The sequence below is a fragment of the Tritonibacter aquimaris genome, from assembly GCF_009617595.1.
In the GTDB taxonomy this organism is placed as follows: Bacteria; Pseudomonadota; Alphaproteobacteria; order Rhodobacterales; family Rhodobacteraceae; genus Epibacterium; species Epibacterium aquimaris.
Window position 1 is genome coordinate 1 of record NZ_WIXK01000001.1, and the last position, 57,671, is coordinate 57,671.

Below are 57,671 nucleotides of genomic sequence, written 5' to 3' on the forward strand. Positions count from 1 at the left end.
GGCGATTCGAACGCCCGACCCTAACCTTGGCAAGGTTATGCTCTACCCCTGAGCTACGCCCGCTTCCTTTCGGTGAGCGGGGATTTACGAAAGCCTGCGTCGGAGCGCAAGTGGAAAATGCTGGTTTGTTTGAAAAAAATCAGTTTGGCGTAGCAGTAGGGGGGAGATCCGGCAGATCACCAAACCCGGCCTGACGGGCAAGCGCCAGCGCGCGGGTGGTTTCGGGCCGATATGAGATGAACGAGCCATGAGAGCAGGCGGGCAGATCGAAGGCTTTGATCAGCTGCGCATGATCGCGCCCTTCCATCAGGGCGATGCCTTCGCGCTCTAAGATGTCGCGGGTGCCGCGGCCCTTGTCCTTGCGGATGCGGCGGGTGAAGTCTTTTTGCAGCGCAACCGCTTCAATCACGTCGCGCGCAATGGGGGTGTTTGGGAATTGGCGAAACAGCTCCGCCATCCGCGCATTGCCGGATGTGCCTGCAAAGATCTGTTCCACCGCCTGTTCTGATGCAGTGCGCCAGAAATTGGCCGGATAGGGCTGCTCCTTGAGGAGCCACAGAATATGGCCAAACCCTTCGGCGGAAATGCTGCGTTTGGCGTCTTTGTTTTTTCCGGTCGTCAGGTAGGATTCGCGCGCGACAATCAGGCCAAGATAACACCGCGCCCGTGGCTCATCAGCGGCGACCAGTATGCAAGGATGATCGACAGCTTCGGTTGGGATCATCCAATTTGTGCCCATGGTGTTTTTGATATCGACGTCCTGACCGAGAATTTCGGTATCAAGACGCCCTTTCTTGAGCTTGAGAAGGGCGCGCAGTTCTATTTCCACCCGGGTGCCGATATAGGTTTTTTCGGTTTTTTCCAGTTCCTCATAGCTGCGGCGACCGGTTTTGGCGGTCATGATCACTGCATCGATGCAGTCACGCAGCATCTGGGGGAAGCGCTGTTCCAGCTCAAGCGCGCCACCGGCGCGGGTGGTGATTTCTGCCGCCAATGCCGTGAGGCGCGCAATATCTGGATGATCCGGTGAGAGGGCGCTGGGGGGAAGGGTGCGTTTCATGCGCTCATGTTTCGCAAAGCTGCGCGGGGGCGCAATGAGTATTTATAAAAAGGTGAAAAGGCGGGTGTGGCGCTTTTGCAGATGCGCGGGCTCAGGCTGAGACGGAGCGCAGGTTGGGGCGCGCAATCGCTTTGCGCAGTTCCTTGGCCACGGCAGCGGCAACTGGTGGCGGGAAGGCATTGCCAACCTGGCGGTAGGCGTTGGTTTTTGCCCCGGTGAAATGCCATTCATCCGGAAAGCCCTGAATGCGTGCCACCATGCGGCAGGTGAGGCGGGGCATATCGTTGTGAAACGGGTCGGGGGCCTCATTGGCGATAGTGCGCCCCTCAACACCAAGCGCAGCCCAGGCGCGGCGCGCACGGGTGGGGCCAAGATCGGGGCCACCGTGTTTTTTCGACCCACCCACAATGGTTGGGGCAATTTCGCTGGCCTGTTCTTTCCAGGCATCCGCGCCGCGCCAGCCGCGTTCTTTCATCAGGTCAATCAGGGTTTCGCCCACAGTCGGCGGGTTGTGCGGCAAAGGGTCGGGCCAGGAAAACTGGCCGCTGAATTCTTTGCGCAGTGCAATGATCACCACACGGGGGCGCAGCTGCGGCACGCCAAAATCGGAAGCATTAAGCAGTCGCCAGTCGGTTTCATAGCCGAGTTTCTTCAGCTGTTTTTTTAGTTTCTCGCGATAGTCCAGAAACACCGCATCAAGAAAGCCGCGCACGTTTTCGATCATCACCGCGCGGGGGCGGGTGGCGTCGACAATTTCCATTGCATCATCAAACAGGTTGCGCTCATCTTTTTCGCCGAGCTGTTTGCCCGCAACCGAAAAGGGTGGGCAGGGCAGGCCGCCCGCCAGAAGATCAATGCCCGCATAGTCACTGGCGCGTTCCTTGAAATCGCGCACATCCTCTTCGAGGACGTTCCAGTTTGGCCGGTTGTGGCGCAGGGTGGCGCAGCAGTGTTTGTCGATTTCCACAAGGGCTGTGTGATCAAAGCCCGCACGTTCCAATCCGAGAGCCTGACCGCCTGCACCTGCGCAAAGTTCCACCGATGTCAGCATCTCACCCCGTCTTTTGGATCTGTTGGATTGTTCGCCCTCTGTTCCTATCGGGGGCAGCGATTCCGATCAAGGTGATTCCGAGGATATGCTGTTTGCGGATCAAAGCGATCGGGCATAAAAAAACCGCCCCAAAAGGCGGCTCATTCGAAGGTGTTCGACCGAATGGAGCGGGCGAGGCGATTCGAACGCCCGACCCTAACCTTGGCAAGGTTATGCTCTACCCCTGAGCTACGCCCGCTTCCTTTCGGTGAGGGAGTGAATAGGATATGCGCGCGCGGCCTGCAAGGTGAAAAATGAATTTTGGTAAATGAAAATCAAAGTTTTTACGCCGCATTTCATACGTGTCCCAAAGAGGGGGCGCACAGTTGGCCCATGCAGGATCACCGGGTGATGCGCATGTAACTATCTGATTTTAAGTGAGAACCGATTGGAGCGGGCGAGGCGATTCGAACGCCCGACCCTAACCTTGGCAAGGTTATGCTCTACCCCTGAGCTACGCCCGCTTCCTTATCGGTGACGCGGTGTTTAGGCAAAGCAGCGCAGGGCTGCAAGGGCAAAATGCACCTGTGGTGCGCTTTTTTTCCGAAGGCGCTTGTTTACGGTTTGCACCGGGGTTGGGGCAGGCAAGGTCAGTGACGCTGCCCCATTGTTTCGCATGCGAAACATTTGAAATTATGGGCCGCCGCAACCGATTGTGGTGCGCGTCGCGACATCCTGCGCGATGTCGGTCAAGTTAGTGCAACGTGAAAATTTTGCACCGTACGCCCCGTTAACGGATTTGCGCAACGGGCGCAGGTTTTACCAGGGGGAGCGGGGCTCAGATAGGAGATTCCGCAAACTCTGGGCTGTTTCAAGATCCAGCTCGGGCAGCATGACACGGGTAGTGTAGTTTCCGTAGAGCTTCCCGTCGTCTCCCCAGATTGACCAGTCAAAAATGGCGTTTTCTTCAAATTGGATCTGGCTGCCTTTTGTTAGGCCTGGCATATGATTGGGTGCATTGGCGAGTTGTCCGATAAATGTAGACCCCTCGCGGCTGACAGAGTCGACCCAGATAATCTCTTCTTCGGTGTTTGGTGCATCGACGGGGACGGAGACTTTCAACATGCTCGTCGGGTGCAGGCTATTGTCCGGTTGCGTAACAGCGGAAAGAAACTTCGGTAGGGTTATTCGTGCCTCAACGATGGCTTGTTCCATTTCTGGATGGCGCTCTCCAAAGGTATAAAGTGGGTCCCCAGCCCAGGACGTCATAACGGAAGTGGCCGTTAGGGCAAGCGCTGCAACAATTGATTTCAGCATCTATAAAACCTCAAAAAAAATCCTGCGAAGGCAGAGGCCCCCGCAGGATTGGATCTTAGTGCTGATTGCTGGCGTTATTCCAGCTCGATCAGCAGGTCTTTTGCGTCGATCTGACCGCCGGCCTGAATATGAACCGCGGTGATGGTGGCGTCGCGTTCAGCGTGGATGCCGGTTTCCATCTTCATCGCTTCAATTGTCAGCAGCAGGTCACCTTCTTTGACCTCTTGTCCCGGCTGAACCGCAACCGAGGCCACAACACCCGGCATCGGCGCGCCGATGTGGTTGGCATTGCCTGCTTCGGCCTTTTTATTGGCAGCCTGGGTTGCGGCCACCTTGCGGTTTGGCACTCGGATCACACGGGGCTGACCGTTGAGTTCGAAGAAGACTTTGACCTCTCCTTTGTCGTCGGTCTCACCAATCGCCTGCAGGCGGATTTCCAGGGTTTTGCCCGGAGCGATTTCTGCGGTGATCTCTTCGCGCGGTGTCATGCCGTAAAAGAAGGTCTTGGTCGGCAGCGCACGAACCGGACCATAGGTGCGGTGACGGCCCATATAGTCGAGGAAAACCTTGGGATACATCAGGTAGCCGTTGAGATCTTCGTTATCGACGGCAAAGCCTTCGAGTTCCGCAGACAGATCCTTGCGGGTCTGCTCCAGATCGATCGGGGCCAGGTGGGCACCGGGGCGGGCGGTGTTGGGGGCGTCGCCTTTCAGCACCTTGTTCACGATGCCTTCAGGGAAGCCACCGGGAGGCTGGCCCAGGTTGCCGCGCATCATATCCACAACCGAGTCGGGGAAGGCCACATCATTTGTGGGGCTTTCCACCTCTTCGCGGGTGATGTTCTGGCTGACCATCATCAGCGCCATGTCACCCACAACCTTGGAGGAGGGGGTCACTTTTACGATGTCACCAAACATCTGGTTGGCGTCCGCATAGGCTTGCGCCACTTCGCTCCAGCGCTCTTCAAGGCCGAGGCTGCGCGCCTGGGCTTTGAGGTTGGTGAACTGGCCACCGGGCATCTCGTGCAGATACACCTCAGAGGCCGGGGCCTGAAGGCCGCTTTCAAAGGCGACATACTGGCCGCGCACCTGTTCCCAGTAACCTGAGATTTCGCGGATCTTGGCGATATCGAGACCGGTGTCGCGGTCGGTGTTTTTCAGACCTTCCACGATGGAGCCAAGGCAGGGCTGCGAGGTGCCGCCTGAGAAGGCGTCCATTGCTGCATCCACCGCGTCAACACCAGCATCAGCTGCGGCGAGAATGGTCGCGCCGGCAATGCCTGAGGTGTCATGGGTGTGGAAGTGGATCGGCAGGCCGACCTCTTCTTTCAGCGCTTTCACCAGAACCCGAGCAGAGGCTGGTTTCAGCAGGCCTGCCATGTCTTTCAGACCAAGAACATGGGCACCGGCGGCTTCCAGCTCTTTGGCCATGCCAACATAGTATTTGATGTCATATTTGGCGCGCGCCGGATCAAGGATATCACCGGTGTAGCAGATGGTGCCTTCGCAGATCTTGCCGCTATCGACCACCGCATCCATGGCAACGCGCATGTTTTCCACCCAGTTCAGGCTGTCAAACACGCGGAACACATCAACACCCGAAGTGGCAGCCTGTTTTACAAAGCTTTCAACCACATTGTCGGGGTAGTTGGTGTAGCCCACGCCGTTGGATGCGCGCAGCAACATCTGTGTCATCAGGTTTGGCATGGCGTCGCGCAGATCGCGCAGGCGCTGCCAGGGGCATTCCTGCAAGAAGCGATAAGCCACATCAAAGGTCGCACCGCCCCAGCATTCAACCGAGAACAGCTGGCTGAGGTTTTGCGCATAAGCAGGCGCAACCTTGATCATATCATGCGAGCGCATGCGGGTCGCCAGCAGCGACTGGTGGCCGTCACGCATGGTGGTGTCGGTCAACAAGAGCTGACGCTGGGCTTTCATCCAGTCAGCAACTGCCTGTGCGCCTTTTTGCTCCAGCAGGTTGCGGGTGCCGTAGGGGGTGTTGCCCGCTTCGATCTTGGGCGCGCGGGGCTCTTTTACATCGGCTGCGGGTTTGGCACGGCCCTCGGTTTCCGGATGGCCGTTCACGGTGATGTCGGCGATATAGTTCAGAACTTTGGTGCCACGGTCGCGACGCTTGGCAAAGTGGAACAGATCCGGGGTCTCATCGATGAATTTGGTGGTGTATTCATTGCTGAGGAAGGTCGGATGCTTCAGCAGGTTTTCCACAAAGGCGATGTTTGTAGACACGCCACGTACACGGAATTCACGCAGAGCGCGGTCCATACGGGCGATGGCCTTTTCGGGCGTTGGGGCCCAGGCGGTCACTTTGGTCAGCAGGCTGTCATAGTACCGGGTGATCACCCCACCTGAGTAAGCGGTGCCGCCATCAAGACGGATGCCCATGCCGGTGGCGCTGCGGTAGGCTGCGATACGGCCATAATCCGGGATGAAGTTGTTCAGCGGATCTTCTGTGGTGACGCGGGTCTGCAGCGCGTGACCGTTGAGACGGATTTCATCCTGCGAGGCTTTGCCGGTGGCTTCTGCCAGGGGTTTGCCTTCAGAGATCAGGATCTGCGCCTGAACGATGTCGATGCCGGTGACTTCTTCGGTGACGGTATGTTCCACCTGCACGCGGGGGTTCACTTCAATGAAGTAGAACTTGCCGGTGTTCATATCCATCAGGAATTCAACGGTGCCCGCGCATTGGTAGTTCACATGGGCGCAGATCTTGCGGCCCAGATCACACAGTTCGGTGCGTTGTTCTTCGGTGAGGTAAGGCGCGGGGGCGCGTTCCACCACTTTCTGGTTGCGGCGCTGAACCGAACAGTCACGCTCCCACAGGTGATAGATCTCACCATGTTTGTCACCCAGGATCTGCACCTCAACGTGGCGCGCACGGGTGATCATTTTTTCAAGGTAGCCTTCGCCATTGCCAAATGCGGCTTCGGCTTCGCGGCGGCCTTCGAGTACTTTTTCTTCGAGCTCATCTTCGCTCATGATCGGACGCATGCCGCGTCCGCCACCACCCCAGGAGGCCTTCAGCATCAAAGGATAGCCGACCTCGGCCGCCTCTTTTTTGATGGCTTCCATATCATCGCCCAGCACTTCGGTGGCGGGGATGACGGGAACATTGGCCTCGATCGCAACCTTACGGGCAGAGGCTTTGTCGCCAAGCGCGCGCATGGTTTCTGCCTTGGGGCCGATGAAGGTGATGCCGTTGCGGGCGCAGGCATCTACAAACTCCGGGTTTTCAGACAAAAGACCATAGCCCGGGTGGATCGCATCTGCGCCGCTTTCCTTGGCAACGCGGATGATTTCATCGATCGACAGATAGGCGGCAACAGGGCCAAGACCTTCGCCGATGCGGTAGGCTTCATCAGCTTTGAACCGGTGCAGGCCCAGTTTGTCTTCTTCGGCATAGACCGCAACGGTCTTTTTGCCCATTTCATTGGCTGCCCGCATCACGCGGATCGCAATCTCACCACGGTTTGCGATCAGGATCTTGTTGAAGTCGGTCATTTGTTCCCCCGGTAAACTCGGTTTGGGCGAAAGTGTTAGGTGCAAGAACGGCATCCGTATACTGTCATAATTGGGTATTTAGGTGTCGTTTTTAGGTATTTGCGTTTATTTACAGCGCCTTATTGACTGGTAAATAAAATGTACCAAGACATTTAATTACGTCTCTTTTGCAGTTTTGTGGCGGCTTCAAACGCAAATTGTGCAGTTTAGCGGTATCAAATCGCGAATCACCCATGGCGCTGCTGTGGGTATTTTATGTGAATTTCATCACAGTAGGGCGGTGTTCTTGCAAAGATCTGCATTATTGGGCGCGGCGGTGTGAGTTTTTACAGGCCCTGCGCCTATTTTAGGCGCTGAGCGCGACACGCTCTACCTTTCGGATGTCTGCAAGGTCGCTGATGCCAAGCTGGCCCATATTGGCCAGCAGATCCTGGCGCAAAATATCAATCAAATGCGCGGGGCCTGTGGGTCCGAGTGCGGCGAGCGCAAAGTGAAAGCCGCGTCCAAGCATCACCAGATCAGCGCCAAGCGCGATGGCGCGCAACACATCCAGCCCGGTTTCCACCCCGCTGTCAAAAATAAGCGGCAGCGTAGTGGCGGCCCGGATCGCGGGCAGGGCGTCAATGCTGGCGGGCGCTGCATCGAACTGGCGACCGGCGTGGTTTGACACCCAGATTGCATCCACCCCGCGCTGTTCAAGCTGGCTGGCATCTTCGGCGCGCAGCACGCCTTTTATGATCAGATGGCCATCCCAATGGTCGCGCAGCCAATCGAGGTAATCCCAATCCGGTGAGGTGCGCAGCAGGTAGCCGATATGGGCGGTTGAGGAGCGGACGGTGGACGGACCGCTGGAGGGATCGGTGGTGTATTTATCAAGTGTGCGCATATGTGGCATGCCGCGCCGCGCCATTCCCCAGGCCCAGGCTGGGCGCTGCGCCACCTGCGCCATCAGGCGTGGCGTCAGCCGTGGGGGCTGGGTCAGGCCAGAGCGGGTCTGGCGTTCACGACGCGAGGCTACGGGCACATCCACGGTCAGAACCAGCGTGTGAAACCCGGCTGCCTTGGCGCGTTGCAACATGTCTTTTCGGATGTCGGGATCTTTGGGGGGATAAAGCTGAAACCAGCCGTGTTGGCCAAACTGGTCTTTCAGATCTTCGGGGCTTTGGCTGGCGACGGTTGATAACCCATAGGGCAGGCCTGCGTCCCGTGCGGCACGGGCGAGATGGCCTTCGGCGTCGGGCCAGATCAGCCCAGACATGCCCAAGGGGGCCATGCCCAGCGGCACCGGCAGGGCGTGGCCAAGAAATTGGGTTTCAAGGCTGCACTCCAGCGGCCCATGCAGAACAGAGGGCAGAAAGCCGATCCGATCCAGTGCCGCGCGATTGCGCCGCTTGCAGTATTCCTGCCCGGTGCCGCTGTCGAGGTACTCCCAAACGAATTTGGGCAGGCGGCGGCGCGCGCGGTGGCGCAGGTCTTCGAGAGCAGGGTAGCGGTTGTGCAGCGTCATGGCTGCATCATTGATCTATTTGCCGCTTTGTCCAGTACCTTCTGACTGTCTTATGCAGCGGCCATACGGGTGAAACTTGCAAGGAATTCGCGCACTAGCCCGCGCACCTTTGGGCAATCTCCACGTTCAGGGCTGTTCATTGGCAAAAGCGTGTCAATTGACATCACCGCCTCATGTGCCTGTTGTGGTAGCTGTTCGGGGTAAAATAGGCTCATCTTCCAGTCGGGGAAGGCGCGGGTTTTGATCTCGCTGCTAGAGAGCAGCCGCATGCCGCCGTGGCGGGTATCTTGCTGGATGCGGGCGAAACAATGATCCACCGCGGTTTCGGGACCTTCGAGCACCTGAAAGAAACGCCCCTGCATAAAGATTAGCAACCCGGTGAGCCCGGCGCTTTTGTTGCGTTCCTGGGCGCGGGCAACCATTGCGGCAACTTCGTTATGGGACATGTTGCGGGTCAGTTGGCTCAGATAAATCAATCTATGCATAGGGCCTCCAAATTATGTGTTGCTGCGGGATTCTCCGGCTGTGATGTGTTGTGAATTCAGTTTAAGGGGAAAACGCAGGCGTTGCGTGCGCGTAAAAGGCGAGCGCAGCCCCCTTTCGTACAAGGGCGCATACAGAAGTAGGTGTCTTTGTGCGCGCCGGGCGCGATGTATTGCGCGTGATGCTGGACTATCAGATGGGCGGGCCGGGCAGCAGGCTGGTGATCAGGACACTGTTAGCGTGTCCGGATCCCAGGATAGATCGAGGCTGAGCGTCAGCCGATGGATGCGTTTGTGCAGACTGGGTTCATTCACGCGGGTGGACCAGCGTCTGAGCGGGATGACCCAGCTGTCACCCAGCCCATCGATCAGCACAAATTGCGGTTTGCCGTCCCGCGTGCCAAGCACCACATTATCCGCATTCAGATCATTTACACGTACGTGATATTTAAACATATCGCGCGCGAACTGGTTCAAAAGCTCCATATGCGGCGCCAGTTCGCCGTGCGCTACCAGTGATTTGAGTGTGGGCGCCGTGTTCTTATCCCCCATCTGAATGCGTTCACAGACCATGCCAAGACCCATGTCTGTTTCCACCAATCCCCATTGGTGGGCTAGCGGCGGATTAAGTTCTGGGTTTTTTAGCTCAACCATTGTGCGCAGGTAGCTGTCGTATTCGCGAAATAGGAAGCGATACAGGGTCATCGGGAATCGTCGACGGATAACCCCCTTTAACCCTTTGCGATTTCTCTTCCGGTCCAGGCTGTGGAGGACTTTGATCAGGCGGTCCTTGCGACCCGGAAAAATATATACGCTGCGATTGCCGCCGCGGGCGATGGGGGACGAGTTTGAGAGAACAATCATGTTGCAATAGCTGGTTCGAAGTTTGTTTTGTAAGTGAAACACACAAAAAACGAGGGGGTGCGACCGGATAGCGCGAGTGGCGAGGGTCAAAAATTACAAATGTCACATATTTGATACATTTATATGAGCCAGCCGATCACGCCTTTTGTGCAATGACAATTTTCGAACAAAGAAAGAACAAGTCTTCACCTTCGCGTTCATGCGCTGTAGTTTATCTTCATGAGCAGCTTTGACGAAATGGACGCCTTTGAGGGCGCATCGCTTTCCACCCGCGCTATGGCGGCGCGGCCTACGCCTTATCTTGATGGGCTGAACCCGGCCCAGCGGGAGGCAGTGGAATGTCTGGATGGACCTGTGCTGATGCTTGCAGGCGCGGGCACAGGCAAGACCAAGGCGTTGACGACGCGGATTGTGCATCTGCTCAACACCAATAGTGCGCGCCCGAATGAGATTCTGGCGGTGACCTTCACCAATAAAGCTGCGCGTGAGATGAAAGAGCGCGTCGGCAATATGCTGGGGGGCGCGATTGAAGGCGTGCCGTGGCTTGGCACTTTCCATTCTATCTGTGTGAAAATCCTGCGCCGCCATGCTGAATTGATCGCAATGGATGACAGCAATGGGGTGATTGAGGATGCGCGACCTGCGCTGCATCTGAAATCAAACTTCACCATTCTCGACACCGATGATCAGGTGCGATTGTTGAAGCAGCTCATTCAGGCCAACGGTATTGATGATAAACGCTGGCCCGCGCGCGCGCTTGCCAGTGTGATTGATGATTGGAAAAACCGCGCGTTGACGCCGGATCGGGTGCCAACGGCTGATGCGGGTGCGTTTAACAACAAGGGCCCCGATCTTTATAAACAGTATCAGCGTCGGCTGCTTGAACTGAATGCAGTCGATTTTGGTGATTTGCTGCTGCATGTGGTGACGATTTTCCAGACCCATGCGGATGTGCTGACGCAGTATCAGCGCTGGTTCCGCTATATCATGGTGGACGAATATCAAGATACCAACGTGGCGCAGTATCTGTGGCTGCGCCTGCTGGCGAGCGCCCATCACAATATCTGCTGCGTTGGCGATGATGATCAGTCGATCTATGGCTGGCGCGGTGCCGAAGTGGGCAATATCTTACGGTTTGAAAAGGATTTTCCTGGCGCAAAGACCGTGCGGCTGGAGCAGAACTATCGATCAACCGCGCATATTCTGGCGGCGGCCTCCAATGTGATCCGGGGCAATCAGGGGCGGCTGGGCAAGGAGCTATGGACCGCGGCAGAAGGCGGCGAGAAAGTGCGCCTGATCGGCCATTGGGACGGTGAAGAGGAGGCGCGTTGGATCGGTGAAGAAATCGAATCCATGCAGCGCGGCAGCCGTGGCGTGCGCCCAATGGGTTTGAACCAAATGGCGATTCTGGTGCGTGCATCGCATCAGATGCGCGCCTTTGAAGATCGTTTTCTGACCATTGGTCTGCCATACCGCGTCATTGGTGGCCCGCGGTTTTATGAGCGGTTGGAAATTCGCGATGCCATGGCCTATTTCCGGGTGGTGACATCGCCCGATGATGGGCTGGCATTTGAACGGATCGTCAACACGCCAAAACGCGGCCTTGGCAATAAGGCGCAGCAGACCATTCAGAATACCGCGCGCGAAAATGGCGTGTCTTTGGTGGAAGGGGCGCGGATCGCAGTTGAGAGCGGGTTGATCAAGGGCAAGGGCGGCGCGGCTTTGCGCACACTTGTCGATGATATCGCGCGCTGGGGCCGGATGGCGGGGGATGGGGGTGTCACCCATATGGAGCTCGCTGAAATCATCCTGGATGAAAGCGGCTACACCACCATGTGGCAAAACGACAAAACGCCCGAGGCTCCGGGGCGGCTTGAAAATCTGAAGGAACTGGTCAAGGCGTTGGAATCTTTTGAAAACCTGCAAGGGTTTTTGGAGCACGTCAGCCTGGTTATGGACAATGACAAACAGGATGCTGAGGAGAAAGTCAGCATTATGACCCTCCATGCCGCCAAAGGTCTGGAGTTCCCTGCGGTGTTTTTGCCCGGCTGGGAAGATGGGCTGTTTCCGTCGCAGCGTTCGATGGATGAAAGCGGCCTTAAGGGGCTCGAAGAAGAGCGGCGGCTGGCCTATGTGGGCATTACCCGCGCCGAAGAGGTTTGCACAATTTCATTTGCGGGCAATCGCCGGGTGTTTGGCCAGTGGCAATCACAGCTTCCGTCGCGTTTTGTCGATGAGCTGCCGGAGGACCATGTAGAGGTACTGACACCACCGGGCCTCTATGGGGGTGGCTATGGCGCAGCGGCGCCTGCTGCCTCGTCAATCGATCAGCGGGTTGCGGATGCGGATGCCTATAATTCGCCGGGCTGGAAGCGCATGCGTGCGCGTGCTGGCAGCCATGAAACATCAACTTCACCCAGCAAAAAGCCGGTGATTGAGCTGAGCGCGGTTGCGTCCTTTACCCTGGGGGATCGGGTGTTTCACCAGAAATTCGGCTATGGCGCAGTGATTGGTATCGAGGGCGACAAGCTTGAGGTCGATTTTGAAAAGGCAGGCGTCAAAAAAGTGGTGTCGCGCTTTGTGAGTTCGGACGGGGACGTGCCGTTTTAAGCGTCAAGCAGGCTGAAGTACGATTTTTAACACAATGCGCCCGCCGGTTTCGGCGGGTGTTTTTTTGGTGCTACCGCAGGGCGGAAGCAGGCACGCATTTGGCTGAGGGGAAGGCATAAAAAAACGGCGGCACCAGGGAGGAGGAGGGGTGCCGCCGTTCTTTGTAACATCAGAGCAAGGGAGGAGGAGGCCCTGATGTATGTCTGGCCAATTGGCCGTAGTAGGGAGCGGCGACATCAGGGAGGAGGAGGAGGATGTCGCCGCTGAAAACAGACCCAAGGGAGGAGGAGGAGGGCCTGATCTCTATTTAAATACCGTCGTAGGCCGCCTCAAGTGCGACACGTTTGATCATGCTCCGGTGTAGGCCAAGATCTGCCAATTCCCGGTTGCTCAGCGAACGAAGCTCATTCAACGCAGTGCGGTATGTGCGAAAGGCTTTCAACTTCTTGATAGCGATATCCAGAACTGAGTTGCCTGCAGGGGCTTTCAGGGAGCTATGTTGAAGTGCGGTGGCCATTTCGACGTGTCCGTTGTGTTGTCTTGCGTTCGTTTGTTGAGACTAAGATAGCCGATTGCTGCGGCTGCACAATGGATGAGTCAACAAGCCCGCTATGCGCAAAATGCATGGGTTGTTTATTCAAAGTATCGAATAAATTCGAAGAATAGCTTCGTTTCATTCCAAAAGATGAGTTTTGGCTAAATATTTGACAGCCCAATTTGGCCAAACCCAAATTCTTGCAAATTTGGTGTCTTGGGTCTTGTGCGGTGACAGATTATATGAGCCAAAACCCAGGAGAGCACTGTGGCAAAATTGGAAGACCTGATTCGAGATGTTCTGGAAAACCTGCCGTTTCCCGGTGACGGGGGCTTGGTTTCCAATGATGTGCTGCGGGCGCTGCGGGCCGAAGATGGTAAGGTCAGCATGGTGTTTGAGGCGCCGAGTGCCAAAATCGCCGAGCTGATGGAGCCTTTGCGGCGCGGGGCCGAAGCGGCTGTGCTGTCGCTTGAGGGCGTGAGTTCCGTCTCTATTGTAATGACGGCGCATCAAGGTGAGGCTGAGCAGCCTGCCGCCGCTCCGCAGTTGCGCCTTGGCCGCCACATGCAGACCCAGCGCGGGCCGATGCGTCCGTCGGGGGTTAAGCGCCTTATTGCGATTGGGTCTGGCAAGGGCGGGGTTGGTAAATCCACGGTGAGTTCCAATCTTGCGGTGGCGCTGGCGCGTCAGGGGCGCAAGGTGGGGCTGTTGGATGCTGATATATATGGGCCAAGCCAGCCGCGGATGATGGGGGTGCAGGGGCAGCTCTCATTGGGGGATAATCAAAACATCAATCCGGTGCAGGCCCATGGGGTGACTGTGATGTCGATTGGCATGATGGTTGAGGAAGATGAGGCCGTCATCTGGCGTGGGCCGATGCTGAAAGGTGCAATGCAGCAGATGCTGACCCAGGTGAACTGGGGAGAGCTTGATGTGTTGTTGGTGGATCTGCCACCGGGCACTGGTGATGTGCAGCTGACCCTATGTGGCAAATCCGATTTGGATGGGGCGATTGTGGTTAGTACGCCGCAGGACGTGGCCCTGATTGATGCGCGCAAGGCGCTGACGATGTTTGAAAAGCTGCGCACCCCGGTGCTTGGTATGATTGAGAACATGTCCCATTTCTGCTGCCCGGATTGTGGTGGCGAATATCACATCTTTGGCCATGGTGGTGTTGCGGATGCGGCCGAAGAGCTGGACCTGCCATTGCTGGCCATGTTGCCGATTGATCTGGAAACCCGGCTTGCCGGGGATCAGGGGCGTCCCGTTGCGCTGGAAGATGGCGCTATGGGGCGCGCCTATATGCAGATGGCGCAGAAGCTGATCAAAGACGGCGTTCTGTAGCGCATTGTGGCCCACGTCTGTGCGATGTGCGGCGCTGGTCCCATGATTTCCCCATGAAACCTTGGTATTTTGTCTCGGTTTTGGGAATTCATGGGATCCATGGGAATTCATGGGCCAATTGGGGCTGAGTTGGGCCGTAGGGGTGAATTCGCGCTCTAATTTTCAAAACGAATCACTTCGGATCGCATTTTTGCATCGCTATGCCCTGTGTTTTTGGGAACACATGGAGAACACGTGCGGAGGTGCCTTGGTAGGGTGATTGCTCCTTCAGATCACGTGGGAATTTATGGGAGGTTTTTGAAAGCTCTCGAATGTCTATATATCGCGTCCGTTTGCGTCGATTATACACAATAACGTGTATGTCGAAAGAATCGGAGCCTTGTGAGTCAAATATCTATCCAAATTTAAAGGCGACTCCGGTCATTTTCTGAAAATAAAGGTTGTCATCCCATTAATTCCCATAGTATCCCTTATTCATCGACTGAGACGGAGAGCAGGGGCATCTAAACGACCCCGACCACAATAATAAGCAGGTTTCATACAGGCCTTCGCTTTCATCGAAAAACAAGAGATCCGGCGCGCGGGCGAGCAGACATCCCCCCAGGTGGCGCGCGCAGTCGGACACCCCGCTCAGCGGGACGTGGAGGCGGGTTGATCAGTGGCAGCAGATCAACTCGCCCCTTTTAATTTTGGGGGACGGGACAGCGCGAAGCGCGAACGAAGGAGCGGTCTTTTGGGTCGCATGTTCAGAGGCGAAGGCCACCATAAGGTGGACACGAAGGGGCGGGTGTCGATTCCGGCCTCCTTTCGCCGTGTGCTCGAAGCTGCTGACCCAAATTGGCAATCCGGTGATAATCCAGAGCTTGTGATCGTCTATGGTGACGAGCGCCGCAAGTTTCTTGAGGTTTACACCATCGAAGCCATCAATGAGGTGGATGAAAAGATTGCAGCCTTGCCGCGCGGCTCCATGCAGCGCAAGATGTTGCATCGCATGTTCCATGGCCAGTCCTTCCCTACAACTGTGGATGAGACCGGACGCCTGGTTCTGCCCGCCAAGCTGCGCAACAAAATCGAACTGGAAAAAGAAGCCTTTTTCATTGCAGCCGGTGACACGTTCCAGATTTGGAATCCGGACGTCTATGAAGCCGAAGAACTGGCGCAAAGCGAAAAATGGATGGAAGAGCTGCCCGAGGACTTTGATCCAACGGAGTTCCTGGATGGTATCTGAGGGAATTAAGTGATGACAGAAACAGGGGATAAGGCGCCACATATTCCGGTCCTGTTGCGGCCGTTGCTTGCGGCGGTTGCCCCGGTTTCTGGACGCTGGCTGGATGGAACCTTTGGTGCCGGTGGCTATTCGCGCGGACTGTTGGAAGCAGGCGCCGATCAGGTGATTGGTGTGGATCGCGACCCGCTTGCCTTTGATATGGCTGCGGCCTGGAAAGACCAGTATGGCGACCGTCTGGTGCTGCAGGCCGGTGTGTTTTCCAAGATGGATGACTACGCGCAGGATCTGGATGGCGTCGTGCTTGATCTTGGGGTGTCGTCGATGCAGCTCGATCTGGCAGAGCGCGGGTTCTCCTTTATGAAAGATGGCCCGCTGGATATGCGCATGTCGCAATCCGGGCCAAGCGCTGCAGATCTGGTGGCGGAACTTGATGAGGTTCAGCTGGCGGATATTCTTTTTACCTTTGGTGAAGAGCGCGCAAGCCGCCGTATTGCCAAATCGATTGTAAAAGAGCGCGCGATTGAGCCAATCACCACCACGTTGCGTCTGGCGCGGATCATTGAAGGCTGTCTGCCACGTCCTAAACCGGGCCAGTCGCATCCGGCGACGCGCAGTTTTCAGGCGCTGCGCATTGCGGTGAACGCTGAATATGAAGAGCTGTTTCAGGGGCTTTTGGCGGCGGAACGCGCGCTGAAACCCGGTGGGCTGTTGGCGGTTGTGACCTTTCATTCGGTCGAAGATCGCATGGTCAAACGTTTCTTCCAGCACCGGGCGGGGCGCACGGGACGCGCCAATCGTTATGCGCCGGAAATTGAAGAGACCCCCAATCAATTTGAACTGGTCACCCGCAAGGCCGTTGGGCCGGATGATCAGGAATTGGATGAAAACCCACGTGCGCGTTCGGCGCGCCTGCGGGTGGGGCGGCGCACGGGGGCTGCGCCCGAAGCGATTTCGCCCAAAGAACTTGGTATGCCATTGTTGAAAGAGGAGCGCAGATGAGAACGCTTCTGTATATTGCCACAGCGATTTCCGTCTTTTGTCTGGCGTTCTGGGCCTATCAGGAAAACTACGCCACCCAGCAGGTGTTGAAAGACACCCGCAAGCTGCAGCGCCAGATCGGCGCGGCGCAGGCCCGGCTGAGTGTGTTGCGGGCGGAATGGGCCTATTTGAACCGGCCAGACCGGTTGCGTGAACTGGCTGAGCTGAACTACGACCGGCTTGGCCTGTTGCCGCTGCGCCCGGATCAATTTGGCCAGGTGGGTGAGATCGCCTTCCCTGAGCAGGAAATCGAAATCGAAAACGGGGTGGTGGTCTCCACCTTGAACGCGGAGCGCCTGCCATGATCCGCAAACCGCTGCGCCCGCTTGCCCGTGTTCTGGCTGCCCGCGCCAAAGGCGAAAACCCCGATGTGATCGAACGCGAGAACCTGCGCGAACGTCACGCTCAAATGGAGGTGAGATCGCGACAGCGTGCCGAGGGGCGTTTGCTGGTGCTTGGGGTGTTTTTTATCTGCGCTTATGCTGCAATTGCTGGGCGTATGGGAATGATGGCCACCGCAGAACCGGCTGAGCCTTTGGCCAATGTCGCAGGTAGCGCCATTGCGATGCAGCGCGCCGATATTGTGGACCGTCATGGTCGCATTCTGGCAACGAACTTTGAAACGCACTCGCTTTATGCGCAGCCACCGCAGATGATTGACCCGGTGATTGCCGCTGAAAAACTGGTTGAGGTCTTTCCCGACCTTGAGCGCGACGAGCTGGTTGAGAATTTCACCGGCAAGCGCAAGTTCCTGTGGATCAAGAAAAAGATCAGCCCCGAGCAAAAACAGGCCGTGCATGATATTGGCGATCCCGGCCTGATGTTTGGCCCGCGCGAGATGCGCTTGTATCCCAATGGCCATCTGGCGGCCCATGTTCTGGGCGGTGCAAGCTTTGGCGTTGAGGGGGTGAATGCCGCCGAGGTCAAAGGCGTTGCGGGTGTTGAAAAGCAGTTTGATGACTATCTGCGCGATCCGGCCAATGGCAACGCGCCGCTTGAACTGTCGCTGGATCTGTCAGTGCAGGCCGCAGCCGAACAGGTGCTTGATGGCGGCATGAAGCTGATGAATGCCAAAGGCGCGACGTCGATCCTGATGGATGCGCATACCGGTGAGGTGATCTCGGTCGTGTCGCTGCCGGATTTTGATCCCAATGATCGGCCACGTCCGCCCACCGATGGGTTTGACCCTTCGGTCAGCCCGCTGTTTAACCGGGCGGTGCAGGGGGTCTATGAGCTGGGCTCAACCTTTAAAATCTTTGCCACCGCACAGGCGATCGATCTGGGGCTGGTGGGGCCAGAGACCATCATTGATACCAAAGGTCCGCTGCGCTGGGGCAAACACGCCATTCGCGATTTTCGCCACTATGGCAACGCCTTGTCGGTCACTAAAATTATCGTCAAATCCTCCAATATCGGCACTGCGCGCCTGGCGCAGCAGATCGGTGTGGCGCAGCAGCGTTCCTTCCTGGATCAGCTGGGTCTTTTGGAGCCGACACCGGTTGAAATCGTCGAAGCCCAGGGTGGCCAGCCATTGCTGCCGCCAAACTGGTCTGAACTTTCGGCGATGACGATCTCTTATGGGCATGGCATTTCCACCAGCCCGATGCACCTGGCGGCGGGCTATGCGGCGATTGCCAATGGTGGGCACTATGTGGCGCCGACGTTGCTGAAACAGGACGGGCCGCAATATGGCCACCGGGTGATGTCTGAACGTGCAGCGCGGGAATCGCAGATCATGCTACGCAAAGTGGTGACCGAGGGCACCGCCTCCTTTGGTGAGGTTCCGGGTTATCAAGTGGCGGGTAAAACCGGCACCGCCGATAAGCCGCGCCCACAGGGGGGCTACTACGAAGACAAGGTGATCGCGACATTCGCCACCATGTTCCCGGCCGATAATCCCGAATATGTGCTGGTGGTTACATTGGATGAGCCATCTATCGTAGCCCATGGCGAAGAACGCCGCACCGCAGGCTGGACCGCTGTGCCGGTGGCCGCCGAAATGGTGGGCCGTCTTGCACCGCTTTTGGGGCTGAGACCACGCGTTGAACCTGCTGCGCTGAGTGATATAACCCTGACCTCCAATTGATCTGCGAGGGCGCGAGATGAGCAATGCAACACAACGGCCGCTGAGCCAGCTGGGTCTCACGGCGCGCGGTGGCAGTGATCCCCTTATTCACGGGCTTGCCACCGACAGTCGCAAGGTTTCTGAGGGGTTTCTTTTTGCTGCATTGCCAGGATCCCAGGTGCATGGCGCGCGCTTTGTGCCGATGGCGCTGGAACTGGGGGCGGCTGCGATCCTGACCGATGTGGATGGGGCGGCGCTGATTGCGGATCAGATCGGTGATGATGTGGCGCTGGTTGTGGTGGAAGACCCTCGCCAGTCTCTGTCTGGCGCAGCCGCGCTTTGGTATGGGGCGCACCCCGATACAATGGTTGCGGTGACCGGCACCAATGGCAAAACCTCGGTGGCGACATTTGTGCGTCAGATCTGGGAGGCGCTGGGGCACGCTGCGATCAATGTGGGAACCACCGGCATCGAAGGCGCGTGGAGCCATCCGCTGCATCACACAACACCAGATCCTATCACATTACACGCGGCATTGGCTGAGGCTGCAGAGGCTGGCATCACCCACGCCGCGATGGAAGCCTCATCGCATGGGTTGGATCAGCGGCGGTTGCATGGGGTGCATCTGGCCGCGGCCGGGTTCACCAATTTCACCCAGGATCATCTGGATTACCACGAAACATTTGATGCCTATTTTGCCGCCAAGGCCAGCCTGTTTCGTTCTGTGCTGCCCGAAGACGGGGTGGCAGTGATCAATATGAACGACGAGCGCGGTGTGGAAATGCGCGCCGTTGCTGCTGCCAAGGGGCAGGAGGTGCTGACTGTTGGCCTCGGGCTTGGTGATCTGGCTCTGGTGGGCACCCGTTATGATGCCTCAGGTCAGGATATTCGGTTTACCTGGCATGACACGCCGCATGTGGTGCGGCTCAATCTGATTGGGGGCTTTCAGGCGGAGAACGTGCTGCTGGCGGCGGGGCTGGTGATTGCCAGCGGCGAAGCGCCCAACGATGTCTTTATGGTATTGCCGCAGCTTGCCACCGTGCGTGGGCGCATGCAGCTTGCGGCAACGCGCGACAATGGCGCAACCGTGTTTGTGGACTACGCCCATACGCCGGATGCGGTAGCGACCGCCATTCAGGCCCTGCGCCCACATGTGATCGGTCGCCTTATCGCTATTGTTGGCGCCGGTGGCGATCGCGACACCAGCAAGCGCCCGTTGATGGGTGCGGCGGCTCATAAACACGCCGATATGGTGATTGTCACCGATGACAACCCGCGCAGCGAAGACCCGGATGCAATCCGCGCCGCTGTGATGGGCGGTGCGCCTGGGGCGCATAATATTGGTGACCGGGCCGAAGCGATTTTGCGCGGCGTGGATATGCTGCAGGCGGGGGATGCGCTGATTATCTGTGGCAAGGGCCATGAAAGCGGACAGGTTGTTGGCGATCAGGTGCTGCCTTTTGATGATGTGGAACAGGCCAGCATGTCAGTTGCGGCTCTGGATGGGAGGCTTGCGTAATGCTGTGGACCGCAGAAGAAGCGCAGCGCGCCACGGGTGGCCGCGTACAGGGCGATTGGGCAGTGTCTGGGATCTCCATCGATACCCGCACGATTGAAACGGGTGATCTGTTTGTGGCGCTGAAGGCCGCGCGCGATGGCCATGATTTTGTGGCGCAGGCTTTGGTAAAAGGCGCGGGGGCGGCACTGGTGTCGCGTGTGCCTGACGGCGTGTCTGCTGATGCGCCCTTGCTGATTGTGGATGACGTGCAGACCGGTCTTGAGGCGCTGGGGCGCGCGGCGCGGGCGCGGACATCGGCCAAGGTTGTGGCGGTGACCGGATCTGTTGGCAAAACCTCAACCAAGGAAATGCTGGCCGCGATGTTGCAAGATCAGGGCAAGACCCATGCAGCCGTGGCGAGCTATAACAACCACTGGGGCGTGCCGCTGACGCTGGCGCGGATGCCGCGTGACACAGACTTTGCCGTGATCGAAATCGGCATGAACCACCCCGGTGAAATTGCGCCGCTGGCGCAGCAGGCACAGCCGCATGTGGCGATGGTGACCACAGTTGCGGCGGTGCATCTTGAAGCTTTTGAAGATGTTGCAGGCATTGCTCGCGAAAAGGCGGCGGTCACATCTGGCCTGCTGCCCGGCGGGGTTGCGGTGCTGAATGCGGATGTGGACACCGCAGATGTTTTGCGCGCCGAAACAGCAGGTTGTGATCAGCGCTGGTTTGGCCAGGTGGCGGAAAACCAGCTGCATTCGGTTGAGTCCACAACTGATGGTCTGCGCGCCCGTGTGTCTGTTGCGGGCCGAGAGCATGCATTGAATATACAGTCACAGGGGGCACATTTTGCCATGAACGCGCTTGGCGCTTTGGTCTGTGTTGATGCGCTTGGGGCTGATGTTGCGCGTGCGGTTGCAAGCCTTGCGCTGTGGTCGCCGGTCAAGGGGCGCGGTGCGCGGCTGGAGCTGGACTGGCACGGTGGCGTGCTGACCGTTTTGGATGACAGTTATAATGCCAACCCGACTTCGGTGGGGGCGGCGCTTGCGGTGCTGGCGCAGTCCAAGGGGCGCAAGATTGCGATTCTTGGTGATATGAAAGAGCTGGGGCCCGAGGAAAAACAGATGCATGCGGCGCTGGCCGCGCTGGACGCGATGCAGGCGATTGATACCGTGCATTGTGTGGGCCCGTTGATGGCACATCTGCACGCGGCGTTGCCGGTCGAAAAACGAGGCGCGCAGTGGCAATCAACCGCCGAGGCCCTCGCAGACCTTCCGTCACAATTGAAGGCGGGCGATATCTTGCTTGCCAAAGGCTCGCTTAGTGTCGGGCTTGGAAAGCTGGTTGACGTGCTCAGGGATATGAGCGATGCCCGCGCGAATTGAAACCACAGGGAATAGGATTAAAACCCCATGTTATATTGGCTGACCGCTCTCTCAGATGGCGGCGATGTTTTCAACCTGTTCCGCTATATTACCTTTCGCGCCGGCGGTGCCTTTCTGACCGCGCTGATCTTTGGCTTTCTGTTTGGAAAACCTCTGATCAATGTGCTGCGCAAAAAGCAGGGCAAAGGCCAGCCAATTCGTGATGACGGCCCCGAAAGCCACCTCTCCAAGGCGGGCACCCCCACCATGGGCGGGCTGCTGATTGTGGGTGCGCTGGTCACCAGCACGCTGATGTGGGGGCGGCTCGATAACCCCTATGTGTGGATGGTGCTTCTGGTGACGCTTGGCTTTGGCATGATTGGTTTTGCGGATGATTACGCCAAAGTCTCCAAGCAAAATACCAAAGGGGTGTCGGGCAAGGTACGTCTTGCGCTTGGTGTGCTGATTGCGGTGCTGGCCACAGCCTGGGCCACCTATTTCCATCCCGAAGGGCTGCAAAACCAGCTGGCTCTGCCGATCTTCAAGGACACGTTGGTCAACCTTGGCCTGTTTTATATTCCCTTTGGCATCTGTGTGATCGTTGGGTCCGCTAATGCGGTCAACCTGACCGACGGGCTTGATGGTCTGGCGATTATGCCTGCGATGATTGCAGGCGTGACGCTGGGGGTGATTGCCTATGTGGTAGGGCGCGCGGATTTCACCGAATACCTTGATGTGCACTACGTGGAAGACACCGGTGAGATCTTTATCTTCACCATGGCGCTGTTTGGCGCGGGGCTCGGTTTCCTGTGGTATAATGCGCCGCCTGCGGCTGTGTTTATGGGCGATACCGGTTCGCTTGCTTTGGGTGGTGCGCTGGGGGCAATTGCGGTTGCAACCAAACACGAGCTGGTGCTGGCGATTGTTGGTGGCCTCTTTGTTGTTGAGGCGCTTTCGGTCATTATTCAGGTGTTCTATTTCAAACGCACCGGCAAACGTGTGTTCCTGATGGCACCGATCCACCACCACTATGAGAAAAAAGGCTGGGCTGAGCCCACCATTGTGATCCGCTTTTGGATCATCGCGCTGATCCTTGCGATGATTGGTCTGGCGACACTGAAAGTACGTTGATCCAGATGATAGCTGATCAGAGGAGGGCTGCCCAAACGGGTGGCCCTTTTTCCTTTGGGTGGCTTGCAAGTTTTTGCAATCTCGGTACAGGGTTGCTGCAGCAAAGATATGAGGTGGCAGATGATCCCGGTGGTAGGTTTCAAAGGCGCGCAGGTGGCGGTTCTGGGATTGGGGCGGTCTGGCCTCGCAACGGCGCGGGCGCTGGCTGCGGGTGGGGCAGAGCCGATCTGCTGGGATGACAATCCAGCCGCACGTGACGCCGCCGAAAATGAAGGCTTCAGCTGCCGCGATCTCTCGCGTCAGGGGGCGTTTGATGGCATTGCCAGCCTGATTGTTTCACCCGGCATTCCGCATCTTTATCCCGCCCCCAATCCGTTGGTGTTGGCCGCGTTAAAGGCCAGCGTGCCGGTGGACAATGATATTGGTCTGTTTTTCCGTTCGCTGGCGACCCCGGAATGGGACCGGTTTGAACAGATGCCCAAAGTGGTTGCTGTGACCGGCTCTAACGGGAAATCCACCACGGTTGCGCTGCTGCATCACATTCTGGAAGAAGCCGGGCGTGAAAGCCAGCTTGCGGGCAATATTGGCCGCGGGGTGCTGGATATTGATCCGCCCGGTGATGGTGGCGTGGTGGTGCTGGAACTGTCGAGCTATCAGACCGATCTGGCCCGCGCGCTAACGCCGGATATTGCGGTGTTTACCAACCTCAGCCCCGATCATCTGGATCGTCACCACGGCATGGGGGGCTATTTTGCCGCCAAACGTCGTCTGTTTGCCGAAGGTGGTCCGGATCGCGCCATTGTTGGCATTGATGAGGCCGAAGGGCTTTATCTGGCGGGGCAGCTTTCAGAAGGGGCGGCGGATGATCGGGTTATTCGCCTGTCTTCGGGTCAGAAACTCACTGGTGCAGGCTGGAACGTTTTTGCCCGCAAGGGGTTCCTAAGCGAATACCGCAAAGGGCGGCAGGCCGGATCGATTGATCTGCGCGAAATGAAAGGCTTGCCCGGCGCGCATAATCACCAAAACGCCTGTGCAGCCTATGCGGCGGCGCGTGCGCTGGGGCTGGCCCCGCGCCAGATCGAGGCGGGGCTTGAGAGCTACCCTGGTCTGCCGCACCGCAGCCAGACCATCGCTGATGTGGACGGTGTGCGATATGTGAACGACAGCAAAGCCACAAACGTAGACAGCGCCATCAAAGCATTGAGTGCGTTCAAAAAGATCCGCTGGATCTGTGGCGGTCTGGAAAAAGAGGGCGGGCTGGACGCGTTGAAAGGCCAGACCGGCACTGTGGAAAAAGCCTATGTGATTGGACGTGAGGCTGCAAATTTTGCCATGCAGCTTGATGTTGTGTCTGAGGTTTGCACCACAATGGAGCAGGCAGTGGCAGCGGCGATGGCGGATGCGCAGCCGGGGGATACGGTTCTATTGGCTCCGGCGGCGGCGAGCTTTGATCAATACAACAGTTTTGAAACCCGCGGCGAGGATTTCATTGCGCAGGTAGACGCGCGTTTGAACCGGTAAGAGGGGGCTTTAGGGCCCGCCAAAGCGGAAAATTACGTCCCGGCAATGGCCCTGCCTGCGGCAAAGCCCGAGGCCCAGGCCCATTGGAAATTATAGCCACCAAGCCAGCCGGTGACATCCACCGCCTCGCCAATGGCATAAAGGCCGGGGCGGGATTTGGCTTCCATGGTTTTGGACGACAGCGCATCGGTGTTGATGCCCCCAAGGGTGACCTCAGCCGTGCGGTAGCCTTCGGTCCCTGCGGGTTTCAGCTGCCAGTTGGAGAGCTGGTCGCAAAGCTGTTGCAGCGCCTGATCGGATTGATCCGCAAGGCGGCCGCTGAGGCCCAGTTCCGGCACGAGAAACTCCACCAGACGTGCGGGCAGATGTTTGGCCAGCTCGGTTCTGAGTTCGCGGCGGCCCGAAGTTTGGCGCTGACTGCGCAAGGCCGCAAACAACGCACCATCGGGGATAAGGTTCACCGCGATGTCTTCGCCTTCCTGCCAGTAGGACGAAATCTGCAACACTGCCGGGCCTGAAAGGCCGCGATGGGTGAACAGCAAGGCTTCATCAAAGCTTGTGCGCGCATTTGAAAGCCGCGCGGGCAGCGCAACGCCTGCAAGCGGTGAAAACCGCGCTTCCGGAAAGGTAAACGGCACAAGCCCCGCACGCGTGTCAATCAGCGGCAGATCAAACTGGCGCGCCAGATCATAGGCAATCCCTGTTGCGCCCATTTTGGGAATGGATTTGCCACCAGTGGCAAGCACCAGATTACGGCAGGTGATCGCGATCTCACGCCCGTCGCGCAGCAGTTTCACGCTATAGCCATCCGCGCTGGTGTTCACTGATTGAATGGATGTTTCCAGCCAGAGGTCGGTGCCTGCTGCTTTTAGCTCCTGAACCAGCATCGCCACGATCTGTTTGGCAGAGCCATCACAAAACAGCTGCCCCAGGGTCTTTTCGTGCCAGGCGATGCCGTGACGATCCACCAGTTCAACAAAATCCCATTGGCTGTAGCGTGCCAGCGCCGATTTGCAGAAATGTGGATTCCGCGACAGGTAGTTTTCAGCCGCCGCATACATATTGGTGAAATTGCAGCGCCCGCCACCGGAAATGCGGATTTTCTCGCCGGGATTTTTGGCGTGATCCACCAGCAGCACATTTTGCCCCGCATGCGCTGCACACATCATGCCGGCGGCGCCAGCTCCCAAAATGACGGTCTCATAAAACATGCAACGCGCAGTGGCGCGAAATCATGCCAAAGGCAAGAGGAAGAGGCTGGTCTGAACGCAAGTTTCTGGTTACAGTTCTTTTAACGACCCCCAAAGGGGGCGAGTGAGGCAGTAATCAGATCCACATTAACGTGGCAGAAGCAGCGGCGGTATTACCATGACTGAAATGGTCTATGGCGCGGTTCCCCTACAGACAGGTGAGCCGATTCTCCCCAAATGGTGGCGAACTTTGGACAAATGGACGATGTCCTGCATCCTGTTGTTGTTCGTGATTGGGCTCTTGCTTGGTCTGGCCGCCTCGGTGCCGCTGGCGGCGCGCAACGGGTTTGATAATTTCCACTATGTGCAGCGCCAGGCCGTGTTTGGCGGCATGGCTCTTGTGGCGATGGTTGTGACCTCGATGATGTCACCGACATTTGTGCGCCGCGCTGCGGTGATTGGCTTTGCCGGTGCGTTTGTGGCGCTGATGCTGCTGCCGTTTCTCGGCACTGATTTTGGCAAAGGGGCTGTGCGCTGGTACAGCCTTGGTTTTGCATCGGTACAGCCGTCCGAGTTTTTGAAACCCAGTTTTGTGGTGGTGGCTGCCTGGCTGATTGCCTCTAGCCAGAAAATCAATGGCCCGCCCGGCACGCTGATTTCTTTTGGGCTGTGTATGACTGTGGTGATGTTTCTGGTGATGCAGCCAGATTTTGGCCAGTCCTGCCTGATCCTCTTTGGCTGGGGGGTGATGTATTTTGTGGCAGGCGCGCCGATGCTGTTGCTTGTGGGGATGGCCAGCGTTGTGGTGCTGGGCGGTATTGTTGCCTATTCCTCATCCGAGCACTTTGCCCGCCGCATTGATGGCTTTTTGAACCCTGATGTGGATCCAACCACCCAGCTTGGCTATGCCACCAATGCGATCCGCGAAGGGGGCCTGTTTGGCGTTGGTGTTGGCGAGGGTCAGGTGAAATGGTCGCTGCCAGATGCGCATACTGATTTTATCATTGCGGTTGCTGCTGAAGAATACGGGCTTGTGCTCGTGGTGATCCTGATTTTGCTCTACGCATTGGTGGTGGTGCGCTCGTTGTTTCGCCTGATGAAAGAGCGTGATACCTTCGTTCGCCTCGCGGGGACCGGCCTTGTCTGCATGTTTGGAGTGCAGGCGATGATCAATATGGGGGTGGCTGTTCGGCTGCTGCCAGCAAAAGGCATGACATTGCCTTTTGTGAGCTATGGCGGTTCATCCTTGATTGCGGGGGGGATTGCAGTGGGTATGCTTTTGGCGTTTACACGTGTACGTCCGCAAGGCGAGATCGCAGACTTCCTGCGTGGTAGCGGACGCAGGTAAAGATTGAAAAGAGTGATTTGATGGCACAGAAACTGCTTTTGATGGCGGCTGGCGGCACCGGAGGGCATATGTTTCCGGCGCAGGCTTTGGCAGAGGCAATGCTGGCAAAAGGCTGGCGGGTGAAACTGTCAACCGACCCGCGCGGCGCGCGCTACACCGGTGCTTTCCCGGATGGGGTCGAAATCCTGCAAGCCTCATCTTCCACCTTTGCCCGCGGCGGAGTGCTGGCAAAAGCAATGGTTGGGCCCAAGATTGCAATGGGCACGGCCTGTATGGCGATGAAAATGCTTCGGGATAAGCCGGATGTTGTTGTGGGCTTTGGCGGCTACCCGTCGATCCCGGCACTGGGGGCGGCAACGCTTTTGGGGCGTGCGCGGATGATCCATGAACAAAATGCCGTTTTGGGTCGGGTCAATCAGGTCTTTGCCAAACGCGTGGGCAAAATTGCCTGTGGCGCCTGGCCAACCGAGCTGCCCGAAGGCGCAACCGCTGTGCATGTGGGGAACCCGGTACGCGGTGCGGTGCTTGAACGTGCAGGTGCCGGCTATATTCCCCCCGGTGACTACCCTATGGAAATTCTGGTGATGGGCGGCAGTCAGGGCGCGCGTATCCTTTCCGATGTGGTGCCACCCGCGCTTGCAGCGTTGCCGATGGAGGTGGTGAAACAGATCCGCGTGTCCCATCAGGCGCGCGGCGAAGATCAAGAACGGGTCGCTGCTTATTACGAAGAACACGCCATTCGCGCAGATGTGCAGCCGTTCTTTCATGACGTGCCCAAACGCATGTCCGAAGCGCAGTTGGTGATTTCACGCGCGGGGGCCTCGTCGGTCGCAGATATCTCGGCGATTGGGCGACCATCTATTCTGGTTCCGTTTGCGGCAGCCACGGGTGACCACCAGACCGCCAACGCCCGCAGCCTTGTGGATGCTGGTGCGGCAGTGTTGATGCCCGAAAGCGCCCTTGACGTTCCCACGCTGACAGAGCACATCAGCGCAATTCTGAGTAACCCCGATGCCGCGCTGCAAATGTCGCTCGCGGCGCTTTCGGTTGCGATCCCCGATGCCACCGATCGTCTGGTGGCCGAGGTAGAGCAGCTGGCAGAGGAAGGATAAATATGAACCCTGCAACCAAACTCCCCGGCGACGTAGGATCGATCCATTTTGTTGGTATCGGCGGCATTGGCATGTCGGGCATTGCAGAGGTGCTGTTGAACCTTGGCTATGCGGTGCAGGGCTCGGATCTGAAATCTTCCAAAATCACCCAACGGTTGGAAACACTTGGCGCAACCGTGTTTGAAGGCCAGCGCGCAGAGAACCTGGAAAACGCCTCCGTTGTGGTGATTTCCTCGGCGATCAAACCGGGCAATCCGGAACTGGATGAAGCCCGCCTGAAAGGTCTGCCCGTGGTGCGCCGCGCCGAGATGCTTGCAGAGCTCATGCGGCTTAAATCCAATATCGCCATTGCAGGCACCCACGGTAAAACCACCACCACCACGATGATGGCGGAACTGATGGTGCACGGGAAATTTGATCCCACCGTGGTCAACGGCGGCATCATTCACGCCTATGGTTCTAATGCGCGGATGGGGCAGGGCGAATGGATGGTGGTTGAGGCCGACGAATCTGATGGCACCTTCAACCGCCTGCCAGCCACCATTGCCGTTGTCACCAATATTGATCCCGAACACATGGAGCACTGGGGCAGCATCGAAAACCTGCGTCAGGGGTTTTATGATTTTGTCTCCAACATCCCGTTTTATGGCATCGCCGTCTGCTGCACCGATCACCCCGAAGTGCAGGCGCTGGTGGGGCGGATCTCGGACCGCCGCGTGGTCACCTATGGGTTCAACGCCCAGGCCGATGTGCGCGCCATTAACCTGACCTACAAGGGCGGCGTGGCCCATTTCGACATTGAACTACAGGGCGAAGACAAAGTCATCGAAGGCTGCACCCTGCCAATGCCCGGTGATCACAATGTGTCAAACGCGCTGTCGGCTGTTGCGGTTGCGCGCCATCTGGGCATGCGCTCCAGCGAGATCCGCGAAGCGCTGGCAAAATTCGGCGGCGTCAACCGGCGCTTCACCAAGGTCGGCGAAGTCGACGGCGTCACCATTATTGATGACTATGGCCATCACCCGGTGGAAATCGCCGCCGTGCTCAAAGCCGCGCGCCAGGCGAGCGAAGGTCGGGTGATCGCGGTGCACCAGCCGCACCGTTATTCGCGCCTGTCTAACCTGTTCGAAGATTTCTGCGCCTGCTTCAACGAGGCCGATGTGGTTGCCATTGCCGAAGTCTTTGCCGCGGGCGAAGACCCGATCGAAGGCGCAGGCCGCGATGATCTGGTCGCCGGTCTCATTCGCCACGGCCACCGCCATGCACGCGCGATCCTGAATGAAGACGATCTCGAACGTCTTGTGCGTGAACAAGCGCGCCCAGGTGATATGGTGGTCTGCCTTGGCGCGGGGACAATTTCCACCTGGGCCAATGGCCTGCCTGCGCGGCTAAACGGGTAGGGCGGTGAATATCTCCCTCCTCCTGGCCTGCGCCTGGGTCATATTGGCCAATGTGCTGGCGATGATCCCAAGCCAGGACAACCACTGGCGCCGCGCCTATTTCCTGATCGGCGTTGGCATTCCCCTGCTGGGCTATGTGACGTTTGAAAACGGCCCCTGGTGGGGCATGGCGCTCTTGCTCGCAGGCATGTCCGTGCTGCGCTGGCCGGTGGTTTACCTCTGGCGCTGGATCACACGGCGCTAAGGTTTTACGGTAAAGCGAAGCTTTCCCCACAGGCCCCGGTTGTGTATGCTGCACGCTGATTTAAACGCAGCAGATTAGAGCAGCCCGTGGTTGAGATTTCAGAGATTAAAGACGCTGATAGCCTTCAAGCGTGGCTGAGACACCAGCCGCGTGAATTTTCCACAGTTGTTGCCGCTCGCAGCGCCCTGCGGGCGCTGCCCCTGTATCTGCACTGGAGCCTGTCCGATACTGCACGCAAGTCTGATTGGAAAGCACTGCCAGTCCTGCGCTGTAATCTTATCGCAGCGGTTGCATGCTCTGTGCCAACCGTTGCAATTAGGAGCGCTGCCGCTGATGCCCAAAGCCACGCGGCTAACCCCGCTCACCTTCACGACCACATCCACAGCGCTGTCGTTGCTGCTACCGAAGCTACCTTAGTAGCCGCCGCTTTCGACGTCCGCGACGCCTGCGCGACAACCGCCTTTGTCGCCCACGCCTCCGCCGAATCTGCCTTAGTCGTTGCCGCCCATCAAAGCGTCTGGGAAAACATTCGCCATGACTGTTCAAAGATAGTCATAGGTGGAAACCTGCTGCAGACACCGCTCTGGCGGGATCAAAACCCGCTCGCATATCTTTGGACAGTCTTACGCCCCAAGTTCCAGAGCGCCGATAACTGGCAGCCCGGTGATTGGCAGTTTTGGGTGGACTGGTACGAGCAGATGCTCGATCCTGTTTCCAACCCGCCGAACTGGGAGTTGCTAGAGCAGGTCGCTCTGATTGATCCAGATATTTGGAATGCTGGGCCGGAGGCAGTGAGCGAGGCAATTTCAGCTATCCAGCTTGGCTTTGCTGAACGCGCGCTCGCAACAGGGGAGCGGTTCGAATTCGATGAGGGCCGCAAGCTCTTTGTCCGCAACCCCGTGTCTGCAGAAGATGAAGTGACGCTGAAATACTGCGTTGATCGCCTGTCAGAACTTTCAGACCTTGCCGAAACCATGGGCAATATGCAGGGCATTCTTGGCGGGGAACTATTTTTTGTCCGCCGTGCCGTTGAAAACCACGCTGTCAATCCTGTGATGGTCTGGGACAACTGCGGCAACGCCATGCGGATGCTGAACGCCAATCTCGCCTCTGGCGCCTGCCCAGAAGGCGAACCCTATGTCACAATCCTGCAGGCCACGCTCACCGATGTGCGTCTGCGGCTTGAACGTGATCCGGCGGTGCAGCACGTTGCGCCCCATCGTCCAGAGGCAGCACCGATTGAGGATGAAAAGGCGGTTGAGGTGCTCACCGGCGCGCTTAATGAGGCGGCGGGGATGGTCGAACCTGAGGTTGCCGAAGAAATCGCACAGGATCGTGCCACGCTGTTAGATCGCTTCGCCGGGGTGGGGCGCAGAACCGCCGCATTCATCACCGGCGCTGCGCGTATCCTTGCCATAGTTGTTGCTGCAATTCCCGGCAAATTTCTCGGCGTGATGGATTATGGTGTGGCCTTCACTGAGCGACTGCAAAAACTGTCCGAAAATTGCGGTAAAATTGCAAAGGATATCCGGACGGTTACCGTCAGCGGCGCGCTTGGGACAGGTATAGTGACCACGGCCACCAGTCCTGAAAAGATTCCGCAAGCGATAGATATGGTCGTAAAATACTTTGGTGGCTGAATACTAAGTGCCCGCCTGGATACTGGCGAACCCGTGCCTGCCACGGGCACACAGGCGGATTGTGGCTGCGAATCTCTTTCTTCCCTCTGCCACATCCCCTAAACCAAGCCGATGTTTTTGAATCGCCTTTGAGTGGGACCCCCGATGACAGATCTTCCAACAGTGCGCGGCAAGTTGACAGCGGGTCGTGATCTTTCAGGCCTCACCTGGCTGCGTGTTGGCGGCCCGGCGGATTGTCTGTTTCAGCCCGCCGATCTGGACGATCTCTCTGATTTTCTGCGCGCGCTTGACCCCAATGTGGATGTGTTTCCCATTGGCGTCGGCTCCAACCTGATTGTGCGCGATGGGGGCCTGCGCGCGGTGGTGATCCGACTTGGGCGCGGGTTCAACACGGTTGAAATCAACGGTGACACGGTTGTTGCGGGGGCTGCGGCGCTGGATGCAATGGTTGCGCGCAAGGCCGCGGATCAGGGTGTGGATCTGACGTTTCTGCGCACCATCCCCGGTGCCATTGGCGGCGCGGTGCGGATGAATGCGGGCTGCTATGGGTCGTATATGGCGGATGTGTTGCAGTCGGTCACGCTGGTCACGCGCCAGGGTGAGGTCCGCGAATTGTCCGCAGCTGAGCTGAACCTGCGCTATCGCCAGTCAGATCTGCCCGACGGCGCGGTGCTGGTGTCGGCAACGCTGAAGGCCCCTATGGGTGATGCGGATGAGCTGCGCACCCGCATGGAGGAACAGCTTGCAAAACGGGATGCAACCCAGCCCACCAAGGATCGCAGCGCCGGTTCAACTTTTCGCAACCCGGCAGGGTTTTCCTCGACCGGCAGGGCGGATGATGTGCAAGATCTCAAAGCGTGGAAGGTGATTGATGATGCGGGCCTGCGCGGGGCCAGTATTGGTGGCGCGCAGATGAGCGAGAAACACTCGAACTTCATGATCAACACCGGTGGCGCAACTGCCGCAGAGCTGGAAGCTTTGGGCGAACACGTGCGAAAAACTGTTTACGAAAATTCCGGCATCACGCTAGAATGGGAGATCATGAGGGTTGGTGAGCCGCTGGATGATCAGCAGTAATTTTGGTAGGATTTTAGTGGTTTTTACATCCGGGTCTGGCCTGTTAAGGTTTTGCTAACCTACATTGATTATTGGTTAAATATGGCTCTGGCCCCCGTGTCTCGTACATGCGGCATGTGGCAAGAATCAGCCGGAGCCTTTGGGGGAATCCCCATAATAAGAGTGGTCCGAAATTGGGCTGCTATATAAGGGGCACAAAGCTCCAGAGCATTGAGGCGCGAAATGGTGGGTGGGACGAGCAAAGCACTCCCTTCTGTGGTGGTATTGATGGGTGGCCCATCGGCGGAACGTGAGGTGTCGTTGGACACTGGGCGTGGCTGCGCCGAGGCGCTGCGCGGCGAGGGCTATCCGGTTGTTGAAATCGATGCAGGCCCGGATCTGGTAGATCAGCTGCGCGCGCATAAGCCCGATGTGGTGTTTAACGCGCTGCATGGCCGCTGGGGCGAAGATGGCTGCGTGCAGGGCATTCTGGAATGGCTGCGCATTCCCTACACCCATTCCGGTGTGCTGGCTTCTGCGCTGACAATGGACAAAGAACGCAGCAAAGATGTTTACCGCCGCGCGGGGCTTCCGGTGGCAGAAAGTGGTCTTTTTCCCAAATCACAAGTGATGGCAGAGCATGTGATGCAGCCGCCCTATGTGGTGAAACCCAACAACGAAGGCTCCAGTGTTGGCATCTATCTGGTGCAGGAGCAGGGCAATACCCCGCCGAAACTGGATGACGCCATGCCCGATGAGGTGCTGGTCGAACGCTTTGTAGCGGGGCGCGAACTGACGGTTACGGTGCTGGAAGACCGCCCGCTGGCGGTGACCGATATCCTGACCGACGGCTGGTATGATTACGACGCCAAATACAAGGTCGGAGGCTCACGCCATGTGGTGCCCGCGGATCTGCCGCAAGAGATCACTGATCTCTGTCTGGATTATGCCGTGCGCGCGCATAAAGTATTGGGATGTCGCGGCATCAGTCGCACAGATTTCCGCTGGGATGACAGCAAAGGCCCGGCTGGGCTTGTCTTGTTGGAGACAAACAATCAGCCGGGGATGACAGCAACCTCGCTGGCGCCAGAGCAGGCTGCCTTTGCGGGGCTGAGCTTTGGCCAGCTCTGCGCGCGCTTGGTGGAGGATGCCTCATGCGATCGCTGAAGGCACTTTTTTACCGCGCGCCACGGGCGAAATCCGATCCTGCGCCCTCACGTTTGAAATACCGGATCCAGCGCTGGATGCTGACACCGGGCATTCGCATGGGGCTGCGCTATGGTCTGCCGGTCTGTGTGCTGGCAGCGGCAGCGGGTGGTTATCTCGCTAGCGAAGAACGGCGCGAGATTATTGCGGCAAGCTTTAATGAACTGCGCGCCGAGGTGCAAAACCGGCCCGAGTTTATGGTCAATGTGATGGCCATCGATGGTGCGGGGCGCGACCTTTCCACAGATATTCGTGAGATCGCCGCGCTGGATTTCCCGATCAGCTCTTTTGATCTGGAACTGTCCGAACTGCGCACTCTTGTCATTGGTCTTGATCCGGTGAAAACCGCTGATGTGCGCATCCGCCCCGGCGGGATCTTGCAGATCGATGTGGTGGAACGCACCCCCAGCGTGGTTTGGCGCAGCCGTGATGGGCTGGCGCTGTTGGATGAAACCGGTGCCTTTGTGGCTGAACTTGGCAGTCGTGATCTGCACCCGGATCTGCCGCTTGTTGCGGGCTCTGGCGCGGATGGCAATGTGCAAGAGGCGCTGCAGGTGGTGGCGGCGGCGCGGCCGCTTAAATCGCGCTTGCGCGGGCTTGAACGTGTGGGGGAACGGCGCTGGGATCTGGTGCTTGATCGGGGGCAGCGTATTTTGCTGCCAACCGAAGACCCGGTTCTGGCAGTGGAACGCGTGATCGCGGTGAGCGAGGTTCAGGATCTGTTGGAGCGTGATGTTGCGGTGGTGGATATGCGCCTTGGTCTGCGGCCAACCGTGCGTATGAATGATGATGCGGCCGAAAGCCTTTGGCATATCCGCGACACAGGGGGGCAGTGAGTTGGCCGATCTCTATCAGTCCCAGCGGGCGATGCGACAGATGCGGCGCCAGGCCATGCAGCGTGGCGTGGTTGCTATTTTGGATATTGGCACCTCAAAGATTGCCTGCCTGATCCTGCGCTTTGACGGGCCCGAACCGCTGAGCGACGACAATACCGTGGGCTCTCTTGCCGGGCAGTCCGGGTTTCGGGTGATTGGTGCCAAATCGACCCGCTCGCGCGGGGTGCAATTTGGCGAAATCACCGCCATGCAGGAAACCGAACGCGCCATTCGCACCGCGGTGCAGGGCGCGCAGAAAATGGCAGCGGTGCGGGTTGATCACGTGATTGCCTGTTTCTCTGGCGCGCGCCCGCGGTCTTATGGGTTGAACGCAAGCGTTGAGCTGGAAGGCCAGGAAGTCAGCGAAAACGAAGTGGCCCGCGTGTTGGCAGCCTGCGAAGTGCCGGAATATGGCGCTGACCGCGAAGTGCTGCATGCGCAGCCAATCAATTTCGCCCTCGACAATCGCTCGGGGCTCAGCGATCCGCGTGGCCAGGTTGGGCATACGCTGGAAACCGACATGCATATGGTCACTGTGGATGCGCTGATTGTGCAAAACCTCGTCCATTGTATCAAACGCTGTGATCTGGAACTGGCCGGGATTGCATCCTCGGCCTATGCGGCCGGGTTTTCAGCGCTGGTCGAAGATGAACAAGAGCTGGGCGCGGCCTGTATCGACATGGGCGGCGGCTCTACCTCAATCTCGGTGTTTATGAAAAAACACCTGATCTATACCGATGCTGTGCGCATGGGCGGGGATCATATCACCAGTGATATTTCCATGGGACTAAGCGTGCCGCCTGCCAATGCGGAGCGGATCAAAACCATGTGCGGCGGGGTGCAGGCTACCGGTGTGGATGATCGCGACATGATCGACATTGGTGGTGATACCGGCGATTGGGAGCACGACCGGCGCACGGTCAGCCGTGCGGAACTCATCGGCATTATGCGCCCACGGGTGGAAGAAATCCTCGAAGAGGTGCGTGAACGCCTGGATGCGGCCGGGTTTGACCATCTGCCCAGCCAGCAAATCGTGCTCACCGGGGGCTCCAGTCAGATCATGGGGCTTGATGGGCTTGCCTCGCGCATTCTGGGCCATCAGGTGCGTCTGGGGCGGCCGTTGCGTGTACAGGGTCTGCCACAATCTGCGGCGGGGCCAAGCTATGCGGCGGCCGTGGGCCTGTGTCTGCTGGCCGCGCATCCACAGGATGAATGGTGGGACTTTGAAATGCCGGTAGATCGTCACAGCAAAGGCTCGTTTCGCCGTGCGGTGCGCTGGTTTAAGGAAAACTGGTAAAGCTGCGTGACAGCGCTGGCAGAAATTGCTAAAATCAGATTAATTGCCGCAGAATGACGGCTATAAGGCGGTCGAGCAGGCCCCGAACATAGAGTTTCATTGATCCGCAGTGTATCTGTGGGGTGTAGATGTTTGTTGTGTTCTGAGTGTGTGAAGCCCCTATATATGCCGCCATCGGCGAAATGCCGCGGATTCTTTTGAGCGTTAGCGCCATATTTTGTGGGCGTATTCGCTTTTTGGGATGACGCGTTAGTCGTCGTTGGATAGAGTTACACCAATTCAGGATAGGAAAACCCCTTTGCGGGAGGGGTATAACAACACAGGCGGACAGATCATGGCACTGAACCTTTCGATGCCCGGACAAGAAGAATTGCGGCCTCGGATCACTGTATTTGGCGTTGGCGGTGCCGGCGGCAATGCTGTGAACAATATGATTGCAAAAGAGCTTGAAGGCGTCGAGTTTGTCGTTGCCAATACCGATGCCCAGGCGCTGCAGCAAAGCTCAGCCAAAAGCAGAGTGCAGCTGGGTGTCAAAGTCACCGAAGGTCTGGGCGCCGGCGCGCGCCCCTCGGTTGGCTCCGCTGCCGCAGAAGAAAGCATTGAACAGATCGTAGACCATCTTGCGGGCGCACATATGTGCTTTATCACCGCGGGTATGGGCGGCGGCACCGGCACCGGTGCGGCTCCGATCATTGCGCAGGCTGCACGTGAACTTGGCGTTCTGACCGTTGGTGTTGTGACCAAGCCGTTCCAGTTCGAAGGCGGCAAGCGTATGCGCCAGGCCGAGGATGGCGTGGAAGCGCTGCAGCGGGTTGTGGACACGCTGATCATCATTCCAAACCAGAATCTGTTCCGTCTGGCCAATGAAAAAACCACTTTCACCGAAGCCTTCTCCATGGCGGATGATGTGCTGTATCAAGGTGTGAAAGGTGTGACCGATCTGATGGTCCGCCCGGGTCTTATCAACCTCGACTTTGCTGACGTGCGCGCCGTAATGGACGAAATGGGCAAAGCGATGATGGGCACCGGCGAAGGCGAGGGCGAAGATCGCGCCGTTCAGGCCGCTGAAAAAGCCATTGCCAACCCGCTGCTGGATGAAATTTCCCTGCGTGGTGCCAAGGGCGTGCTGATCAACATCACTGGTGCGCATGACCTGACCCTGTTTGAACTGGACGAAGCCGCCAACCGCATCCGCGAAGAGGTGGACCCAGAGGCAAACATCATCGTGGGTTCGACCCTCGACACTGAGATGGAAGGCAAGATGCGCGTGTCCGTTGTGGCCACTGGCATCGATGCGACCGACGTCAACACCGATATGCCGGTGCCGCGTCGCCCCATGTCTGCGCCGCTGACCAAAACCGTATCTGCAGAAACCAAAGAGCCGCTTGAGCTTGGCGCGGTTGCTGCCCGTGTAGAAGAGCCGGTGCAACAGCAAGCGCAAGAACCTTCGCTGTTTGAAGGCATGGAGCCTGTCGCCGCAGAAGAGCCCGCGCCTGAAGTGGTTGAAGTCTACGAAGAGCCTGCGGGCGATGATGGTCTGCCACCCCCGGCTTACCGTCCTGCCGTGTCTGAATTCCAGCCACAGGCCGATGCGGCCCCGGTTGAACAGCAGCAGGGATTTGTTGCACCCAAGGCACCCGCTCCGGGCACGCCAACGCCCGAAGCGCTGCAACGCCTTCAGGCCGCTGCTGCCGCAGCGCAGCCGCAGTCGCGCATGGCACCTCCAGCGCAGCAGCCGGTTCAGCAGCAACAACAGGCGCAACAGCCGGATGCAGCAGAGCAGCGCCGTTTTGGCCTGAACTCGCTGATCCACCGCATGACCAACCATGCGGATAATGCGCCCGCCGCTGCCGCACCGCGCCAGCAGCCTCCGGTTCAGCAACAGGCTGCAGCGCCGCAACAGGCGGCACCGCAACAGCAGCGTCAAGCCGACCCTGAGCAGGAACGCATCGAGATCCCGGCGTTTTTGCGGCGCCAAGCCAACTGATTGTTGCAAAATGTTACGAAAATTGGCCGCCCCGTGGGCGGCCTTTTTCTTTTTAGAACATGTGCTTAGCTGATGTTGGGCGGGATTTTGCCTATTTGTTTCAGCCGTGTTTCAGACCGTTACAAAGATTGAATTGTGACTTTTATGCGAAGGGCTTACCTCTCTTGCATAGGGCGACCCATACGATCGTCGTAACCCATGAGGCAAGCAGTGCAAAATACGCTTAAGGCATCCGTGACATTTGAAGGCGTTGGCCTTCATTCCGGTCAACCTGCGCGCATGACGCTTAACCCCGCACCTGTGGGCCACGGCATCATCTTCAAACGCACTGATATTGCCTTGGGCAATCGCAAGATCCCAGCCATCTGGAACCTTGTTGAGCGTAGCCCGCTCTGCACCCGTCTTGTCAATGAGGCGAAGGTCTCGATTTCTACCGTTGAACATATCATGGCGGCACTGGCTGGCTGTGGTGTCCACAATGCGCTGATCGAAATCGACGGACCAGAAGTCCCGATCATGGATGGCTCTTCTGCGGATTTTGTCCGTGGCATCATGAAACAGGGCATCATGCGTCAGGGCGCGGCGCTGACCGCGTTTCGGGTGCTGAAAGAGGTGAGCGTCACCAATGGCGACGCGCGCGCCACGCTGAAACCCGCCGATCGCCTGAAAATCGAATTTAACATCGACTTTGTTGATGCGGCCATCGGTCATCAGGAAAAATCGCTGGATATGCGCAATGGCGCATTTGCCCGCGAACTTTGTGATTGCCGCACCTTCTGCCGCCGCGCTGATGTTGAGGCGATGCAATCCGCAGGTCTGGCGCTGGGGGGGGTTCCCGGTGAAAACGCAATTGTATTTGATGGCCACTCCGTTGAAAGCGGTGCAGGCCTGCGTCATTCGGATGAGCCCGTGCGCCACAAAATGCTGGATGCGCTTGGTGATCTGGCGCTTGCTGGTGGTCCGATCTTTGGCCACTATATCGGTGAACGCGCCGGTCACTCGCTGACCAACACCTTGCTGCGCGCGCTGTTTGCCACACCGGGTGCGGTTGCACCGGTGTTCTGCGACCCGATCATGGTTGCACGCCTGCCGGGTCAAGGTCTGGTCTGGAATGAGATCCCGCAAAACCGCCGGGTTGCCTAAAGCGCACGCAGATTGAATTGATCACGCCATGTGATCGCTGAAATTGGCCCATATTCTATGGGCCATTTGCTGTTTTGCGGATGCGGTAAAGCCAGCCCAGGCTGCAACAGCAGTTTTAATCCAAGCGAAACGATCAACAGCGCGGGAAAGGCATTTTGTCCTGCATTTGAATGTGCTAGACCGATCCGGGCGGAACATCCGCATTTGGAAATGACGACGAGGTTACTGCACATGTTCGGCATCAGATCCGCCACAAAATTTGCGGGTTCAATCCTTCTGATGGCAACGCTTGCCGCCTGCGGTGGAACCGATGGTGATGCGGCGGTGCGCTCTCAAAACCTCGAAGTGTTTACGCCTCAGCAGATCTTTGAACGCGGCGAGTTTGAACTTGCACGTAAGCGCAGCAAAGACGCAGCCTTCTTCTTTTCCGAGGTAGAGCGGCTGTATCCGTACTCCGAATGGGCCAAACAAGCGCTGATTATGCAGGCGTTTACCTACCATGCGGGCAAAGACTATGAAAACAGCCGCGGTGCAGCGCAGCGTTTCATCGACTTCTACCCAACCGATGAAGATGCCGCCTATGCGCAATATCTGCTGGCGCTGAGCTACTATGACCAGATCGATGAAATCGGCCGCGATCAGGGCCTGACGTTCCAGGCGCTGCAGGCGCTGCGCACCGTGATCGAGGTCTATCCCGACAGCGAATATGCCGGCTCGGCGATTCTGAAATTTGACCTGGCCTTTGACCATCTCGCTGCAAAAGAAATGGAAATTGGTCGTTACTATTTGCGTCAGGGCCATTTCACTTCGGCGATCAACCGCTTCCGCGTGGTGGTCGAAGACTTCCAGACCACCAGCCACACCGCCGAAGCGCTGCACCGTCTGGTTGAAGCCTATCTGTCGCTGGGTCTGGTCGAAGAAGCGCAAAGCGCCGGTGCCATTCTGGGCCACAACTACCAGTCGACCGACTGGTATGAAGACAGCTACAAACTGCTGACCTCCAATGGGCTCAAGCTCAAGGATCGCGGCGGAAACTGGCTTAGCCAGATTTATCGCCAGTCGGTCAAAGGGGAATGGTTGTAACTGCGTGGGGGTAGGGCGGAGCCATGCTACGCGCGCTTGAAATTCGTGACTTATTGATCATCGATCACCTGGATCTGCAGTTTCAGCCGGGGCTGAATGTGCTGACGGGTGAAACCGGTGCGGGTAAATCCATCTTGCTTGATTCGCTTGGCTTTGTACTGGGCTGGCGTGGGCGCTCTGAATTGGTGCGCCAAGGTGCCAAACAGGGTGAAGTGGTGGCAGAATTTGACCTGCCCGAAGGCCACGCCGCCCATGCCATCCTCGAAGAGGCGGGCTTGCCGCAGGGCGAAAGCCTGCTGTTGCGCCGGATCAATACCGCGGACGGGCGCAAAACCGCATGGGTGAACGATCGCCGCTGCTCTGGCGAAGTGCTGCGGGCCTTGTCGGCCACGTTGCTGGAACTTCATGGCCAACATGATGATCGCGGGCTGCTCAATCCGCGTGGCCACCGCGCCATGCTGGATGAATTTGCCGAAGTTGGGGATCTGCTGTCTGAGACCCGCGCCAAATGGGCCGCCGTGGGCCAGGCCCGCAAAACCGTTCAGGCCACGCGCGACGCTCTCGAGGCGGTGCGCGCAGAGGAAGAGTTTTTGCGCCATGCGGTGGCCGAGCTTGATAAGCTGCAGCCCGAACCGGGCGAGGAAGAAACCCTCGATATCCGCCGCCGCCAGATGCAGAACGCCGAAAAGATCCGCGTTGATATCTCACGTGCCCATGCGCTGTTGACCGAGGGGGCAGAGCCGTCTGCCTCAGAGGCTTATCGCTGGCTTGATGGGATTGATCGTGATCAGGCCGAGGGGCTGGAAGGCCCCTTGGCCGCGCTGGATCGCGCCATGACTGAACTGGGCGAGGCTGAAAACGCGGTTGCGCGCCTGCTGGATGGGCTGAATTTTGATCCGCATGAGCTGGAAAACTGCGAAGAGCGCCTGTTTGCCATTCGTGCGCTTGCACGCAAGCATGATGTGCTGGCCGATGATCTGGCGGATTATGCCGACAGGCTGCGCCAGAAACTGACCACGTTGGACGCCGGTGATCAGGATCTTGCCGCGCAAGAGGCTGCGTTGCTGGCCGCAGAATCCGCCTATGATCTGGCGGCAGAAAAACTGCACGCCGCCCGTGTGGAAAACGCTGCAAACCTTGATACATCGGTGATGACCGAACTCGCCCCGCTCAAGATGGAGCGCGCGGTGTTCAAAACTGAAATCACTGCAGCTGATCCGGGGCCAGAGGGGCGCGATGCAGTTGCCTTTACCGTGGCAACCAATCCGGGCGCACCATCCGGGCCGCTGAACAAGATCGCCTCTGGCGGTGAACTCAGCCGGTTTCTATTGGCGCTTAAGGTCTGTCTGCGCGGCAATGATGCCAGCAAAACCCTGATCTTTGATGAAATCGATCGCGGTGTTGGCGGCGCAACGGCCGATGCGGTGGGCAGACGTCTGCGCGCGCTGGCCGAGGGCAGCCAGGTTCTGGTTGTCACCCACTCACCGCAGGTGGCGGCGCAGGGGGCGTATCATTGGCGGGTGCAAAAACAGGTCACGGACGGGGTGACGCTGTCGCAGGTTGTGCCGCTGCCAGCGGGTGACCGGGTGGATGAAATTGCGCGCATGGTTGCGGGCGACAAGATTACAGAAGAGGCACGTGGAGCCGCCAAGGCGCTGTTGTTGCAAGAAGGTTAGGGCGCGCGTAAAATCACGCGCAGACTGCGTAAACTCTTGGTATCTTTTACGATGTGTTAGATCGATTTTGACTAAAACACTGGCCAGGAAACAAGAAATTACAGATGCAGCGCTTCGTGAACAGCATTATTCAACGCCTCTACAGTGATTGGCTGAGCCAGGCAAAAGCCTCCTGGAAAGTGTTTCGACATCGCGGGCCAAGCCAGTTCCAGTTCTGGCTGATTGCCCTGGTGATCGGCTGTTCTGCCGGGGCAGCAGCGCTGTTTTTCCGCAAGATCATCAATTGGTTGCAGGCGCTTGCCTATGGGACCGAGGATGTGGATTTCATTCACTCCTTTGCCGAAGGACTGCCGTGGTATGTGCTGCTGCTGATCCCGACCTGTGGCGGGCTGGTTGTGGGGCTGGTGCTGCATTTCTTTACTCCCGATGCGCGGGTGCGATCTGTTGCTGATGTGATCGAGGGTGCGGCGCTTAACAATGGCCGGGTTGAGCGGCGCGCGGGGCTGGCTTCGGCGCTGGCATCGCTGATTACCCTCAGCACCGGTGGATCCTCTGGGCGCGAAGGTCCGGTTGTGCACCTTGCGGGGGTGATCTCAACCTGGGTCAGCAATTGGATCCACGCTGACGGCATCACTGGTCGCGACCTTCTGGGCTGTGCGGTGGCGGGCGCGGTCTCTGCAAGTTTCAACGCACCGATTGCAGGCGCGCTTTTTGCGCTTGAGGTGGTGCTGCGCCATTTTGCGGTACATGCCTTCGCCCCAATTGTGATTGCATCGGTTGCGGGGACGGTGATCAACCGGCTGGAATTTGGCAATGTGGCGGAATTTGATCTGCGTACTCCGGGCGAATTACAGTTTTATGTTGAACTCCCGGCTTTCCTGCTGCTCGGCGCCGTTTGTGGGGTGGTGGCCGTGGTGCTGATGCGCTCGATCTTTTTCACCGAACAGGTGATGACCACAGTGCAAACTGCATCAGGCCTGCCGCGCTGGCTGCGTCCGGCGATTTCCGGCGCGTTGCTGGGATTTATTGCGATCTGGTTCCCGCACATCATTGGTGTTGGCTATGAAACCACTGCACGCGCCCTCACCGGTAGCCTGACGGTGCAGCAATGTATGTTGTTTGTGGTGATCAAGGTTGCGGCTGTAGCCATCACCATGGGCGGGCGCATGGGCGGTGGGGTGTTTTCCCCCTCCTTGATGGTGGGGGCCATGACCGGGCTTGCCTTTGGCTGGGTTGCCACAGGGATATTCCCCGATATTTCCGGCACCCATACGCTTTATGCTTTTGCAGGCATGGGCGCGGTGGCGGCGGCGGTGCTGGGTGCGCCAATTTCCACCACTTTGATTGTGTTTGAACTGACGGGGGATTGGCAGATCGGTCTTGCGGTGATGGTGGCGATCTCGGTCTCCACCGCGTTTGCCTCACAGGTGGTGGATCGTTCCTTCTTCCTGACGCAATTGGAAAACCGCGGGCTCCATTGTGCCGCCGGGCCACAGGGCTATGTGCTACAATTGCAAAGCTGCGGCGATGTTATGCGGCCTTTGCACAGTTCCCGCTGCGCCTCAGAAGAGCTTTGCGCGGCGCTCATTGCTGCGGGGACGGTGTTGCCGGTCTCTGCAACGCTTGATCGCTCTCTTGCCTTGTTTGACCGCGATGACACATTGGATTTCATCCCCATCGTTGAGGCTTCAGACAGCGACAGCCCCGCGCTGCTGGGGGCGCTGTATCATGTGGATGTGCTCAAGGCCTATAACGCTGCACTGGCCGAAGCAGCGGCTGAGGAACACAGCTGATTTTTGCTGACATCGCCCAAAGTTTAGGCGGAAAAACCCCAACACATTATCTATCACTGGGATGTGACTTTTTTGCACCTCGAAGTGATTAAATTTTTCTTTCATTTGAATTTCTCCCGTTAACGAAGAAAAATAATTTGTAAACGAGCAGTGAAACCACAGTTTGCGGAAACAGCGAAATGTGTAGTTATAAAACGGATCCGAAACGGATCGACCCATATAAGAATGCCTCAGACAATGATCCGGCGCGTAATGCGCTTGATGATCTAATTGATTTTGCAATCGAGTGTGTCATGGAGGCTCATAATGATCGCCTCAGCGCGCGTCTGGCGGCGCAATACCCAAGCAATCGCTGCAAGGCGTTGTAAAATATAGTAATTCACACCTTGGATCTGTGCAGCCTTGCTGATGGTTTCTGTCTTACTATCGCATAAAATGTATGTTGATCATAAGAAAAGCGCGAATGCATGCATTCGCGCTTTGGTTTTTAATCGGTAAAATTGCGATTTAAACCTGTTCGACTTTCAAACTCTCAAGCTTTGCAAAAGTTAGATACTCTTTAACCGTTTCCAGCGCTTCGCTTGGGGTCTCATAAGACCAGGCGGCATCTTCGGTTGTCGAAGAGAGGTTCACGATGTCGTAATAGGTCGCGGTGCCTTTTCCTGCATCCTCAACGGTTTTGCCATTTTTGTCGAGCATCGCCATGGCGATGTCAGCGCGCGGGAAAAAGCGAACCGGCGCAGAATCGCCTTCGGTCATTTCCAGAACCTCTGTGCTCTCCCCCAACACAGCGCCGCCGGAACGCACAACCCAAGTGCCATCGATTTTGCGGATACGGATATCGCTCATATTAGTGTTCCCTCAATCGTTCAGAATGTTACAGGCTTTTGCCCTGTATTTGTAACAGGAGAATTTCAGATCTCCTGCGTTGCGGATGTTAGCCAGTCTCTTGCCTCAGGTGACACCAGAGGTGACAGCTTCTCTGCAACGTCGAAATGATACATGTTTAACCACGCTTTTTCATCCTTGCTCAATGCATCCGCGACGATCAGCCGCCGGTCAATCGGGGCATATGTCAGCGTTTGCCAGGACAAAAAGTCGCGCTCCGGGTCAGCGCTGGGTAGGGGGGCTGCATCCTCCACCACCAATAGGTTTTCTATCCGGATGCCAAAAGCACCTTCACGGTAATAACCCGGCTCATTGGACAGGATCATACCTGGCTGCAAAGCCACGCTGCTCATCCGGCTTAGTCGCTGCGGCCCCTCATGGACGCTGAGATAGGCCCCAACCCCGTGGCCAACCCCGTGGTTGAAATCCTGTTCGGCCTGCCACAATGGCGCGCGGGCAATGGATTCAATATCACGCCCCGCCAGCCCCCGCGGCCAGCGCAGACGTGACATGGCGATCATCCCCTGCAACACGCGGGTAAAGGCGGCGCGCTCCTCATCGCCCGGCGTGCCAATGGCAATGGTGCGGGTGATGTCTGTGGTGCCATCCAGATACTGGCCGCCACTGTCGAGCACCAGCAGATGGCCGTCTTGCAGAATTGCATTGCTCTGTTCGCTCACCCGATAGTGGATGATGGCCCCATTGGGTCCGGTGCCGGAAATGGTGTCAAAACTGATTTCACGCAGCTGGGGATCACGGCGGCGCAATTCTTCTAGCCGGGTGACCACATCAATTTCGCTGGTGCTGCCCGGGGCCTGTGCATCAAGCCAAGCCAGCAGCTCCACCACGGCGGCGCCATCGCGCAGATGCGCAGCCGCGCTGCCTGCCACTTCGGCCGGGTTCTTGCAGGCCTTGGGCAGCAGGCAGGGATCATCGCCAAGGCTGCAGCGCTCCCCCAGCTGGTCCGCCACGATCTGCGGCACGCTGGCGGCATCCACCAGAACCGAGCCCTCAAGCGCTGCGAGGTGGTCGAGAAAATCAGCAGGCGCATGCAGGGTGACAAATTCCGCCAGTTCTGCGGGCAGCGGTGTCAGCTTGGTCGCATCCATGTAAAGGCTGACACGGCCGTTTTGATGCAGCAGCGCAAAACACTGCGCAATTGGATTATGCGCCACGTCGGAGCCGCGGATATTAAGCAACCACATCACACTGTCCGGCAAGGTCAGAACAGCGCTGTCATGGTGGTTTTTGCGCAGCTCTGCCCCAAGGCGCTGTGCCTTGTCGATCGCGGCTTCGCCAGCAAATTCAATTGGATGTGCAATGGCTGGATTTGCGGGTGCTTCTGGCTGGTCGTGCCAGATCGCATCCACCAGATTGTCACTGCGCACCATCTCAATGCCGCTGCCCTTCAGATCAGCCTCGAGCTGCTTGATCTGGCCAAGTGAATGCAGCCAGGCATCATAGCCCACTTTGCCGCCCTGTGGCAGTTGTTCTCGCAGCCAGGCGGCCAGCGTCACATCCGGCCAGGGCACCGGGGTGAAGACATCGGCGACTTCCTGTTTCACCTGGGTGCGATAGCGCCCATCAATAAACACGCCCGCAACCTCCAGCAGCGCGGCACAGAACCCGGCGGATCCGGTGAAGCCGGTCAGCCAGGCCAGGCGCTCATCACGTGGGGCGACATATTCGCCCTGATGCGCATCAGAGCGCGGCACCAGAAACCCATCAAAACCCTGATCGCGCAGCGCTGCGCGCAGGTCTTCAAGACGCTGAGGCCCATCGCTGGTGTGGGAAACGGTGTCAAAGCTTTGAAACATCTTGGATCTCTCAGTTCCGGTCTTTTAGTCGGCTGCGCGTAGGGAGTGCGTTTATCGCGCATTTGTTTCATGCTGCTTCACGCGGGGCAAGCCCGACGCAGCGATCTGTGTCGCAATTCACGCCCGGTAGCGCTCCCGCGCGTTTCAGACATTCAAAGAATGCCCGCCCCCCTTGGGCATAGCGCCGCGCAAGCGCGGCGTGCGCCTGTTGCAGCTGTGGCGCACCCGCACATGGCAAAAGCTCTTTGCGATCTGCACAAGCCGCCGCGCAGCGCGCGGCCAGGCCCAACGCCTGAATTTGCATCTTTGATGCAAAGGGCAGGGGGCGGGAGCGCTTCGCCTGAGCCCAATTTGATCGGCGCATTTTGAATGACCCGTGCAGGCCACGCCGTCCAATTTGCCCTCTCATGCAGAGTAGTCTGGTTCGGTTCGGGCTGGCCTGGTTTGGCTGGTCCGGTTTGATCTGACACAGTGCGGTCTCATCCAACCTAGGTCCTCTGACCCAGCGCAGAAACACCCAGCTTAAATACATCCTGCGCAGGCTTAACCCGCGCAGGGCAGTCATATCTTGCGATCAGCCGACCCTGCGCATGCCCATCACACGGGCGCGGGCGCGGGGGTCGCTGTCAAACAGCGCTGCAAGCTGTTCGGTCATCGCACCGGCCAGCTGCTCCACATCGGTGATGGTGACGGCGCGATCATAGTAGCGCGTCACATCATGGCCGATGCCGATCGCCAAAAGTTCCACCTGCTTGCGCCGTTCCACCATGGCAATCACATCGCGCAGGTGTTTTTCCAGATAGTTCGCCGGGTTCACCGAGAGAGTGGAATCATCCACGGGCGCCCCATCGGAAATCACCATCAGGATCTTGCGCGCTTCTGAACGGTGGATCATCCGGCGGTGCGCCCATTCCAGCGCCTCGCCATCGATGTTTTCCTTCAAAAGCCCTTCTTTCATCATCAGGCCCAGATTGTTCCGGGTCCGCCGCATTGGTGCATCGGCGGATTTATAGATGATATGGCGCAGATCATTCAGCCGGCCGGGTTGTTGTGGGCGGCCTTCGTTCAGCCAGGCCTCACGCGCCTGGCCACCTTTCCATGCGCGGGTGGTAAAGCCGAGGATTTCCACCTTTACATTGCAGCGTTCCAATGTGCGCGCGAGAACATCGGCGCAGATCGCTGCAATGGAAATCGGCCGTCCCCGCATGGAACCGGAATTGTCCAAAAGCAGCGTCACCACGGTGTCGCGAAACTCGGTGTCGCGCTCCATCTTGAACGACAGCGGCGTTGTGGGGTTGGCGACAACCCGCGCCAGACGGCCCGCATCCAGAATGCCTTCTTCTAGGTCAAACTCCCAGGAGCGGTTCTGCTGCGCCTGCAGACGGCGCTGCAATTTGTTGGCAAGGCGGCTCACCGCGCCTTTCAGTGGCTCAAGCTGCTGGTCAAGATAGGCGCGCAGCCGTTCAAGCTCTTGTGGCTCTGCCAGATCTTCGGCGGCGATTTCCTCATCATGGCTGTCAAGGAACACCTTATAGCCGGGATCCGCCTCAGAGACCGGCGGCGCAGGCGGCTCTAGTGGTGCTTCGCCTTCGGGGATTTCGGTTTCATCTGCCAGTTCCTCATCTGCCATGTCGTCCATGGAGACCTGGGCCTGGCTTTCATCCTGCTGCTGTTCCTGTTGCTGTTCAGGCGTGGCGTCGGCGTCTTCTTCCTGCTCGTCCTGACCGGAGGAATCGGGATCCTGTTCCTCTTCCGGGGTCTCTTCTGCCGATTCCTCATCGTCTTCGTTGCTGCGCTCATCCGGGTCTTCACCCAGCTGGTCGCCATAGCCAAGATCGGTGATCATCTTGCGGGCAAATTTGGCAAAGGCCGCCTGATCCGCAAGGGTTTCATCGAGGTTTTCCAGCGTGTCGCCAGCCTGCGATTCAATAAAACCGCGCCACAGCTCCATCACATTGGCCGCGGCTGCGGGCAAAGGGCGACCTGTGGCAAGATGACGGATCAGATAGCCAGCCGAGGCCGCAAGCGGTGCTTCGGCGGAGGTTTTGACCTGATCAAAGCCTTTGCGCAGCGCCTCATGGGTGATTTTCACGTCAATGTTTGACGCGGTGCCGGGCATGTATTTTGCCCCCATCACCTCACAGCGGGCGGTCTCCATCGCCTCATAAAGGTCGCGCGCAATATCACCCGGCGGTGCATATCTGGCGTGCACCTCGGTATTGTGAAACTTGTGTTTCAGCGCCAGCGCATCAGCAGTGCCACGCGCCAAAAGCACCTCATCGCGGGTCATCCGGCGTGAGACCTGCGGCAGGCGCATGGTGTCACCCGAAAGCCCAGAGGGATCGACCGTGTAGTTGACCGAAAGCTCTGCATCATCGGCCATGACCTTGGTGGCTTGGGCCAAGGCTTTTTTGAACGGATCAGCCGGGTTGTCGTTTGGTTTACTCATGTCTTCATAGCCACTTCATCAAGGCTTCTGCGACCGCATGCGAGATCTGCCAGAACCGTCACATGCACATCCAGCGCATCTATTACTTTATAGCCAGGATCTTGTCCGTCAAAGGCGAGGTTCAGATCTGTGCCTGCCAGCACAATCGCATCCACCCCGTGATCCTCGATCATGCGACGGCCCGCATCCAGCAGCTCTGCCCGCTGCGCTGGGGTACATTGCCCTGCAACCGCGATCTCCTGATAGGTCTGACCAAGCGTTTCGATCTCATCATCCAGCGCCACCGCCTGGGTTTGCTGCAACTGCCCATAAATACGTGTGCGCATCACCACCCGCGTGCCCAAAAGGCCAATTTTGCTGATGTTTTCACCGGCAAAAAAACCATCCAAAGGCGTAACACCAGAAACAATCGGAAGCGACGACAGTGCGGCCATCTCATCGATGCAATAGTGCGCGCCCAAGGAGGTGAGCGCGACACAATCGCAGCCCGCACCTTTCAACTGGTCAATCTGACGGGCAAAAATCTCTGCCTGCGGGGCACGATCATCCGCCAGATTGTTGCGGATCAAGGTTTGGATATCGCCATGGCTGATGGTGAGATTAAGCTCTGCGCCAAGCGCGTCTACCGCAGCTGTGAGCCGCTGATAATACACAATCGTTGCCGCTACGCCGATCCCGCCAATCAGGCCAATATGCATATCCTATATCCTTGTTTTAGCCCAGGCTCACACTGGCCGCGCTTTCGGGCAGTTCCTCGTCAAAGCAGCGCTGGTAGAATTCCGCTACGGTCTGGCGCTCCAGCTCGTCACATTTGTTGAGGAAGCTCAGGCGGAAGGCATAGCCCACATCGCGGAAGATCTCGGCGTTTTGCGCCCAGTTGATCACGGTGCGCGGGCTCATCACGGTCGACAGTTCGCCGTTCATGAACGCGGTCCGGGTCAGATCCGCAACTGTCACCATATGCGAGATCTTCTCGCGGCCCTCAGAAGTGTTGTAATGCGGCGCTTTTGACAGGATGATCGCGGCTTCGGCGTCGTGGCTGAGATAGTTCAGCGTCGACACCAGCGACCAGCGGTCCATCTGGGCCTGGTTGATCTGCTGGGTGCCGTGATAGAGCCCGGTAGTATCGCCAAGACCAACGGTGTTTGCGGTGGCAAACAGGCGGAAATGCGGGTTAGGCGTGATGATTTCGTTCTGGTCCAGCAGCGTCAGCTTGCCGTCATGCTCCAGCACCCGCTGGATCACAAACATAACATCGGCGCGGCCCGCATCATATTCATCAAACACAATCGCAACCGGGTTGCGCAGCGCCCAGGGCAGGATGCCTTCGTGGAATTCAGTTACCTGTTTGCCGTCGCGCAGTTTGATCGCGTCTTTACCAATCAGGTCGATACGGGAAATGTGGCTATCAAGGTTTACCCGCACCGATGGCCAGTTCAGACGTGCCGCAACCTGTTCGATATGGGTGGATTTACCTGTGCCGTGGTAGCCTTGGATCATCACGCGGCGATTGTGGCTAAAGCCGGCCAGAATGGCGAGCGTGGTATCGGGATCGAATTTATAGGTGGGATCGATTTCGGGCACGCGGCTGGAGCTTTCGGCAAAGCCCTTGATGGTCATATCCGTATCGATGCCAAAAGTGTCGCGAACCGAAATCACTTCGGTTGGTTTTGCAGTGCTGTCCAGAAATCCGTCGCTCATTCCCGTGGTCCTTGTCTCTCTTCACCCGCGTGGGATGATCTGTTCCCGCAGATTGGTGCCCGATCTGGCAAGGGAGAGCAAGGGGATCAAACGTGCTAATACAATGGAATGTTAATTTACCTAGGGGAGGTTGCAAATTTGATGGTTTTCCGGCGCAGATGACCTACGCCAGAAAGCTTCGTATAGGGGCAAAAGCTGCTATTTACAGCGCCGCTTTGATGGAGCGATGGGCCAGAACCAGGCTGCGCTCGTCGACAAAACGTGGGGTCGATTTCATGTATTCGGCAAAGGCGCGGCCATAACCTTTCAAGAGCCAGCGTTCCTCGTTCAGCACAAACAGGAAATACAGCGCAAACAGCGTTGCAGCAAAGCCCAGCGTGATCAATGAGCCCGAGGTAATGCCAAGTCCCACAGTCGCCAGCACCGATGTCACATATTGCGGATTGCGCGAATAGGCATACATGCCGCCGGTCACCAGCCCTTCGCTTTCGCAATAGGTATTGTCGAGCCCCAGAAACCGGTAGCCCCAGAGCGTGATGCCAAAGGCCACCACCATGATCGGCAGCCCGACCAGATAACGGGCCCAATGGCCAAAGCCGTTCACAAAGATCTCACAGACCGCAAACACCACGGTGGTGCCGCAGAAAATGCGAAACAGGCCAAAGGCCAGATGGTGACGCCAGCCGTCGGAGGCGGGCCAAAGCCCCAGATCCGGGCGTCTGAGGCTCAGCGTCAGATGGCCGCCAAGGGCAACGGCGGAAAGAACGGCAGCCCAGAGGGCAAATGTGTGGAGGCTGTTGAAAAAATCGGTCATCGGTCCTGTCTGCTATCCAGTGGATCTGTCCAGTGTTCTCAGTCGCGCAAAGCGGCAGCGCCCTGCGGGTTCTGTCGCTCCTACCAAGCGATTGTAACAGAGATTCAGAAGTTTTGAGACAGAGTTGCATCACATGTGCTTGGGCGACACTGAAATCGGGCGCGGACGGGCGGGCGCACCACCCTGCGCAACCGGGATAAAACCGCCAATGGGGCAGCGCAGACAGCAAAAAACCGGCGGGGTTTCCGCCGGTTTAAATTACAACCTGTCAGCAGGGCACACACGCCGCCGTCTTATTTGAACGAGCGACTGTCTTTCACCTGATCCCAGGCCCACATGACCTCTTGCAGCTGTTCTTCCTGGCTGCGGTCACCGCCATTGATATCTGGGTGCAGCACTTTGATCAGCTTCTTGTAGGCCTTGCGGATTTCAGCCTTGGTCCAGTCATCTCTGGCCTCAAGGATTTCCAAGGCGCGCCGCTCGGTCGGAGGCAGGCGACGCCCAACAGCGCCACCGCTGCGGCCCGGATTGCGGGTGGCATTGCCGCCCAGAACCTGATGCGGATCCTCAATGCCAAGCCGCGCCCAGGCGCGTGCTTCGGGATCGCCCATCGGCTTGGTTTCGCGTTCCCAGACCTTGTCCTTGGAGCGCTGCGCATTCAGTTCCGCCTCAGTGGTGCCCTCAAAGAAGTTCCACTTCTGATTGTACTCGCGAATACAATCCTGGCAGAACCAGTAAAAATCATCCAAGACATCCGGAGCCTTGGGGGCACGGAACTGACCGGGTTTTTCGCAATCGGGAGAATCGCAGGTTCTCACCGACGTTTCCGACGCCCCACTTGCGGCGCGACGCCCACGCGGGTTCTTCTTTTTGGCAGTACTAACGGACATATCGAAACCGAAAGGATCTGACTTACTCATTGGGGGCCACCTTCTGGACGCATCTATTCGACTCGGGACCGGCAGTTTAATGCAAGTATCGTGAGATAGAAGAGGCAAAGCTAAAAAATTATGGAGATCGGCAAAAAATGAACATGCGCGACGAAATCGAATCCCGCCTGGTAGCGGCGTTTCAACCCCGTGAAATAGAGGTTGTGGACGACAGCAACAGCCATGTCGGCCACGCAGGCCATGACGGCAAAGGCGAAAGTCACTTTAACGTGTACATCCGCGCAGACAGCTTCAATGGCAAATCCCGCGTGGCCCAGCACCGGGCGATTCACGCAGCCCTTGGGGATGTGATGGGCCGCATTCACGCGCTGGCGCTGGATGTGGCAGGCTAGCGGGTTTTACTCGTCTTCGCCCTTTTGCTGACGGGCGCGTTTTTGCAGCGCGGCCGTCAGACCAAACACCGGGCTGACCTCTTCGACGCCATCGTCTTTTAGCATTCTGACGGCCCCAGGGCCGGGCACGGGCTTGGCCTCTGGCGGCGCTTCGGGGTCCCCTGCGGTGGCGGTTTGCTCACCCTCTTCCGGCGCGGCTTCGGCAGCTGTCACCGGCGGCTCTGCGCGGCTCTCATCGCTGACGGCGGGCGGAATGTCATCCGTTTGAGCAGGCGGGTCGGTCCAGTCCAGCGGCAGATCTGATTCCACTACTTTGGCGCGGCGAAAGATCAATACATTGCGCCAGTTGGTGGTGGTGCTGGCAAAGCCCGCGCGCTCTTCTGAGGGCAAAAGCTCTGCGCGCAGATATTCCCAGCCCTCGGCGGCCAGCTCGTTCAGGGTGAGCTCAATGGAATTGGCAAACCGCGCCTCGGCAGATTTCACACCCTTGGCTTTGGTGCCTTTGGCGGGGGCGGGGACAACCTTGTATTCAAATGGGGACATCAATTTTCTCCTGAACTGCCCTGAGGTTTAGCGAAAGCGACAGAGGCGTCAAGTTTTCCCCGCGCTTTGTGCCCCTGTTCGCAAAACGAGCAAGCCCCAGCTTGCGACTGCCGCATCAGTTGTGCAGGGTGATGGTATTGGATTTGAGGGATTTGCGCTGCGATGCGGGCGGACGAGATTACGGACATTGAGAGTTTTGAGGCGTGGTTGAGAATGCGTCCTGATCATCTAAGACGGTCAGATGCTGTTCAGTTGGCAACACGGTGTGCTTTGCGTGCGCTACCAGTATGGTATGAGTATGTTCTGATGTCCCCAGCACAGAGCAATGTTTCCAGAGGTCTTCCAATACTTCGTGCGTTACTGGTCTCATCCATCGCATTTCGTCACAACTCCGAAACTATATTCGAGTTAGCCAATTCTGCCGCCGAAGCCTCGCTCAACCTAAGTGCGCATGCCTTTCAGGACAATGCGCCTGAAGCCTCTTGGTGCGCCAGAGCGGCGGGCTCATCGCCGCATCTATCATTTTATGATGAAATGGATGCTTGTGACGTCGTTGAGACGGCTTTCAACGCTAACAAAGCAGATGCATTTTGGCTCTTACTTCAAAAAGATATCGATAGGCAGGAAAATGCTGGAGGTTCACTTGAAACTTCGCTGTGGGAAGAAGAACCCGATTACAACAAAATTTTGTATTTACCCTCCCGTTTGTTGGGCCAAGATCAAAGGTATGAGTTCTGGGCCCGCTGGTATGAGGCCATCATGGATGGTCACCCTTTGACTGGCGATTGGGAAAGCCATTGGCAGCTCCTCCACGACATTGCGCTGATCCCGGATGAGGATTGGCAAAAAGGCGCGGAACATATGGCGGCGCTGATCGAAGAGATTGAAAATGCCAGTACCTACCGCGTCGACCCACAGGTTCGATTGACTGCCGAGCGGCTTTTGCGCGCCTCGCTTGGGCGTTTCAGTTTCAGCGAAATTCGTCACCTGATGGAAATGTTACCCTTCGCAAATGACCTTAAGGAGCTGAAGAACCAGGAAATTCTGGAATCATTTCTGGGAGAGGCCGAGGAGGTAACCTGGGAAATCGAACTTTTCCTTTCGGGGCTTAAACGCGAAGAGCTGAAGCTTCAGGGCTCGGGCGGCGTGTTGACCTGTTTTGAGAGCGCGCTTGAAGAAATTGGAAAAGGAAAGCAGCTCGCGTCCATCAATATTGGTCGGGTGATTGTGTGCGGGGAGCGGCTTCAGCATTTTTCGACCAACCATGACACGCTTCAGGAATTTGGTTCCTACAGTGACGGGCTAACTGCCGCTGTGCGCTCTCTGCAGGGCCTAACGTTCAAGTTTTTCTCCGAAGCCATTCTTCGTATGGGGGTTCTCAAAGATATACGTTCGTCCGAAGAAGTGACCTTGGGGGAATTGTTTGCTGATCTTTCGCGCGGGTTTGATCAAATCAAAACTGACATGCGAGACGATCTCGTTCCCTTGGCACCAGCGGCAATGTCCGTTTTCGATACTTTGTTGGATGAATTGGACGGGTTGGCGAAAAATGAAGCCGTTTCGGTAAATCCAGCTTACAAGAGCCATCTACGCAAAGAATTTGATTTCAACGCAGCGCTGGTAGCTGTGTCTCTACGGCTATATCTGGAGCAGTCCAAAAATCTGGGTGTGCCCCTTGCTGAAGTTGCCAAAGGGGTAGCAATCAGCAAAGCAACTACGAGCGTTGAAGGGCTTATCGCTTGGCTTTTAAAAGCCGCAAATTCCACAGCTAACTAAAAAAGGCGCCCCGGGGGACGCCTCTTTGATCTCATGTCACCCGCATCAGCTGCCGAGTTTTTGCGCAACCAGCTGGTTCACCGCTTTGGGGTTGGCCTTGCCGCCGGTGGCTTTCATCACCTGGCCGACAAACCAGCCTGCCAGTTTGGGGTTTTCCTTGGCTTTTTCCACCTGCGCCGGGTTGGCGGCGATGATTTCATCAAGCGCCGCTTCAATCGCGCCGGTGTCTGTCACCTGCTTCATGCCGCGCGCTTCAACGATCTCGGCCGGATCACCGCCCTCAGAATAGACGATTTCAAACAGATCCTTGGCGATCTTGCCGGAAATCGCGTCTGATGCGATCAGATCGATGATGCCACCCAGTTGGTCAGGGGTGACCGGGCTGTCGGTGATGGATTTGTCTTCGTCCTTTTTCAGACGGCCGAACAATTCGTTGATGACCCAGTTGGCGGCCATCTTGCCATCGCGCCCTTTGGCAACCGCTTCAAAATAGGCGGCGGCGGCCACTTCGGCGGTCAAGACCGAAGCGTCATAATCGGTGAGCTTGAAGTCCCCAATAAAACGGGCTTTTTTCTCGTCCGGCAGCTCCGGCAGATTGGCGGCAATATCGTCCACCCAGGCCTGTTCGATTTCCAGCGGCAGCAGGTCGGGATCGGGGAAATAGCGGTAATCATGCGCTTCTTCTTTGGAACGCATGGAGCGGGTTTCGCCCTTGTCGGGGTCATAAAGCCGGGTTTCCTGCTCGATCTCACCACCGGCTTCGACAATGGCGATCTGGCGGCGGGCTTCAACGTCGATGGCCTGCTGGATAAACCGCATCGAGTTCATGTTCTTGATCTCGCAGCGGGTGCCCAGATGCGAGAAATCACCCGTTTCCTGGAATTTCTCATATTGGCCGGGCAGGCAGATCGACACGTTCACATCGGCGCGCAGGTTGCCGTTTTGCATATTGCCGTCGCAGGTGCCCAGATATTGCAGGATCTGGCGCAGCTTGGCGATATAGGCGGCGGCCTCTTCGGGGCCACGAATATCGGGGCGCGAGACGATCTCCATCAGGCAAACGCCGGTGCGGTTCAGGTCAACAAACGACATGTTGGGATCCATGTCGTGCACGGATTTGCCCGCGTCCTGCTCCATGTGGATGCGTTCAACCCGCACGTTGCGCGCGGTGCCATCGCCCAGTTCCACCAGTACTTCGCCTTCGCCCACAATGGGATGATAGAGCTGCGAAATCTGATAGCCCTGCGGCAGATCCGGGTAGAAGTAGTTTTTGCGGTCAAAGGCTGACCACAGGTTGATCTCGGCCTTGAGGCCCAGACCGGTGCGCACAGTCTGTTCAACGCAGTATTCATTGATCACAGGCAGCATGCCGGGCATCGCCGCGTCAACAAAAGCCACGTTTGAATTGGGCTCGGCGCCAAATTTGGTGGACGCGCCTGAGAACAATTTGGCGTTAGAGCTCACCTGGGCGTGCACCTCCATGCCGATGACCAGTTCCCAGTCATGCTTGGCGCCCGCGATTACCTTGGGCTTGGGGAGTTCATATGTCAGGTCGAGCATGGTTTCGCCGTCTCCAATATCATCAGTTGCAAGGGTTCTAGGCCCCCCCGCGCCAAGGGGCAAGGGGGCGTGAGGGGCAATCTAACAAAAGCCGCTGATCTCAGGGTTAATGGGGCGTGCGCTGGGGATGCAACACCTGGCGCGTATGAGCCCTGGCTGCCAGCCGTCGGCAAAGTGTTGCGTAGGGGGCGTACGCCCCACTTACCAATCAATAGGATCCGGGCGATATTGTCTCTTTCACCGGATCACGGCTGCGATTAAACGTTTCATCCCGCAGCCCAGTTTAACGGCCCAGTTAAGCAGCCCCATTCAAAGGAGAGCCCCATGGACACCCAGGCCCGTATCGCCCAGACCATTGCAACCGAGATCGGGGCCGCCACCAAACAGGTGAGCGCGGCGGTGGAATTGTTGGATGGGGGCGCAACGGTGCCCTTTGTGGCGCGTTACCGCAAAGAGGTGACCGGGGGGCTTGATGATAGTCAGCTGCGCAAACTGGATGAACGGCTGGCCTATCTGCGTGAGCTGGAAGCGCGCCGTGCCACTATTGTTGAAACGATCAAAGCGCAAGATAAGCTGACGCCAGAACTCGCAAAATCGATTGCTGCGGCGGATACCAAGGCGCAGCTTGAAGATATTTACCTGCCTTACAAAAAGAAACGCCGCACTAAAGCGATGATTGCCCGTGAAAATGGGCTGGAGCCTTTGGCAGAGGCCATTTTGGCAAATCGCAACGCCGATCCCGAAGCGCTGGCGGCTACATATCTGAACGCGGCGGTGGAAACGGTGAAAGACGCGCTGAATGGAGCACGCGATATTCTGACCGAGCGGATGACCGAAAACGCAGGCCTGATTGGCCGTCTGCGCGAGTTCATGCAACGCGACGCAGTGCTGAGCGCGCGGGTTGTGGAAGGTCAGGAGCAGGCGGGCGCGAAGTTTTCGGATTATTTCGAACACACAGAAGCCTGGTCCAAAGTGCCCTCGCACCGGGCGCTTGCAATGCTGCGCGGCTCTAACGAGGGCGTGCTGAACGTGGATATTGCCCCCGGCGGCGAAGATGGTGTGAGCCGCGCCGAGGCGATGGTCGCGGCGGAACTTGGCGCATCTGGCCAGGGCAAAGGTGACATCTGGCTGCGCAAAGTGGCGGGCTGGACCTGGCGGGTGAAACTGTCGCTGTCTTTGATGTTGGAGCTGATGGGGGATCTGCGCGGGCGCGCGCAGGATGAAGCGATTGAGGTCTTTGCCCGCAATCTCAAAGACCTGCTTTTTGCAGCTCCGGCCGGTGCGCGACCGACTCTCGGGCTGGATCCGGGCATTCGCACCGGCGTCAAAGCGGCAGTGGTGGATGCAACCGGGAAACTGGTGGCGACCGCGACCCTTTACCCGTTTCAGCCCAAGAATGACCTGCGGGGCGCGCAGGTTGAGATTTTGAAACTGATCGCCAATCACGGCGTTGAACTGGTGGCGATCGGCAATGGCACCGCCAGCCGCGAGACCGAACGCATGGTGGCGGAAGTGCTGCAAAACCTGCCTGCGAAGGTAAAGGCGCCAACCAAGGTTGTGGTGTCAGAAGCCGGTGCCTCGGTCTATTCCGCCTCGGAACTGGCCGCGCGGGAATTCCCGGATCTGGATGTATCTTTGCGCGGCGCGGTGTCGATTGCGCGGCGTTTGCAGGA

46 protein-coding genes and 2 tRNA genes (1 of these 48 running past the window's edge) are annotated in these 57,671 nt (G+C 57.7%); 28 read left to right on the top strand and 20 right to left on the bottom strand.

The annotated features are described in order from the left end of the window. Nucleotides 1–139: 139 nt before the first annotated feature. The 9 genes from GG681_RS00005 to GG681_RS00045 all read right to left on the bottom strand — a co-directional run bounded on the left by GG681_RS00005 (nucleotide 140) and on the right by GG681_RS00045 (nucleotide 9,778). Nucleotides 140–1,060 carry a NaeI family type II restriction endonuclease gene (locus tag GG681_RS00005; protein ID WP_153543825.1) on the bottom strand — a complete coding sequence of 307 codons (921 nt, stop codon included), beginning with the start codon at nucleotides 1,058–1,060 and terminating at the stop codon, nucleotides 140–142. 91 nt (nucleotides 1,061–1,151) lie between these two features. Beyond that, a complete protein-coding gene (locus tag GG681_RS00010; RefSeq protein ID WP_153543828.1) occupies nucleotides 1,152–2,111 on the bottom strand; it encodes a DNA cytosine methyltransferase in 960 nt (319 codons plus the stop codon). 163 nt (nucleotides 2,112–2,274) lie between these two features. Further along, nucleotides 2,275–2,349: transfer RNA gene (locus tag GG681_RS00015), tRNA-Gly, on the bottom strand. 190 nt (nucleotides 2,350–2,539) lie between these two features. Beyond that, nucleotides 2,540–2,614 (bottom strand) — tRNA-Gly (locus GG681_RS00020). Between the two features lie 295 nt (nucleotides 2,615–2,909). After that, nucleotides 2,910–3,407, bottom strand: a complete 498-nt coding sequence (locus GG681_RS00025; protein WP_153543830.1) for a DUF2314 domain-containing protein — start codon at nucleotides 3,405–3,407, stop codon at nucleotides 2,910–2,912. Between the two features lie 74 nt (nucleotides 3,408–3,481). Continuing rightward, complete coding sequence (locus tag GG681_RS00030; RefSeq protein WP_153543832.1) at nucleotides 3,482–6,925, bottom strand: pyruvate carboxylase; 3,444 nt, start codon at nucleotides 6,923–6,925, stop codon at nucleotides 3,482–3,484. Nucleotides 6,926–7,271: 346 nt separating this feature from the next. Next, on the bottom strand, nucleotides 7,272–8,432 hold the full coding sequence (locus GG681_RS00035) for an alpha-hydroxy acid oxidase (RefSeq protein ID WP_153543834.1): 1,161 nt from the start codon (nucleotides 8,430–8,432) through the stop codon (nucleotides 7,272–7,274). Nucleotides 8,433–8,482: 50 nt separating this feature from the next. Beyond that, entirely contained in the window at nucleotides 8,483–8,917 is a 435-nt protein-coding gene (locus GG681_RS00040) for a BLUF domain-containing protein (protein WP_153543836.1), read from the bottom strand. A gap of 222 nt (nucleotides 8,918–9,139) precedes the next feature. Continuing rightward, nucleotides 9,140–9,778, bottom strand: a complete 639-nt coding sequence (locus GG681_RS00045) for a YrbL family protein (protein ID WP_153543838.1) — start codon at nucleotides 9,776–9,778, stop codon at nucleotides 9,140–9,142. Between the two features lie 219 nt (nucleotides 9,779–9,997). Between GG681_RS00045 and GG681_RS00050 the strand changes: the two genes are divergently transcribed. Then, nucleotides 9,998–12,388 carry an ATP-dependent helicase gene (locus GG681_RS00050; RefSeq protein ID WP_153543840.1) on the top strand — a complete coding sequence of 797 codons (2,391 nt, stop codon included), beginning with the start codon at nucleotides 9,998–10,000 and terminating at the stop codon, nucleotides 12,386–12,388. Between the two features lie 307 nt (nucleotides 12,389–12,695). On the opposite strand, the gene GG681_RS00055 is transcribed toward GG681_RS00050, so the two are convergent. After that, nucleotides 12,696–12,905: a DUF1127 domain-containing protein gene (locus tag GG681_RS00055; protein WP_153543842.1), complete on the bottom strand. Its 210-nt coding sequence runs from the start codon at nucleotides 12,903–12,905 to the stop codon at nucleotides 12,696–12,698. A gap of 285 nt (nucleotides 12,906–13,190) precedes the next feature. On the opposite strand from GG681_RS00055, the gene GG681_RS00060 reads away from it, so the two are divergent. The 9 genes from GG681_RS00060 to murD all read left to right on the top strand — a co-directional run bounded on the left by GG681_RS00060 (nucleotide 13,191) and on the right by murD (nucleotide 24,118). Continuing rightward, a complete protein-coding gene (locus GG681_RS00060) occupies nucleotides 13,191–14,267 on the top strand; it encodes an Mrp/NBP35 family ATP-binding protein (protein ID WP_328593207.1) in 1,077 nt (358 codons plus the stop codon). 769 nt (nucleotides 14,268–15,036) lie between these two features. Further along, entirely contained in the window at nucleotides 15,037–15,495 is a 459-nt protein-coding gene (gene mraZ / locus GG681_RS00065; RefSeq protein WP_328593208.1) for a division/cell wall cluster transcriptional repressor MraZ, read from the top strand. 12 nt (nucleotides 15,496–15,507) lie between these two features. Further along, nucleotides 15,508–16,494, top strand: a complete 987-nt coding sequence (gene rsmH, locus GG681_RS00070; RefSeq protein WP_153543844.1) for a 16S rRNA (cytosine(1402)-N(4))-methyltransferase RsmH — start codon at nucleotides 15,508–15,510, stop codon at nucleotides 16,492–16,494. Further along, nucleotides 16,491–16,838, top strand: a complete 348-nt coding sequence (ftsL, locus tag GG681_RS00075) for a cell division protein FtsL (protein ID WP_153543846.1) — start codon at nucleotides 16,491–16,493, stop codon at nucleotides 16,836–16,838. Before rsmH ends, ftsL begins: the two co-directional genes overlap by 4 nt. Continuing rightward, complete coding sequence (locus GG681_RS00080) at nucleotides 16,835–18,619, top strand: peptidoglycan D,D-transpeptidase FtsI family protein (protein ID WP_153543848.1); 1,785 nt, start codon at nucleotides 16,835–16,837, stop codon at nucleotides 18,617–18,619. Before ftsL ends, GG681_RS00080 begins: the two co-directional genes overlap by 4 nt. A gap of 16 nt (nucleotides 18,620–18,635) precedes the next feature. Further along, complete coding sequence (locus GG681_RS00085) at nucleotides 18,636–20,117, top strand: UDP-N-acetylmuramoyl-L-alanyl-D-glutamate--2,6-diaminopimelate ligase (protein WP_153543850.1); 1,482 nt, start codon at nucleotides 18,636–18,638, stop codon at nucleotides 20,115–20,117. Continuing rightward, nucleotides 20,117–21,487, top strand: coding sequence for a UDP-N-acetylmuramoyl-tripeptide--D-alanyl-D-alanine ligase (locus GG681_RS00090; RefSeq protein WP_153543852.1), 1,371 nt, complete (start codon nucleotides 20,117–20,119; stop codon nucleotides 21,485–21,487). Before GG681_RS00085 ends, GG681_RS00090 begins: the two co-directional genes overlap by 1 nt. 27 nt (nucleotides 21,488–21,514) lie before the next feature. After that, entirely contained in the window at nucleotides 21,515–22,597 is a 1,083-nt protein-coding gene (mraY, locus tag GG681_RS00095) for a phospho-N-acetylmuramoyl-pentapeptide-transferase (RefSeq protein ID WP_153543854.1), read from the top strand. A gap of 120 nt (nucleotides 22,598–22,717) precedes the next feature. Next, on the top strand, nucleotides 22,718–24,118 hold the full coding sequence (murD, locus tag GG681_RS00100) for a UDP-N-acetylmuramoyl-L-alanine--D-glutamate ligase (protein WP_153543856.1): 1,401 nt from the start codon (nucleotides 22,718–22,720) through the stop codon (nucleotides 24,116–24,118). A 32-nt stretch (nucleotides 24,119–24,150) separates the two neighbouring features. Here murD and GG681_RS00105 read toward each other — a convergent pair whose 3' ends face one another. Continuing rightward, a complete protein-coding gene (locus GG681_RS00105) occupies nucleotides 24,151–25,329 on the bottom strand; it encodes a BaiN/RdsA family NAD(P)/FAD-dependent oxidoreductase (protein ID WP_153543858.1) in 1,179 nt (392 codons plus the stop codon). Nucleotides 25,330–25,486: 157 nt separating this feature from the next. Here GG681_RS00105 and ftsW point away from each other — a divergent pair, with 157 nt between their 5' ends. The 15 genes from ftsW to GG681_RS00180 all read left to right on the top strand — a co-directional run bounded on the left by ftsW (nucleotide 25,487) and on the right by GG681_RS00180 (nucleotide 43,536). Then, nucleotides 25,487–26,656, top strand: coding sequence for a putative lipid II flippase FtsW (gene ftsW, locus GG681_RS00110; RefSeq protein ID WP_153543860.1), 1,170 nt, complete (start codon nucleotides 25,487–25,489; stop codon nucleotides 26,654–26,656). A gap of 20 nt (nucleotides 26,657–26,676) precedes the next feature. Next, nucleotides 26,677–27,768: a UDP-N-acetylglucosamine--N-acetylmuramyl-(pentapeptide) pyrophosphoryl-undecaprenol N-acetylglucosamine transferase gene (locus GG681_RS00115; RefSeq protein WP_153543862.1), complete on the top strand. Its 1,092-nt coding sequence runs from the start codon at nucleotides 26,677–26,679 to the stop codon at nucleotides 27,766–27,768. 2 nt (nucleotides 27,769–27,770) lie between these two features. Beyond that, the gene (gene murC, locus GG681_RS00120) at nucleotides 27,771–29,168 is read left to right on the top strand and encodes a UDP-N-acetylmuramate--L-alanine ligase (protein ID WP_153543864.1); all 1,398 of its coding nucleotides are present in this window, start codon (nucleotides 27,771–27,773) and stop codon (nucleotides 29,166–29,168) included. A 4-nt stretch (nucleotides 29,169–29,172) separates the two neighbouring features. Then, entirely contained in the window at nucleotides 29,173–29,412 is a 240-nt protein-coding gene (locus GG681_RS00125; protein WP_328593209.1) for a DUF2484 family protein, read from the top strand. A gap of 86 nt (nucleotides 29,413–29,498) precedes the next feature. Next, nucleotides 29,499–31,052 (top strand): hypothetical protein, encoded by a 1,554-nt coding sequence (locus tag GG681_RS00130; RefSeq protein ID WP_194287107.1) that lies wholly within the window; start codon nucleotides 29,499–29,501, stop codon nucleotides 31,050–31,052. Between the two features lie 144 nt (nucleotides 31,053–31,196). Next, nucleotides 31,197–32,129, top strand: a complete 933-nt coding sequence (gene murB, locus GG681_RS00135) for a UDP-N-acetylmuramate dehydrogenase (RefSeq protein WP_153543868.1) — start codon at nucleotides 31,197–31,199, stop codon at nucleotides 32,127–32,129. Nucleotides 32,130–32,396: 267 nt separating this feature from the next. Then, nucleotides 32,397–33,275: a D-alanine--D-alanine ligase gene (locus GG681_RS00140; RefSeq protein ID WP_235899683.1), complete on the top strand. Its 879-nt coding sequence runs from the start codon at nucleotides 32,397–32,399 to the stop codon at nucleotides 33,273–33,275. Next, nucleotides 33,263–34,150, top strand: coding sequence for a cell division protein FtsQ/DivIB (locus tag GG681_RS00145; protein WP_153543872.1), 888 nt, complete (start codon nucleotides 33,263–33,265; stop codon nucleotides 34,148–34,150). Before GG681_RS00140 ends, GG681_RS00145 begins: the two co-directional genes overlap by 13 nt. A gap of 1 nt (nucleotide 34,151) precedes the next feature. Continuing rightward, complete coding sequence (ftsA, locus tag GG681_RS00150) at nucleotides 34,152–35,486, top strand: cell division protein FtsA (RefSeq protein ID WP_153543874.1); 1,335 nt, start codon at nucleotides 34,152–34,154, stop codon at nucleotides 35,484–35,486. A 334-nt stretch (nucleotides 35,487–35,820) separates the two neighbouring features. Further along, nucleotides 35,821–37,473 (top strand): cell division protein FtsZ, encoded by a 1,653-nt coding sequence (ftsZ, locus tag GG681_RS00155; RefSeq protein WP_153543876.1) that lies wholly within the window; start codon nucleotides 35,821–35,823, stop codon nucleotides 37,471–37,473. A 198-nt stretch (nucleotides 37,474–37,671) separates the two neighbouring features. After that, nucleotides 37,672–38,616 (top strand): UDP-3-O-acyl-N-acetylglucosamine deacetylase, encoded by a 945-nt coding sequence (gene lpxC, locus GG681_RS00160; RefSeq protein WP_153543878.1) that lies wholly within the window; start codon nucleotides 37,672–37,674, stop codon nucleotides 38,614–38,616. 231 nt (nucleotides 38,617–38,847) lie between these two features. After that, complete coding sequence (locus GG681_RS00165) at nucleotides 38,848–39,699, top strand: outer membrane protein assembly factor BamD (protein ID WP_153543880.1); 852 nt, start codon at nucleotides 38,848–38,850, stop codon at nucleotides 39,697–39,699. A 23-nt stretch (nucleotides 39,700–39,722) separates the two neighbouring features. Next, entirely contained in the window at nucleotides 39,723–41,375 is a 1,653-nt protein-coding gene (gene recN / locus GG681_RS00170) for a DNA repair protein RecN (protein ID WP_153543882.1), read from the top strand. Between the two features lie 104 nt (nucleotides 41,376–41,479). After that, on the top strand, nucleotides 41,480–43,168 hold the full coding sequence (locus GG681_RS00175) for a chloride channel protein (protein ID WP_153543884.1): 1,689 nt from the start codon (nucleotides 41,480–41,482) through the stop codon (nucleotides 43,166–43,168). A gap of 179 nt (nucleotides 43,169–43,347) precedes the next feature. Then, nucleotides 43,348–43,536 carry a hypothetical protein gene (locus tag GG681_RS00180; RefSeq protein WP_153543886.1) on the top strand — a complete coding sequence of 63 codons (189 nt, stop codon included), beginning with the start codon at nucleotides 43,348–43,350 and terminating at the stop codon, nucleotides 43,534–43,536. A gap of 139 nt (nucleotides 43,537–43,675) precedes the next feature. On the opposite strand, the gene GG681_RS00185 is transcribed toward GG681_RS00180, so the two are convergent. The 7 genes from GG681_RS00185 to GG681_RS00215 form a co-directional block, all read right to left on the bottom strand. Continuing rightward, nucleotides 43,676–44,017 carry a DUF427 domain-containing protein gene (locus GG681_RS00185; protein WP_153543888.1) on the bottom strand — a complete coding sequence of 114 codons (342 nt, stop codon included), beginning with the start codon at nucleotides 44,015–44,017 and terminating at the stop codon, nucleotides 43,676–43,678. 65 nt (nucleotides 44,018–44,082) lie between these two features. Next, a complete protein-coding gene (locus GG681_RS00190) occupies nucleotides 44,083–45,873 on the bottom strand; it encodes an aminopeptidase P family protein (RefSeq protein ID WP_153543890.1) in 1,791 nt (596 codons plus the stop codon). Between the two features lie 574 nt (nucleotides 45,874–46,447). Continuing rightward, on the bottom strand, nucleotides 46,448–48,322 hold the full coding sequence (cobT, locus tag GG681_RS00195; protein ID WP_153543893.1) for a cobaltochelatase subunit CobT: 1,875 nt from the start codon (nucleotides 48,320–48,322) through the stop codon (nucleotides 46,448–46,450). Continuing rightward, the gene (locus tag GG681_RS00200) at nucleotides 48,319–49,020 is read right to left on the bottom strand and encodes an aspartate/glutamate racemase family protein (protein WP_153543895.1); all 702 of its coding nucleotides are present in this window, start codon (nucleotides 49,018–49,020) and stop codon (nucleotides 48,319–48,321) included. Before GG681_RS00200 ends, cobT begins: the two co-directional genes overlap by 4 nt. 16 nt (nucleotides 49,021–49,036) lie before the next feature. Then, nucleotides 49,037–50,023 carry a cobaltochelatase subunit CobS gene (gene cobS / locus GG681_RS00205; protein WP_153543897.1) on the bottom strand — a complete coding sequence of 329 codons (987 nt, stop codon included), beginning with the start codon at nucleotides 50,021–50,023 and terminating at the stop codon, nucleotides 49,037–49,039. A gap of 202 nt (nucleotides 50,024–50,225) precedes the next feature. Beyond that, nucleotides 50,226–50,837: a methyltransferase family protein gene (locus GG681_RS00210; protein ID WP_153543899.1), complete on the bottom strand. Its 612-nt coding sequence runs from the start codon at nucleotides 50,835–50,837 to the stop codon at nucleotides 50,226–50,228. A gap of 293 nt (nucleotides 50,838–51,130) precedes the next feature. Next, nucleotides 51,131–51,757: a J domain-containing protein gene (locus GG681_RS00215; protein WP_153543901.1), complete on the bottom strand. Its 627-nt coding sequence runs from the start codon at nucleotides 51,755–51,757 to the stop codon at nucleotides 51,131–51,133. 107 nt (nucleotides 51,758–51,864) lie between these two features. Here GG681_RS00215 and GG681_RS00220 point away from each other — a divergent pair, with 107 nt between their 5' ends. Beyond that, nucleotides 51,865–52,119 carry a BolA family protein gene (locus GG681_RS00220; protein ID WP_153543904.1) on the top strand — a complete coding sequence of 85 codons (255 nt, stop codon included), beginning with the start codon at nucleotides 51,865–51,867 and terminating at the stop codon, nucleotides 52,117–52,119. A 6-nt stretch (nucleotides 52,120–52,125) separates the two neighbouring features. Here the strand turns inward: GG681_RS00220 and GG681_RS00225 are convergent, their stop codons facing one another. Further along, nucleotides 52,126–52,662: a DUF4177 domain-containing protein gene (locus tag GG681_RS00225; RefSeq protein ID WP_153543906.1), complete on the bottom strand. Its 537-nt coding sequence runs from the start codon at nucleotides 52,660–52,662 to the stop codon at nucleotides 52,126–52,128. A gap of 306 nt (nucleotides 52,663–52,968) precedes the next feature. On the opposite strand from GG681_RS00225, the gene GG681_RS00230 reads away from it, so the two are divergent. Continuing rightward, nucleotides 52,969–54,438 carry a hypothetical protein gene (locus tag GG681_RS00230; protein WP_153543908.1) on the top strand — a complete coding sequence of 490 codons (1,470 nt, stop codon included), beginning with the start codon at nucleotides 52,969–52,971 and terminating at the stop codon, nucleotides 54,436–54,438. A gap of 45 nt (nucleotides 54,439–54,483) precedes the next feature. On the opposite strand, the gene gatB is transcribed toward GG681_RS00230, so the two are convergent. Continuing rightward, nucleotides 54,484–55,998 (bottom strand): Asp-tRNA(Asn)/Glu-tRNA(Gln) amidotransferase subunit GatB, encoded by a 1,515-nt coding sequence (gene gatB / locus GG681_RS00235; protein ID WP_153543910.1) that lies wholly within the window; start codon nucleotides 55,996–55,998, stop codon nucleotides 54,484–54,486. A gap of 324 nt (nucleotides 55,999–56,322) precedes the next feature. Between gatB and GG681_RS00240 the strand changes: the two genes are divergently transcribed. After that, nucleotides 56,323–57,671 carry the 5' portion of a Tex family protein gene (locus GG681_RS00240; RefSeq protein WP_153543912.1) on the top strand. The gene runs 1,066 nt beyond the window's last position, so the window shows 1,349 of its 2,415 coding nt (coding positions 1–1,349); it begins with the start codon at nucleotides 56,323–56,325; its stop codon lies beyond the right edge, outside the window.

What these genes read in the sequence shown, in the direction of transcription:
- murB (WP_153543868.1), top strand. Translation starts at nt 31,197, where the DNA reads ATGACAGATCTTCCAACAGTGCGCGGCAAGTTGACAGCGGGTCGTGAT.
- GG681_RS00115 (WP_153543862.1), top strand. Translation starts at nt 26,677, where the DNA reads ATGGCACAGAAACTGCTTTTGATGGCGGCTGGCGGCACCGGAGGGCAT.
- GG681_RS00210 (WP_153543899.1), bottom strand. Translation starts at nt 50,837, where the DNA reads ATGACCGATTTTTTCAACAGCCTCCACACATTTGCCCTCTGGGCTGCC.
- cobS (WP_153543897.1), bottom strand. Translation starts at nt 50,023, where the DNA reads ATGAGCGACGGATTTCTGGACAGCACTGCAAAACCAACCGAAGTGATT.
- GG681_RS00025 (WP_153543830.1), bottom strand. Translation starts at nt 3,407, where the DNA reads ATGCTGAAATCAATTGTTGCAGCGCTTGCCCTAACGGCCACTTCCGTT.
- recN (WP_153543882.1), top strand. Translation starts at nt 39,723, where the DNA reads ATGCTACGCGCGCTTGAAATTCGTGACTTATTGATCATCGATCACCTG.
- GG681_RS00005 (WP_153543825.1), bottom strand. Translation starts at nt 1,060, where the DNA reads ATGAAACGCACCCTTCCCCCCAGCGCCCTCTCACCGGATCATCCAGAT.
- GG681_RS00165 (WP_153543880.1), top strand. Translation starts at nt 38,848, where the DNA reads ATGTTCGGCATCAGATCCGCCACAAAATTTGCGGGTTCAATCCTTCTG.
- mraY (WP_153543854.1), top strand. Translation starts at nt 21,515, where the DNA reads ATGTTATATTGGCTGACCGCTCTCTCAGATGGCGGCGATGTTTTCAAC.
- ftsZ (WP_153543876.1), top strand. Translation starts at nt 35,821, where the DNA reads ATGGCACTGAACCTTTCGATGCCCGGACAAGAAGAATTGCGGCCTCGG.
- GG681_RS00190 (WP_153543890.1), bottom strand. Translation starts at nt 45,873, where the DNA reads ATGTTTCAAAGCTTTGACACCGTTTCCCACACCAGCGATGGGCCTCAG.
- GG681_RS00035 (WP_153543834.1), bottom strand. Translation starts at nt 8,432, where the DNA reads ATGACGCTGCACAACCGCTACCCTGCTCTCGAAGACCTGCGCCACCGC.
- murC (WP_153543864.1), top strand. Translation starts at nt 27,771, where the DNA reads ATGAACCCTGCAACCAAACTCCCCGGCGACGTAGGATCGATCCATTTT.
- cobT (WP_153543893.1), bottom strand. Translation starts at nt 48,322, where the DNA reads ATGAGTAAACCAAACGACAACCCGGCTGATCCGTTCAAAAAAGCCTTG.
- GG681_RS00145 (WP_153543872.1), top strand. Translation starts at nt 33,263, where the DNA reads ATGCGATCGCTGAAGGCACTTTTTTACCGCGCGCCACGGGCGAAATCC.
- GG681_RS00105 (WP_153543858.1), bottom strand. Translation starts at nt 25,329, where the DNA reads ATGTTTTATGAGACCGTCATTTTGGGAGCTGGCGCCGCCGGCATGATG.
- GG681_RS00045 (WP_153543838.1), bottom strand. Translation starts at nt 9,778, where the DNA reads ATGATTGTTCTCTCAAACTCGTCCCCCATCGCCCGCGGCGGCAATCGC.
- GG681_RS00030 (WP_153543832.1), bottom strand. Translation starts at nt 6,925, where the DNA reads ATGACCGACTTCAACAAGATCCTGATCGCAAACCGTGGTGAGATTGCG.
- GG681_RS00050 (WP_153543840.1), top strand. Translation starts at nt 9,998, where the DNA reads ATGAGCAGCTTTGACGAAATGGACGCCTTTGAGGGCGCATCGCTTTCC.
- GG681_RS00040 (WP_153543836.1), bottom strand. Translation starts at nt 8,917, where the DNA reads ATGCATAGATTGATTTATCTGAGCCAACTGACCCGCAACATGTCCCAT.
- GG681_RS00230 (WP_153543908.1), top strand. Translation starts at nt 52,969, where the DNA reads ATGTCCCCAGCACAGAGCAATGTTTCCAGAGGTCTTCCAATACTTCGT.
- GG681_RS00090 (WP_153543852.1), top strand. Translation starts at nt 20,117, where the DNA reads ATGCTGTGGACCGCAGAAGAAGCGCAGCGCGCCACGGGTGGCCGCGTA.
- GG681_RS00180 (WP_153543886.1), top strand. Translation starts at nt 43,348, where the DNA reads ATGTGTAGTTATAAAACGGATCCGAAACGGATCGACCCATATAAGAAT.
- GG681_RS00055 (WP_153543842.1), bottom strand. Translation starts at nt 12,905, where the DNA reads ATGGCCACCGCACTTCAACATAGCTCCCTGAAAGCCCCTGCAGGCAAC.
- lpxC (WP_153543878.1), top strand. Translation starts at nt 37,672, where the DNA reads ATGAGGCAAGCAGTGCAAAATACGCTTAAGGCATCCGTGACATTTGAA.
- GG681_RS00185 (WP_153543888.1), bottom strand. Translation starts at nt 44,017, where the DNA reads ATGAGCGATATCCGTATCCGCAAAATCGATGGCACTTGGGTTGTGCGT.
- GG681_RS00085 (WP_153543850.1), top strand. Translation starts at nt 18,636, where the DNA reads ATGAGCAATGCAACACAACGGCCGCTGAGCCAGCTGGGTCTCACGGCG.
- ftsW (WP_153543860.1), top strand. Translation starts at nt 25,487, where the DNA reads ATGACTGAAATGGTCTATGGCGCGGTTCCCCTACAGACAGGTGAGCCG.
- gatB (WP_153543910.1), bottom strand. Translation starts at nt 55,998, where the DNA reads ATGCTCGACCTGACATATGAACTCCCCAAGCCCAAGGTAATCGCGGGC.
- rsmH (WP_153543844.1), top strand. Translation starts at nt 15,508, where the DNA reads ATGACAGAAACAGGGGATAAGGCGCCACATATTCCGGTCCTGTTGCGG.
- murD (WP_153543856.1), top strand. Translation starts at nt 22,718, where the DNA reads ATGATCCCGGTGGTAGGTTTCAAAGGCGCGCAGGTGGCGGTTCTGGGA.
- GG681_RS00140 (WP_235899683.1), top strand. Translation starts at nt 32,397, where the DNA reads ATGGGTGGCCCATCGGCGGAACGTGAGGTGTCGTTGGACACTGGGCGT.
- GG681_RS00215 (WP_153543901.1), bottom strand. Translation starts at nt 51,757, where the DNA reads ATGAGTAAGTCAGATCCTTTCGGTTTCGATATGTCCGTTAGTACTGCC.
- GG681_RS00175 (WP_153543884.1), top strand. Translation starts at nt 41,480, where the DNA reads ATGCAGCGCTTCGTGAACAGCATTATTCAACGCCTCTACAGTGATTGG.
- GG681_RS00200 (WP_153543895.1), bottom strand. Translation starts at nt 49,020, where the DNA reads ATGCATATTGGCCTGATTGGCGGGATCGGCGTAGCGGCAACGATTGTG.
- ftsL (WP_153543846.1), top strand. Translation starts at nt 16,491, where the DNA reads ATGAGAACGCTTCTGTATATTGCCACAGCGATTTCCGTCTTTTGTCTG.
- GG681_RS00220 (WP_153543904.1), top strand. Translation starts at nt 51,865, where the DNA reads ATGAACATGCGCGACGAAATCGAATCCCGCCTGGTAGCGGCGTTTCAA.
- GG681_RS00080 (WP_153543848.1), top strand. Translation starts at nt 16,835, where the DNA reads ATGATCCGCAAACCGCTGCGCCCGCTTGCCCGTGTTCTGGCTGCCCGC.
- GG681_RS00225 (WP_153543906.1), bottom strand. Translation starts at nt 52,662, where the DNA reads ATGTCCCCATTTGAATACAAGGTTGTCCCCGCCCCCGCCAAAGGCACC.
- GG681_RS00010 (WP_153543828.1), bottom strand. Translation starts at nt 2,111, where the DNA reads ATGCTGACATCGGTGGAACTTTGCGCAGGTGCAGGCGGTCAGGCTCTC.